Below are 55,028 nucleotides of genomic sequence, written 5' to 3' on the forward strand. Positions count from 1 at the left end.
TGAGAACGGCGGTGCAAAATTAGACCACGGTAGCGGCGGCGAAGTGCTGCTGCGGGCGGCGTAAAAGTCGTCCACTTTTTCCCTTTTCGCGATGCTGGCGAGGAGGGATGAGGGATTTACACCGTGGAACTTTACCTGAAGGTTCGTCTTGCCTGCGCGGGCGGCATGAGCGCCCGGGCGGCAGCGAAGCATTTCAACATATCGCGCGACACGGTCCGCAAGATGCTGTCGTATTCCGAGCCGCCCGGTTACCGTCGCAGCGCCCCGGTGCGGCGACCGAAGCTGGAAGCGTTCATACCGATCATCGACGGCTGGCTGGATGGGGACCGGTCGGTCCCGCGCAAGCAGCGCCATACGGCGAAGCGTGTGTTCGATCGCCTTCGCGAAGAGCATGGCTTCACCGGAGGCTACACGATCATCAAGGATTACATCCGGGATCGGGATCAGCGCAGCCGGGAGATGTTCGTGCCGCTGGCACACGCACCCGGCCATGGGCAGGCAGATTTTGGAGAAGCTCTGGTCGAGATCGGCGGGGTGGAGCAGAAGGCGCACTTCTTCGTGCTCGATCTGCCGCACAGCGACGCCTGCTACGTACGCGCCTATCCGGCTGCCGTTGCCGAGGCCTGGATGGACGGCCATGTCCACGCCTTTGCGTTCTTCGGCGCGGTGCCGCTGTCGATCGTCTACGACAACGACCGCTGCCTGGTCTCGAAGATCCTGCCTGACGGGACGCGGCTGCGCGCGAGGCTGTTCAGCGCCTTCCTGTCGCACTACCTGATCCGTGATCGTTACGGCCGCCCCGGCAAGGGTAACGATAAGGGCGGCGTTGAAGGCCTTGTCGGCTATTGCCGGCGCAACTTCATGGTGCCGATCCCCCGGTTCCCGACATGGGAGGCGTTCAACCTGTGGCTCGAGGAGCAATGCCGCAAACGGCAGAACGACCGGCTGCGGGGCGAGAGTGAGACGATTGGCGAGAGGCTGCGGCGCGATCTGGCGGCGATGCAGGAACTGCCGGCTTCCCCCTTCGAGGCCTGTGACCAGACCAGCGGCCAGGTCTCATCGCAGGCGCTGGTGCGTTACCGGACCAACGATTACTCGGTGCCGGTGCGCTTCGGCCACCAGGAGGTGTGGATCAGGGGCTATGTCGACGAGGTGGTGATCGGTTGCCGGGGCGAGATCATTGCCCGCCATGTGCGCAGCTACGAGCGCGAGGATGTGATCTTCGATCCGATCCATTACCTTCCCCTGATCGAACAGAAGATCAATGCCCTCGATCAGGCCGCACCATTGCAGGGCTGGGACCTGCCCGAGGTATTTACAACGCTGCGCCGGCTGATGGAGACGCGCATGGGCAAGCATGGCCGGCGCGAATATGTGCAGGTACTGCGCCTGCTGGAGAGCTTCGCTCTGGCCGATCTGCATGGCGCGGTGAAGCAGGCCCTTGATATGGGCGCGATCGGCTTCGATGCGGTGAAGCATCTCCTGTTATGCCGGGTGGAGCGCCGCCCGCCCCGACTGGACATGGCGATCTATCCCTACCTGCCCAGGGCCAGAGTGGAGACAACATCGGCGCGCTCGTACATGCGGCTGTTGACCGGCGGAGCAGCGGCATGAGCAGCCAAGCTCCCGAACTGCTGCTCGCCAGCCACCTCAAGACGCTCAAGCTGCCAACCTTCCTGCGCGAGCATGACAAGCTGGCCCGGCAATGCGCAGCAGAGGGCGTAGATCATGTCCGCTACCTTGCTCGGCTTGTCGAACTGGAACTGATCGACCGGGAACGCCGGATGGTCGAGCGCCGGATCAAGGCCGCGCGGTTCCCGGCCGCCAAGAGCCTCGACAGCTTCGACTTTGCCGCCATTCCGAAGCTCAACAAGATGCAGGTGCTCGAACTGGCGCGTTGTGACTGGATTACCCGTCGCGAGAACGTCATCGCCCTTGGCCCGTCGGGGACCGGCAAGACCCATGTCGCGATCGGTCTTGGCCTGGCGGCCTGCCAGAAGGGCCTGACGGTCGGGTTCATCACTGCTTCCGCGCTGGTCAGCGAGATGATGGAGGCACGCGACGAACGCCGCCTACTGCGCTTACACAAGCAGATGACCGGCTATAAGCTTCTCATCATCGATGAGCTGGGGTTCGTGCCCCTCTCCAAAACCGGCGCGGAACTGCTGTTCGAGCTGATCTCACAGCGCTACGAACGCGGCTCGACGCTGATCACCAGCAACCTGCCGTTCGACGAATGGACCGAGACGTTCGGTTCCGAGCGCCTGACAGGCGCGCTCCTCGACCGGCTCACCCACCACGTCAGCATCCTCGAGATGAACGGCGAGAGCTATCGCCTGGCCCAGAGCCAGGCACGCAAAGCACGTCCCAACCCCTGACAGAAACGGCAATCCGGGTGTTGGCGACCCCCGCTCGGGCTACGCCCTCCCGGCGCTCGCCAACACCCGGATCAAGTGGCCTGGTTTTGCTCCGCCCAATGGACGACTTTTACGCCGCCGTTGACAGTGATGTCGCTTCATCGGGATATCAATCGCTTGTTCGACGACATGTTTCGCGGGTTTTCCATGCCGTCGCTGCCGTCCATCGGACGCAGCCTTGGCTGGCCGCGGCTCGAATTGTCGGAAAACGACAAGGAAATCCGGGTCACGGCCGAGTTGCCGGGCATGGAAGAAAAGGACATCGAAATCAGCCTGGACGATCACCAACTGGTGATTTGGGGCGAAAAGAAGTCCGAAACCAGCGACGAGGAACGCGGCTATTCGGAACGCAGCTATGGCCGCTTCGAACGTCGCATCGGCCTGCCTTCGCAGATCGACGAGGACAAGGTCGAGGCGGCCTTCCGTAATGGTGTTCTGACCGTTACGGTTCCGCGTACCGCAGAAGCGGCAAAGGGACGCAAGACGATCCCGATCAACGCCGGTTAATGGCAGCCGTGAGGGCCGGTCCTACCAGTGGACCAGCCCTTCTTCTTGCATCAGCTTCCCGGTTCGAGTTCGAGCCTGGCTGTTCGCTCTTCGCCGCCGCGCATCAGCGTAAGTTCGACGCTTTGTCCGACCCGAAAATCGTCAAGCCGGGCGAGCAGATCGCCGACCCTGGAAACGGGTTTGCCGTTCAGAGCGGTAACGATGTCCCCTGGAGCGACCCCGCGCCTTGTGCGCTGGGCAGCAACCAGACCGGCGCGCTCCGCAGATGACCCGGGATCGACCCGCAGGACGAAAACGCCCTCGATCCCCGAGGCGCGCTTGAGCCGGTCGTTTATATCGTCATCGCTTTCAACGCCAAGGCTGGGCCGCGTATAGCGCCCCTCGGAAATGAGCTGCGGCACAACGCGCATGACCGTATCGACCGGTACGGCAAAGCCGATCCCGGCCGATGCCCCGGAAGGACTATAGATCGCTGTATTGATCCCGATCAGTCGGCCCGCGGAATCGAGCAGCGGACCACCCGAATTACCGGGATTTATGGCGGCATCGGTCTGGATGAGGTGCCGAATGTCGGGACCATTCTCATTCGGCAGCGAACGATCCAGCGCCGAAACGATGCCCTTGGTCAGGGTCCAGTCCAGTCCGAACGGGTTTCCGATTGCGAAAACATTCTGTCCGACCTGCAGGTCGCTGCTTGTCCCGATTGGCACCCGCGCGGGCGCAGTGAAGCCCGCACCGCCTATTTTCAGGACAGCAAGATCGTGCTGTGGGCTAACACCGACCAGCGTGGCGGAAAACTGGCGACCGTCGGCAAGCTGGATTTGCGCTTCGGAGGCGCCTTCGATGACATGGAAATTTGTGACAATATGGCCGGCCTCGTCCCATACGAGACCCGAGCCCGATCCGCGCGGCACGCTATAGACATTGCGTGTCCAGAAATCGGCGACCCGCTGCCGTGTGGAAATGAACACGACTGAATCGCGCGCATTGCGAAACAGGTCGATAGTGGCGCGTTCATCCGCGCCAAGATCGCCCCGCGCAGTGACGACGCGTGGTTCGGCAACCGGGGCGGATTGGTTGATCAAGAGGGCTGCGGAGGCGGCAAGAAGAAGGACGTTCATGATGATAAGGAGTTGGAAGTAGGTTCTTGACTTCGATACCTTGAGGTTAGGGGATCTATCCATGGAGGAAACTTACGTGTTCGGCAGCTCATATCAACTGTGGTGTGAGGCAAAGGGTCGCTCGTGATGATGGATTTTTTGCCAAACCCTTCTTATACAGCGCTCACGACAAGCGCGAGTTTATCCCGTCTTGGATCTCAGCGCCGGTCCACCATCCCCAACCGCGCGAGCGTTGCAAGGCTTGTGAGGAATTCGATGAAGCCATCCAGCTATTACGACTGGATCGTCGATCTTATGAAAGAACTGGTGCGTTGCTAGGTTCGCCTACGCCCAGATGCAAATCAGTTTATCGTCCGCTATTCTGAACACAATGAGAGCAATGAACCAGTCGTAACTCCCGTCGAAAAGTCGTGGATTGCATGTGCTGGGCGGCGATAGGGAATGTACCGGCAACCAAGGCACAACTCGTCCTGACTTGATGTTGCTGAATAAGGAATGGTCCGACCAGAGTCATAAGAGAGGGAAGGGGGCTTGCTTCTGATTGAGCCGAATGAGCGTCGAAAGTCGGTGCTTGGGCTCGCAATCAGGAGTATGTCCCATGATCAAGTCGATCCCGCTAACCAAGCTGATCCAGTCCCCTCGCAATGTGCGCCGTCACGGTGACCCAGCCGCGGATTCCGAACTGAAAGCGAGCATTGCAGCCCATGGGTTGTTGCAGAACCTCATCGTTCGGCCTGCGGCTCGTGGCAAATTCGAGGTCGAAGCCGGAGAGCGCCGTCGTTGCGCCTTGCTGGCGCTTGCCGAAGAGAAAGTCCTGCCAAAGGGCTACGAGGTTACCTGCCTTGTGCTTGAGGACGATGTGGAAATCGCAGTCGAAACAAGCCTGGCCGAAAACTTCCATCGCCTTGCGATGAACCCGGCCGACGAAGCGCAGGCGTTCGCTGCCCTCATTGATGCTGGTGCCTCGACGGAAGATGTCGCGCGCCGCTTCGGGCTGACGGTCCGCTTTGTCGAAGGCCGTCTGCGTCTCGCGACCCTCGCGCCTGTCGTCTTCGATGCTCTGGCATCCGGCGAAATCACTCTCGATCTCGCCAAAGCTTTCGGCGCGACCTCCGACCAGGAAATTCAGGCTCGCGTCTATGAACAGGCGTCTTCGGGCTATTATGCACCCAGCGCCGACAGTATCCGGCGCATGGTGCTCTCCGGCACGGTTCGCGGCAGCGATGCTCGGGCCCGTCTTGTCGGTCGCGAAGCCTATATCGCGGCAGGTGGCCGGATCGAACGCGAACTCTTCGACGACGATGACAGCGAGTCCTGGGTCGATGTCGCGCTTCTGGAAACCCTCGCCTCGGAGGAGATGGAAAGGCGTGCCAAGGCGCTCGCAGCAGAGCAGGGTCTTGCCTGGGTCAAGCCGACGCTTGACGCCTATGCCAGTCACGATCTCGTCGAAGGCCTCATACGCCTTCCGGCCGAGCCGGCTCCGTTGACTGACGCCGAACTGGCCCGCCTTGACGAACTCGATGCTTCCTACGACGAGCATGCGGCCATTCTCGAGGACGAAGACAGCGCCGAAGAAGCAATTGCTGCGGCTGAGGCGACGATCGAAGCGATCGAACGCGAATGCCAGGACATTCGGGCAAAGCCCCCGGAGCTGGCGCCCGAACTGAAGGCCGATGCCGGAATGATCCTCGTTCTCTCGCGCGACGGCACACCGGTCCTCCAGCCGGTTTTCTACGGCGAGCGCGATATCGAAGTCGTTGGTGACGACGATGTCGTCGAAGTCGTGGCGAGTGTCTTCAGTGATGGCAAACGCCGTGCAGCGCTTTCCAAGCGTCTGGTCGACGAACTTGCGATGCAACGTCGTGACGTGCTCGCGCTCCACGTGGCATCGGATCCCGGCCTTTCGCTCGACATCATGGTCTTCACCCTCGCGGATGCCGACACCCACGACTGGCGGTCACGCGCGGCCACGACCCTGCGTGGCGGCGTCCCTGCGGGTCCGATTGTCGGGTTCGAAGCGAAGGATGCGCCGGCAAGTGCATCCCTTGCTGACCTGCGCTCTTGTCTCGATGAGAGCTGGCGATCTGGCGAAGACGCTTCGTCGCGCTTCAAGATGTTTCGGACACTCTCTGATGAAAGTCGCGCAGCATGGCTCGGCTTTGTCGTCGCTCGCACACTCGAGGCGAGCCTCAACATGCCAGGCGAACGCCAAATCGCATTCCAGGATCATCTGGGCAGCGCGATCGGCATCGATATGGCGCAATGGTGGCGTCCGACCGCGGCAAACTACTTCGACCGAGTCTCGAAGCAGGTCATCCTCGATGCGCTCACCGATGTCGGCGGCCTGGAACTGTCCTCGCGCTTCGCATCGGTGAAAAAGGGCGATCTCGCGATGAGCGCCGAGCGCGTCTTCGCGGGGACCTACATCACCGAGGTCGAAGTTCGGGAAAGAGCCCTCGCCTGGGTACCCGAAGTCATGCGTTTTGCCGACCAGCCGGAAATTCCTGCCGATAACGAAGCGCAAAGTCCCGACGCGGATTTCGTCGCCAACGACGACAATCAGCCCCCGAGCGAGCTGGCCGCCTGACCTCCTCCTGACAGGAACGGCTGCTCGCCAACGTGAAGCGGTCCTCCGGCACATGCCGGGGGGCCGCTTCCTTCATGGAAAGAGAGCGGAGGGGGCTCCGGGATCTCCGGCACTGACCGACGGAACTGTCGTCAGGCCATTTCAGGAGATCCAACATGGCCTATCGCAAGGGACAAAGCGGCGGAGTGTCGCCTGCTACCCGTATCACCCAGGAAATCATCGCCCGCCTCGAGTCCGGCACGAAACCGTGGATCAAGCCATGGCGCGGTGTGCCAGTCTCGCGCCCATTGCGGGCGTGCGGCATCCCTTATCGCGGCATGAATGTATTCTGGCTCTGGATGGTTGCCGACATGTGCGGTTACGCCTCGCCGTTCTGGATGACCTACAATCAGGCCAAAGAACTGGGCGCACAGGTGCGCAAGGGTGAAAAATCCACCATCGCCATCTTCTACAAGAGCTACACCAAGGAAGTCGAAGCCCCCCACACCGGCGAAAAAACCGACGAAAGTCGTCGTGTGTTGAAGGCCTATCCGGTTTTCAATGCCGATCAGGTCGAAGGTCTTCCGGAACGTTTCCATCCCGCCGCGACGCTTGAGGTGGTGGAGCCCGAGGGCCGTCAGGCTGAACTCGACTCATTCTTTGCCAGTATTCCGGCCGTCCTGCGTCATCAGGGCGACGAAGCCTATTATGAACCAGTGGCTGACCGGGTGACAATGCCGCCCTTGCATCTCTTCTCAGGCTTCGACCACTATTACGCGACGCTCGCGCACGAGCTATCGCATTGGACCGGTCATGCCAGCCGCCTCGACCGTAATCTCAAGAATCGATTTGGTTCTGCAGCTTACGCTGCTGAGGAACTCATTGCCGAACTTTCGAGCGCCATGCTCGGCGCTGAACTCGGTCTGCCAGTCACACACTTGGATAGCCATGCGAGTTATATCGAGCATTGGCTCAAGCTCCTGAAGCAGGATGACCGTGCCATTCTCACCGCTGCCGCGAAGGCTGAGGAAGCATCAAGGCTTCTGCTCAAACTCGGGGGACGGACCTCTGCCGATGATATTGACGAAGCGTCTGCCGACGCTGCGCTGGCCGCTTGAAGGAGGGCATCATGGGCCGATCGGTCAGCTATCCCAGCGGGGCCATTGTCGCCTTCACCGTGCTCGAAGTCGAAAACGACGACGACTGGGACTTCGAATATGAATGGCTCCGCGAGGATCTGCGCGAGCGCGCAGGGCAGGCTTTCCCTTCCCTGATCGCGCACGACGGTTGGCGAGGCCGCGAAGACAGTATCCTCATGCGCAATGCCTATGCGGATTTCGGCGTGTCGGTTTACGCCGGCCTGGTTGCGGTGTGGATCGTCGAGCGTGACGATGGCGCCTATTGGGATGCCGATTGGCGCACGGCCAGATCGCCCAGAGCACAACGCTGGCTGTCCCAGATCGCCTCGCGCTTTGAAGCGTTGTTCGGCGACTACGTCTGCCTCGGTCACATGTCGAACGGTGAGGGCGTCTACGCAAAACGGGTGGCCTGAATGCGCCGCTCACTGGTGAGCGTACACATGCACCTGTCCTGACTGACGAAGCCCGCATGTGCACTCATGGTCTGAAGCCATGCGAGAGAGGCCCTGGGCCAGCCGCCAGTCTTCCGCAACCCGGCTTGCGCAGGCCCGTGTTGGCCCGGCCCTGTGGGCCGTTGGCCTGCCCGCGCCAGCCTTCCCAAGCGGGTTTCCCCTGTCGGGTGCGGAGACTGCCTCAAGCTGGCCCTGACGGACTCTCGCTGGCGCAGCCATGAGCGGGTGCGTCAGCCTCACACCAGTCAGGAGGACAATACCCATGCACTCATCATTTTCTGACCAACTTGCCGGCCTCGATCTTTCCGGTTTTTCGATTGGTCCTGCCCCGGTTTCCACCAATGATTTTCCGCTCCACGATGCGGTCGTCCAGACTCTCGAAGCGGTCTGGTCCGATCTATTTGCGATGGTCGCTGGGACTGCGCTGGAGGCTGATGCCGAGGACCTCGGCTGGGCGTTCGTCAACATCTTCCACCGTTCCGCGACGCGCAAATCGACCGCAGTCGACCGCGCAACCGACGAAGTCCGAGCGCTTGTCGCCACTGCCGATGGATCCGAAATTCACACCCATGAACTCGAGACCCAGGTTGAGCGTGCGCAGTGTGCCGAAGGGGCCATGATCGCTCTCGAAGAGATGCGCGAAGTGGCCGCTGCCCTCTATCTCAACGAATTCGGCTCCTCGTGGAAGCCCGTGTCGAGTTCGCGCTTCAATCACAGCGCCATGCTGACTTCCGCGCTTGTCGAGGGGCGCGAGTTCGTCCGAGCCCGGTCCGAAGCCAAGCGCCGCGCCGCCATGCCAGAAGGTACGCCGGTGATATTTGCCGGTGGCCGCACACGCCATCCAAACGAGCAGGACGCTCTCACTTTCGCCAACAACGTCTGGGCTACTCTGGACAAGGTTCACGACCGGGTTCCTGACATGGTTCTTGTCCACGGCGGTGATACCAAGGGCGTTGACCGTCTGGCATCTTCATGGGCGGAACGACGCAACATTCCGCAAATCAGCTTCTCCCTCGACATGCGCCTGGGGGCACGCGCAGGCTTCAAGCGCAACGAGCGTATGCTCTCGCTTGACCCCCGTTATGTCGTCGCCTTTCCCGGAAGCGGGGTCCTGGAGCGCCTCGTCATCGAAGCGAAATCCCGTCGGATTACCGTCGTCGATCGCCGCGGTCCGCTTGGAACTTCTCCCAAGCGCGCGGCTCGGGATACCGACTGATGCGTCCGGCATCGCGCCAGCGCCATCGGCGCTGGCGCAGCCCGTCAGAGGAAAGAGATCGCCTGATATCGTGGGCAAGACGATCGGTTCTTGCCCGCACATTGCAGGAGAAATCTCATGACTGATTTTCAGGCAATCATGGCGGACTTTATTGTCCGCCAAGCCGAACGCGCGGCGCAGGCACAAAGTGAAATCCAACGGCTCAAGGCAGCTATCATTGCCCCGCTGCGGAATGCCGAAATTGCCCGCGTAGAAATCCGTTTCGATGGGTGCGGCGACAGCGGTGCGGTCGAAGAATGCGTCTTCTCTAACGCCGGTGGGGCGAGTGTTCCGTGTCCCGAAGTGACGATCGACTGTGCTGGAGAAGGCGACGACCAAAGCCTCAATTCCGCCCTCGAGCAACTGACTTACCTTGCTCTCGAACGCCATCATCCCGGATGGGAAATCAATGATGGTGCTTGCGGCGAACTGGTCATCGAAGTGGCTACGCCGAGTTTCGTTCTGGACTGCCAGCTGCGTTACACGGCGACCGACGACCATTCGACTGATCTCTAGGAGAGGTGCGATGGCGCATTGCTATTATCACGCCCTATCGTCGGTCCGGAAATGGGGAGGGGTGGTGGAAGATTACCTGCCGCTCCACCAATGGTTAGACCAGTCGAAGGCGATCTTTGCTGATCCGCGGCACCGGGCCCTTCGGCACCATGCCGAAGGAATTTTCATGCTCGAAACGCTGTTCGGGCCTACCATCGTCAACGCCGACAGCCGTGTTGTGCCCGTTCGCCTTGTAGGCGAGCAGCACGTCCGCGAGGACTTGGGTACGATTCCTTCCTTTGCGGATTGGGAGCGCCTAATCACGCCCCAAGACTGGATGTTGCGGGGGCACCGTCTGGACGAGCCTATGCCGCTTGGCACTGTGGAGACTGCTGCTGGCGGTGCGTTTTCAGGGGGTCTTTCGTCCGCTTCGGGAGGAGCGTCCGTAGTCGAGATATGATGTCGCCTTTGAAGGCAGGCGAGGTCAGGGGGTGCGTCGCATCCCGATAGTACGAAAAGTCATGGCTTGGCCTGTGCAAGGCACTCGGGACCAACCCGGCCTGTAAGCAAACCTTTCCTGAAGCATCCCCGTCGAGACGCGCAACCCCGATCAGGTCCGGCCGAGTTGCCGGGCTGCGCCCGGCTGCCCGCACCACCCGAACCAGATCGAGGTTTCCCTTCGGTGCGCTTCGCCGTGGCCGCTTCCTAGTCGGGTTTGCAGCCGGGATGGACCCGGAATGCTCGATCAGGAGAAAGACCATGACCAATCTCGTTATCCTCGTTGGACGCATCGCCCGCGATCCCGAAACTCGCACCACGCAGGGCGGAACCAGCATTACCTCGATTTCGGTCGTCACCGACCGTCCCGCACGCAAGGACGGCAAGACCTACAAGGACGAAAACGGCTACACCGCCAAGGACAGCGAATTCCACCGCGTGACCTGCTTCAACGGTCTCGGCCAGAACGTCGCCAAGTACTGCACCAAGGGCCAGCTCGTGACGGTTGAAGGGCGCATCCACTATACGCAGTGGGAAGACCAGGACGGCACCAAGCGTTACGGCTGCGAGATCATCGCCGACAAGGTGGACTTCCTCACCAAGGGCCGGGCGTCGAACAACGAGGGTGCGCCCGACATCGATGAGGACTGAGTGCCTCCCGCAAACAACAAGGCTCCGATGGTTCGCGCCATCGGGGCCTTTTTTGTGCTCGCAGGCGTGAACGGCGGGGCGGGGCAACAAGCCCACACCCCGCCGCGGTTTAAGGGTCAGGCGGGGGAGAGCCTTTTGAGAGCATCGTCGATCCCGATGGTGAGCGATGCGCGGATGAGCAGCTTCAGTTGCGCAGGTTCGATAGTCTCGGCTCCGCATTCGAGAAGAACCTTGCCCAGTTCGCCTGCCGCTTCCTCGCGGAGCCTGGCCTCCTGTGCATCGAGTTCTTCGCGCTGCTCGCGCAGCTTCTTGAGCGCATTACGCGCGCTCGGTTTGGACCTGGCCATGAGATTGTCCTTTCGCTGGCCGTTGGTCCCCTCCACGCGCGACAGTGCCAGCATGGGGCCATGTAGGAAAACGGTTTTTGCCGCGATGTCAGTGCTTTTCACGCTGACGTTGGAGAGGTCTCTCTCGCAGAAAGACCAAGTGTGATGCGGGCTTTGGGGCCGCGTCAAGGACGACGGGGCCCCACCATTTTTACCGGGCAAGCCCGGCAAAAATCGTTTCCCCCATCGCCGCTTCGCGGCCGCGCTATGCGCGGTCCCTGACCCGGCCCGTCACCCACATCCTCGCAGCTCCTGATGCGACGCATCGAACATCAGGAGGAAAGATCATGTACGCTTCACTGAATATCGCGCAGGGTTCATTCCAGGCAGATCAGGCAGCTTTCGTTGCCGCACTCGACAAGGCTCATGCCCGGTCCCTTCACAGCTACTTCACCCAATATGTCCTGACCGATGGTGAGGCTGGTTACATCGCGGTCGATGAGGGCGATTACGGCGCACTGCCCAAGGCCATGCTGGACCGGGTCATCGACACTGTGCCCGGAAAGCTGAGCGATGAATTCTGATGCCACACATAAGGAGGAAGTCCGTCAGGGCTTCCTCCTTTCTTTTTGCTCGGGTCCCGTATTGTCGCTCCCGTAGGTATCGCGCGAGCATTCCCTGCAGCATCAGTCCTCGGCGTCCGACGCATCGAATATCTCGAGCCGATCGGGCATGTCGAGTACCTTCATTGCCGCTGCTGAAATGGCTTCTGCTTTCGTCGGAAAGGCTTCCGCCGAACTGATCGATACGCCGTCGGAATAGGTCACGGTTGCCTGGAAACCATTGCCTTTGGGTGTCGCGCTCAGTGTTACGTCCGCCATAGCCATGCTCCCGGTGGGATGCCCGCGACCCCATTCTTCCTGCCGGCGGACTCGATCGATCTTTAACACAATCGGCAATCGAACGGCATCGTCTTCATCCCTTGGTCTTGGGATTTCAAAACCGCCGATCCCGTGCAGGTCATGACACTGGGATCTACCCTCTAAGCTGGGGACGGAAGAGCACACCCTACGCGACAAATCGCAGGCGGTAGGCAGTAAAAAAGATAGTATAGACAGTGTGTTGAATGATTTTGGCAAAAATGGCTGCTTCTCAATCAGAAATGAATAGTCGCTAATTCGCCAATCGGATTCGATTGAATGCAGCCAGGAATGGCGCATTCCTGCGCATTACGAGTGTTCTTGACATGTTCTCGTTTCTGATTTAGACAGTACACGCCTTTCGCAGTGCGTTCCGGGCTCCTGACCACAAGGAGTCCGTGCATGACACGGCCAAAATCTCTCCAGGTACATGTCACCGTCGAGCTCGCTGAGCGGGTTCGTGCTGCAGCAAAGCGGCGCGATATCAGCGTCAGCGAATGGATCCGGTCGCTGCTTTCGCAGGCATGCGAAAATGACGATCTTGCATCGAAGCTCGAAACATCGGTCGACCGCATCAGCCGTCAATCAGTGTTCACGATGGTCGGCGTCGATGCCCTTCTCGCAGGGCATGCCGATCACAGTCTGCGTGAGCGAGCCCATCAGGCCTACGCGCGCAAATGCAAGGAACTGGGGCTCACCGCAAACGCCAGCGAGGGAGGTTCCGATGAAGCGTAACCTCGTCAACTTCACGCGCGGAAGTCAGCTGCTCGGACACTTCAGCTTCATGTTTGCAGCAGGTCTCAAGGGGCCGCTGATCATCGCCGCCATCGGCATTTCCTGGACTAGCTGGTGGACCATTTCGGCAGGGCTGAGCGATCACGAAGCCTACCTCGTCTGGATGCGAATTTATGCTGCCATCTACGGCTTCATGGAGTTCGATCCGGCGAAACAGGTCGCACTCGAAACGGGGTTTGGAGGAACCGTCCAGCTCCCCATCATCATGCTCGATGCCTATCCGCCGGTGATCAATGCCTGGGATCATTTGCTCGACTTGCTGGGCGATGCTTTGGTGCGTTCGGCCTTGCTTCTCGTGCCGGCCTTCGTGCTGTTCTACTGGTTCGCAGCGCGCTTCGGCAGCCGTTCGAAAGAGCGCAAACATGAGCGCGGGGCCATGCTCGTTACACTACCCGAACTGGTCGATGAACTGCGCGGGCACAACCAGCGCGAGCGCGCCCGTGAGCTCTCGAGCTCTATGGGTTGGAAATGGCATCTGTGTTCGCCCAGGGAACTGTCTGCGGCATTTCCATACCGGCCCTCGCATCTTGCGACGGTTGTCTATCCCTGGCGGCTTGAACAGAGTCACGCCATGCTCATCGGGACCACCGGCATGGGCAAGACAGTCGCCATGTCGGACATGATTGCCGAAGCCCGCGCCAAGGGACAGCGCTGCGTCGTGTTCGACCTCACCGGCGCTTTCATCGAACACTTCTACCAGGCCGACCGGGACATCATTCTGAACCCGCTAGACGCGCGCTGTCCGCAATGGAGCCTCTTCGACGAATGCCGAACCGAAGGTGAATTCTGGGCGGCAGCGGAAGCCCTCGTACCCCATGACGGGGGCGGGGAGGCGCAGTTCTGGGTTATCGCGGCGCGTGCCCTATTCGTCGAGTTCTGCCTCAAACTGGTGGCTGAAGGACGGGGCACCAATGCTGCGCTTGCCCGCGAACTGATGACCGCTGATCTCTCGCGGGTCCACGCAATGATGCGAGGCACGATCGCTGATCCCCTGACCGCTCCTGAAGCCGCGCGCATGGCGGAATCGATCCGGGCAGTGTTCAACGTGAACGCCAAGGCGCTGAAGCTCCTGCCCACTTCCGGGCGCCGCTTTTCGGTCCGCGACTGGATCGAGGAGGGCGCCCATGAAGACGAGGGCGCTAACGCCAAAAGAAGTGGCTCTATGGTCTTCATCTCGGCGCGCTACGTCGACATGAGCGTGTGCGCGCAGCTGCTCACGCTGTGGCTCGATACGGCGATGAATACGCTGATGACGATGCCGCGCACCAAGGACCTCAAATGCTGGTTCTTCATCGACGAGCTGGGCGCGCTTCACCGGCTCCCCGCTCTCGAGAAAGGCCTGCAGACAGCGCGCAATTTCGGCGGCGCAATCGTCACCGGCATCCATGCTTACGCCAAGCTCAAGGAGGTCTACGGTGAGAACATGGCGATGACGCTTGCATCGCTTGCCCGGACCAAATTGATCCTCGGTACGGCAGACCGCGAGACAGCTACCTGGTGTTCCGACTTCATCGGCCATCGCCAGGTTCGCGACATGGAAGAGGGCTACACCTATGGCTACAACAATGCTCGCGACGCCGTCAGCCTGACGCCGCGCAAGCATATCGAGCCTTTGCTGCTGCCCGACCAATTGATGAACCTGCCGCGCCTGTCAGGCTTCATCAAATTCCCGGATGGCTTTCCTGCAGCGCCGGTCCGTCTGAAGCCGATAGACCGGGAAAGAATCGCGCATGTTTTCGTCGGTCGGGCCAAGGATCGAGAGCCAATCCCGAAAGCCGAAGGCGAAACTGGGGGCGGCCAGACGTCTGCTTATCCGCCAACAAACCAGAGCGAACATCCTTCGTCGAACGATGACGGGGCAGGCAAGCCTGTCGTCCCAAAGCAAGGTACTCTTCCGCTTGAGCCGGTAGTTGAGGCGGATGCCAAGCGATCACGCCAGCAGGCGGCGACACGGGCAGAAAAGGACATTCCCGACGACCTCAGGAAGCCGTCAGGTAAGTCCGGTCATCCGCGAAAATCGTCGCCCGAAGAGCGCGCGGCAACGCCGCGCAATTCCCGTCCGCTGCTGCCGACGAATGCGGTGCTCCGCAAAGGCGATCATCCCGATGAGAAGGATCCATCGAATAGCAGGAAGGAGGGACGCCGAAGCGACTTGCCGCGTGCCAATCCGCCCTCGGATAAGCCGCAAGCCGTCGATCGGACAGCCCAGCGCCAGCGAGACGCAGAAGCCCGCAAGCTCATGCTCGAAGACGGCGTTCCCGAGCAGGATCAACCATCGCAGGAGGGGCCCGATCTCGGCGATTTTGAACTGTGACGCACGAGGCAGATGCCGCCTGGCGGAGTGAGACCTGATGCTCTCTGTAGCCAATGTCCGTACCGCCAGCGGCGCTGCCAACTACTTTGCCGCCGACAATTACTATACCCGCGCCGATGCCGAGAGATCTGGCCAGTGGCTTGGCAAAGGCGCGGAGACGCTGGGCCTGCGAGGCGTTATCGAAGCCTCGCAGTTCGAGGCCGTGCTCAAGGGCATGCTGCCCGACGGAAGCCGTGTCGGGAGCGATAACAGGGCGCATCGCGCCGGTACCGACCTCACATTTTCGATGCCCAAGAGTTGGTCCATCCTTGCCCTCGTCGGCGGCGACAGACGTATCCTCGATGCCTACGGCGCGGCCGTCCGCGAGACGCTGGCCTGGGCCGAGAAAAATCTCGCCGAAACCCGCATGGATGTCCGAGGCAAGGAACGGGTGGTCGCGACGCGCAATCTCGTGATCGGACTTTTCCAGCACGATACAAACCGTAATCAGGAGCCCAACGCGCACTTTCACGCCGTGGTTGCCAATGTCACCCGGGGACCCGATGGCAAGTGGCGAGCACTGAGGAATGACAAACTCTGGGAGCACAACACGCTGCTCAATTCCATGAACATGGCGCGTTTCCGCTTGGCCGTAGAAAAGCTCGGCTACCAGGTTGGCGAATTCGGCAAGCATGGCAATTTCGAAGCGGTGGGCGTCCCAAAACCCGTTCGTGACGCCTTCAGTTCGCGCCGCGCCGAGATTCTCGAGGCATACTCGACCATGGAGGCAAAAGGTCCGGCCGCATTGGATGCAGCCACATTGATGACCCGCGCGGATAAGGGACCAGTGGCGGACCGCCAGGCTCTCGTGAACCAATGGCGCGAGGCAGCGGCACAGTTGGGCTTTGATCCGAGGCTTGTCATTTCACAGGCCAATGCACGGGCCGCCACCGACATTGGCTCCGTCTCCGGAATTGGAAATTCAGTACGATCGATCGGCCAGCGCGCGCGCCTTTTGGCTGCGACCTTTGCGGAGCATCTGGGGCTACGTCAGGGCGACCCGCTTGTGCCTCGCGACATGGGGCGCCGGACGCCCGAGCAGATCGCGGCCGTTCATGCGGTCGCATCGGCGATCAGGCACTTGGGCGAGCGCGAGGCGGCCTTCTCGCGGACCGAGATATATCGCTCAGCGCTAGGCTTCGCCTTGCCCACAACTCTTGCCGATATCGAACACCGCGTCGACCAATTGCTGCACCAGGGCCACCTGCAGAAAGGCAAGGGTGCAGATCGCAATCTTGTCACAACCCGCGATGCGATCGGGCTCGAGCAGCGCATCATCGCCGCCGTCGAGCACGGACGCGGGCATGGAACTGCCGTGGTCGCAGCTGATGTGGCCGGAGGGCGGCTACAGGCGCTCTCTCAGCTCAAATATGGCCTGACCTTGAACCCTGGCCAGGAAGGGGCAGGGCGCCTGCTTCTCGCCTCGCACAACCGGATTGTCGCCATTCAGGGTGTGGCGGGTGCCGGCAAGAGTACCGTCCTCAAACCTGTGGCGGACATCTTGCGCGAGGAAGGCAGGTCCGTGCTCGGGCTCGCAGTCCAAAACACGCTCGTGCAGATGCTTGAACGTGACACCGGCATTCCCTCGATGACGGTCGCGCGCTTTCTACGCCAACATCAGGGCCTTCTGGAAGGAGCAGACCAGGCGAGGCTTGCCGAAGCTCGCGCGTCTCTCCGCGGTACCATGGTGCTACTCGACGAAGCCTCGATGGTCGGCAATGCCGACAAGGAAAAGCTGGTGCGCCTCGCCAATCTGCTTCAGCTCGACCGCTTCGCCAGCATAGGGGACAGGAAGCAATTGGGCGCTGTCGATGCGGGCAAACCCTTCGACGTCATGCAGAAGGCAGGCGTCGAAACCGCCACCATGAACACCAATCTCCGGGCCCGCGATAAGTCGTTGCGCGACGCTCAATATGCAGCGCAGGGCGGAAATATCGACGAGGCCTTGCGACATCTTGGCCCGCATGTTGTCGCGTCGGGCAATACAGCTGCCGTTGACGCCGCGGCGGCCTGGCTATCGCTTTCGCCTGCAGAGCGGGAGGTGACCGCCATATATGCGTCGGGTCGCAACTTGCGCGGACAGGTGAATGACGCCGTCCAGACTGGGCTCAAGGCCAATGGAGAATTGGGATCGGGTTCCTTGGGTCTCACTGTGCTGTCGCGCGTCAATCTGACGCGTGAGGAAATGCGCTATGCGCGCAGCTATGCGGCCGGCATGGTACTCGAAGTCGACCGCCGGCAAAGGGGGCAGGGGCTGCAGAAGGGCCGCTATGATGTGATCGAAACCGATCCGACCCGCGAACGCGTGATGCTGCAGAACGAGCGGGGCAAGCGCTTTGAATTCCGGCCGGGCCAGATGCGACCGCAGGGTGAGCAGGATCCCCTGCGCCTGTTTGAGGTTCGCCCACTCGAAATCCACGATGGTGATCGCATTCGCTGGACGGCGACCGATCACAAGCGCGGCCTGCTCAACGCCGATCAGGCGCGCATCGTGGCGGTTGATCCGAACGGTGTCACAGTGAAAACCTCGCTTGGCGCCGAACACCTGCTTGGTCTGGGCGACCCCATGCTCAAGCGTCTTGATCTCGCCTACGCGCTCAATGCGCACATGGCACAGGGTCTGACCTCCGACCGCGGGATCGCCGTCATGGATAGCCGCGAACGCAATCTTGCCAACCAGCAGACATTTCTCGTGACGATAACCCGCCTGCGCGATGGTCTGACCCTGTTTGTCGACAATGCGGGCAAGCTCGAAGCAGCTGTTGAGCGCAATCCAGGAATGAAGCGCTCGGCACTCGAAACGGTCAATCAGCTGCGGGATGCGGCAGCAATGGGCCAGGCGAAGGGCAAGGCGCCTGATCGTTCGCAAGAACCGGCCCGCGAGCCGCCCGAACTCGATCGCTCGCTCACCAAGCCCTTCGAAATCGGGATCTGACGTAGCTGCGATCCGAATGGGTCCATATGGCGCCGGTTGACTATGAGTTCTGTTTTTGTTCTCATTCCAAACATGTCCCGAATCGCCGATGAAATCCTGTTCACGCATATCGAAGTCGCGCTTGCAGTTGCGTCCGAAGCAACGCTTGTCGGGCTCGGCGCTGACGACCCGCGAACCCAGCGCAATGCTCGTCTCGATCTCGCGCGCCACCTGGTTGAACGCATGCAGGGTTTGGAGATCGAAGGCGAGGGGAATGCCAGCAGGAGCTCGCAGCCCACTCTCTTTCCAGGCGATCTCTCGCCGATGGGCTGACCAGCATTGAGATGTGGCTGAGGTAATATTGGCTTATTGCAGGCGCGTCGGGCGATCCTTCCCCATCAGCTCTGCAACGCGTTTGGCGATGGCTTTCCAAGTGGCGATGCCCGCCTCGTCCTCAATCAGTGCGAGCGCGCCGATCTGTTCGGCGACATGAAGCGGTGCATTCTCACCATGGGTTTTCAGGACCTGGTTGGCACAAGCCCAGAGTTCCCAATCGCTCAGCATCAGCCGAGACGTCCAACAAGGCCGAGGAAGAACGCGATCAAACCGTAGCCCACGACACCGCACGCCAAGAGAAGTTCGATATTGAATTTGGAGCGAGGAGGGCGGGGTTGCCCTGCTGGCCAGATATGATCGCAGATGAACTCGTTGAACCCGGCGCGGCGTCCGGAGACTTCCACTTCGCATCCGAGCAACCGGCGTGCTCCACGCCCGGTGTCGAGCTCCCACACCCCGCCGCCCGAATGGAGTTCAAGTCCGAAGGGGCCTTCGGCAAGACGGCCTGTCAGACAGAGTTCCGGGCCTAGCGGCATGCGGGCCCTTTCCAGTAGCGATCCCAACGCAGCACTGTGCGTGTCTGGATCATCGCGCAGGAGAGATCGGCTCCGTTCGGCAGTCGGCACCAGGCAGCCGTCCGGTTGCCGCCTGCCGAACCTTCCGACCGGCATGTCAATCTCGGTCCACGAACTACGACATGCCCTGTCGAGATGGTCCCGCGAGGGCCGCCAAGAAGATCGACAAGAGCGTTACGCGCTTCGATTGCCGACGCGTCGGGGCAGGGCTGGTTGGTTCGGCATGTTCCGTCCATTTCGCGTGCGGCGATCCCTGCAATGCGGACATGGGGGCCTTCGGCGCACCATATAGGCCCGTCGCCATCCCAGACATGCGTGGGTGTGCAGGTAAAGGTCTGGCCAGCAGCGACGATCGAGGCAGCGAGGAGGGCAAGCATTGGCGAGCTACCTAGCGAAGCGCGCGGCCGAACCAAAGCACGCGGCCGACAATATTGATCGTCCGCTTCTCCAGTCCGCGCCAACTGGGATAGGCCGGATTGTCGCTGAGCACCGAGACCCGCTTGCCTTGCGGCTCGATTGCGACCCGCTTGACGCTGAGCATGTCGTCCATGCGCAGCACATAGATCCCGTCGCGCAGCCGCGACTGCCCATCGTTGAGATCGACCATGACTTCATCGCCGTCATGCAGCGTTGGCTCCATCGAATCCCCGTGCACGGCGATGATCGAAAGGCTCGTCGCCTTGCTTGCGGTCAGACGGCGCAGCCACTTCTCGTCGAACCCGAACTGGGCGCATTTGGATTCCATTTCGGCCAAAGCGCCGTGCCCTGCCGAGGCCTCGACATCGAGAACCGGGACATGGACCAGTTCGACGACCGGGCCGGATCGCCGTTCGGGAGCGCCGAGGATCTTCTCGTCTACTCCGAAGAAGCGGGCGAGCACGGAGCGGTCCTGCTCGTCCAACTGCCGGGGACTGCCGCGGCGAATGTATTGCTGGATGTAGGCCGCGTTGCGTCCGAGAAGGCGGGAGATCGACGAGTAATTACATCCTCGTTGCTGGATCAGATCGTCCAGGGCTTTACGTGCATCTTCCATCGCTGCGGGTCCTATCGCATCCGTCTAGGAAATTCGATCCTAGACTCTAGGAAGCCTTCCTAATAAGAACATAACAAGAACACAAGCGGAAAGCGAGTCGAAGGCGATGGAGCTCCTGGACCAGATTGAGGGCTATTTGGCGCGAAGCGGTACGAAGGCCAGCATGTTTGGTAGGCTGGCCGTTGGGGACCCCCGGTTTGTTCAGGATCTTCGCGAAGGGCGCCGGCCGAGGCGCAAAACGCAGGAGCGGGTGAGGCAATTTCTGGCGGAAAGGGGCTGAGCTCCTACTGTCTGCTCTCGCCAACAAAACGGTCGTTGATCTGCCCAGATTGCACTGTTCGGAACCGTCAATCATTCAGGAGTTACGGACAATGGCAACGGAGCCGATTGCCATCCGGCTGACCTCGGGCGTCACGACAGCATCGTCAGACTGAGTAACGATTGAGGCGCACACGTACTTCGGCTGCCGGCAATCGGCAGCGCGGATGCGTCGAGATCGTCTTCAGCCCTGCATGCAACTGCGTATAGCCAAGCACTTCATGTTCCTCGAAGCGGTCGCATAGCCAGAGCAGGCCATGCGTTTCAACTCCGCTATCGGCCGCAAGGCGCCTCAGAGCACCATCGCCGGTCAGCAGTGCCCAACGCCGCTGCTCGGCAATCGCAAAGGCAAAGGTGTCGGGCGCGGATAGAACTGTGCGCTCCCGGCGTACGGCAATGGCACGCGTTAGTTCGGCAGGGTCAAGTTCTTGGATAATCAGACCGAGTGCAACCAATCGATCGCCTAGCTCCCCTCGCAGTTCGCGGTGAAACAGCAGATCGGGAACCGCGAATGCATAGGGCAGGCGAAAGAGGTCTTCGAGAAACCCGCCTCGTTCCAGATCGATAATCACAGAAGTATCCGAAACGAGGACGGGCAAAGGCTACACCATGTTCTGATCCAGTCGCGCATCGAGCTCGCGCACGGAAATGCCGAGCAGTTCCGCTGCCCGAGCCTCTCCAATTACTTGCTCTGCCAATGCTCTATAGCACAGCCGTTCGAACCGGCGAGGCTCCTCTTCTTCAGGTTCCATCCGCGCTGGCTCCTCATAAGGCGGCGAGCGCCAGCCCCGTTCGGCGAATATGCGGAACAGTTTTCCCAGCGACGCCTGGCTCAAGATGCCCACGTCCTTGCAGCGATAAGCCAGCGCCTGGATGCTCACGCCAAATCGTTCCTTGAGCGCAACCAGTTCGCCAATGCTGATTGACGATCGATGAGCGCCGACCTCTGAACGCAGCACATCGGCAGGCATCAGAAAGGCACCGGCAAAGCGATGCGCTGCCTTCTCTTCGTCGACACCGCCTTCGGGTGCCAGAACCATATGGCCAAGTTCATGTGCAAGATTGAATCTCTTGCGCTCGGACCACGAACTCTTTTTGATGACGATCACTCGTGAGGCAGCCCGGTCTTTGCGTCTAACCTTGGCGGCCAGCCCGTCGATCTCGTCGAGATCGAGCGACATCACCTTTATCCCGCGCTCTTCCAGCAGTTCCGACAGTTTGGGAATGGGATCATTGCCCAGCCCCCAGTCCTCGCGCACCGAGCGCGCCGCGTCTTCCGCATCCCGCAAATCTGCAACCGGATGCGGCGCGCTGCGCGGCTGCTCCCAATCGACGCTGCGCAGGTTGAGCATGTCCTCAACTGCCAGATAGCGTTCGAGCATATGGATCGTGCGCGCTTCGAGCTGGGCTTCCTCGCGCGCCGAAGCGATCGCCTTCTTGCGAAAGTCGACCCCTTCGAGCTCGAGTTCCTCTGCGCTCAGCAGATAATCGACCGACACGCCCAATGCATCGGCAAGCGCAATCAGCACACCCGAACCCGGCATGGCCTCGTCGCGCTCATATTTGCCGATGGCCTGGGCGGACACGCGGTTGTCGATCGCCTCAGCGAGCCCGCGCAGCGACAGGCCGGCGGCCGAGCGCGCCACCTTGAGCTTGCGTCCTATCATATCGACCTCCTGCGATGCAGTTTACAAACTGCCATATAGAAATATTTTTGTAAACCGAAACCCCTTGAAATGGTTTAATGCCATCCTAAATGTGCGATTATGAGGCCCAAGATATCGGGTTTGTAAACCGAAGCGCGATGAAACGCCCCGCAGCCGGGACCCGATACCGGCGCAACCGGCGAGCCAGCGCGCGAATGTTCAGGGAGTGCCCAAGATGGCATTGAGCAATACCGCGCTGCGCTATTACGACTGCAATGTGCTTCGCCTGCCGGCGGACAAGCGCAAGGAATATCACGAGCAGGTCGACCGTCTGGTCACGGAATTGTGCAAGTCGTTGCGCAACCGGACCGAGGTCAAGATCACCAAGGTCGTCAAGGCCGGTTCCTTCGCCAAATACACCATCCTGCGCAAGACTTCGGTCGACCCGGTTGATGTCGATGTCGTGGTCTATATCGCCGACATGGATGCGGACCAGGAAACTCTGCAAAGCCTCAACGACACGATCTACGAACTGCTGATCAAGCAATATCCGACCAAGTCGGTTGAAGACTTCGAAATCCAGCGCAAGGCCGCAACCGTCACCTTCGCTGGCACCGGCCTCAGCGTCGACATCGTGCCGGTGATCGAAGATCCCGACCGGCCCGGCTATGGCTGGCAGTTCGACCTTCAAACCGGCGATCCGGTCGAGACCTGCGCACCTGGCCAGATCAAGTTCGTGCGCGACCGCAAGGATGTGGACGGCGACTTTCGCACGCTCGTGCGCATGGCCAAGAAATGGCGCAACCACCATGGCATCACAAAGCTCAAATCCTTCACCATCGAACTGATCATGGCCCATGTGCTCGATACGCAGGGCACTGGCGGCAGCATCGACCAGCGCTTCCGCAATTTCCTGCTCTATATCGCCCAGTCGGGTCTCCTGGACGAGATCAGCTTTCCTGAAAACACCCTCCCGCTCGGCGAGTTCAACGACCCGGTGGTGATCCTCGATCCGGTGTCCAGCCAGAATAATGTGGCCAGCCGCCTGTCCGAGCAGGAACGGCGCGACATCGTCGCGGCCGCGAACGAGGCTTGGGAAACTGCCAGCTTCGCCTCTGCGGAAAACGACAATGAGGTCTGGAAAGAGATTTTCGGCCCGCGCTTCAAGACGGAGGACTGAGCCATGAGCCAGACCGCAACCAGAACCAGCACTTACACCACGGCCGATATCGAGAAGGTCGTCACCCGTGTGCGCTCCGACCTGATGATGATCGGTGACAGTACGGGCGCATGGCCCCCCGAAAAGGCGCGCCAATATGCGCACGACATCGAACTGCTCGCCAAGGAAGGCTATCTCAAATCCGTCGATGTTACCCTCTTCAGCGGCGACGCCGAAATCTGCGCCACGCGCTTCGAGGTCAATACCGACGCATCAAGCTGGACGTCGAGCCGCCCCGGCGGGGTTTTGTGGCCCCGTATCGCCAATTCCTACCTTCGCATCATCCTCTCCTATACGAGTGACTACGACGACGAAGCGCGGGCCAGAATGAAATCCAAGCTCGACATCAACTGGGTTAAGTCGACAGACGATACCAGCCACTGGATGCTGACCAACAAGGGTGGGCGAGACTATGCCAGCAACAGCTATGGCGTGCAGCGCAAGGACTGGGCCGCATGAGCGAACCAAGTCCCTTCGAGAACGAGACGGCGCTCCCCGACGAACTGCTGTTCGCGCGGGAGAAGACCCTGTTGGGCTTCAAGCCCCGCTTCGATAAAATTCATGACCAGCTGCGCCTGTTGCTCAACAGCGGCGAACTGCAGGCGTGGAACAAGAAGCATCACAAGGGCAAGCTTGCGGTGGCCGAGCTTGTCGCCGAACAATATCCGCTGGTGATATTTCATGGCGATATCGGCACCGGCAAGACCGCTATGGCTGAATGTATCGCCAATCGCCTTGTTGCCGAATCCCGCAGCGAGGATTCGATCCTTTTCAAGCTCAGCAACCGCGTTCGTGGCGGCGGCCTCGTCGGTGAAATGGGCACGCTCTTGGCCGATGCCTTCCACAAGGTCGCGCAATCGGCTGGCAAACATCGCCGCGCCATTCTGATCATCGACGAGGGCGACAGTCTTGGTGCCTCCCGCGCGCAGGATCACAGCCACCATGAAGACAAGGTGGCGGTCAACACGCTCATCCAAGGCGTTGATCGTCTGCGCGACTATGGCGGCCGCGTCGTTGTCTTCCTCTGCACCAACCGCCTCTCGGTCCTCGACCCGGCCCTGCACCGCCGCGCGGCGATCATCGAGGAATTCCGTCGACCGGACGCAGAGCAGCGCAAGGCGCTGTTCGAAATGGACCTCGGCGCACTTGAACTTGACGCGATACAACTTGAGGCACTTGTCAAGGCGACGGGCGAGCAGAACGATAACCCCGCCTGGACCTATTCGGACATTCGCACCCGTCTCTATCCCCGCGCCTTGTCCATGGCCTTTCCGGCGCAGGCGTTGAACTACGATCACCTGATCGAGGCAGCGCAGACCCTCAAGGCCTCGCCGGTTATGGAGGATCGGTGATGGCTCGCTTGCCGCTCGCCGGACGTCGCATCCACATTGCAGGCAGCATCAGCCCCGATCCGAAGATCGCAACCAAGGTCGATGTCGAAGCCGCGCGGCAGCTGGTCGAAGGCCTTGTCAGGACGCTGATCAAGCGCGGTGCCAACTTTCTCATTCCGATAGACGTCGACAAGCGCCGCGATGCCGACGCCATGCCCATCTGTTTCGACTGGCTAGTCTGGCAGACGCTACATGCCAATCTCGTTCGGCGCCCCGGCGACATTGCCGGCCCGCTCGCCATCGCTGTCCAGCACTACAAGACCGAAGACCAGATCCCCGAGGATCAGGCGGAGCTATGGGATCGGTTGCGCGATAGCCCGCTGGTCGAGATCGAAAACGCCGCGCAATGGAACATGAACAGCAAGCGGATGGAAATCCAGGCGCGATCAGGCGATATCTTGATTACGCTCGGTGGCGGTGAAGGAGTGCTCTATCTCGCCAATCTCTATCATGCCGCGGGCAAGCCAGTGATACCGCTCGATCTGCCTCTCACCACAGACCATGAAGGGGCACGCCAGCTCTATCGGTTCGGGCTGCAGCCCGCTCAAGCCGAACGTCTGTTCCGCACAAATGACGACCAAAATTCGCATGCCTGGCTCAATCGCATCCGCTTCCCGGCACGGCAGAAAGTCGACGAGCGAGTTAATCAGCTCATCGAACTGCTCGAAGCATTGGAGCCACCGCGGGCCTTCGCTGTCCGGCTGCTCAATGACAAGCACCCGGACTATCGCCCGGTCGAAGACCATTTTGAGACCGTCGTTCGCCCGATCATCGAGGGCGAATTGGGCTATCGTCTTGTCGTGATCGATGGCGAACAGGCCTTCGACTATCCTCGCGTCGACCAGGAGATTTTCGAAAAGCTTCATCGTAGCAGAGTGGTACTGGCCGACATCACCGGCGGGCGCCCCAATTGCTTTCTTGAACTCGGCTATGCTTTCGGGCGCGCGCTACCGACGATGGTGATGGGACGTGCTGGCACGGACTTGCCTTTCGACATTACGACCTTTTCTGGCCTCCTTTGGGATGACAGTTTATCGCTGAAGGAGCGTCGGGATGCGTTTCGAACTCACTGGCAGGCGATCCGCAATCGTCCGCCCCTGGTCTCCCCGGAGCCTTTGATCTGATGACTGTGTTCGAGGAGATATTCATCTCGGTCGATGTTGAGACATCGGGGCCGATCCCCGGTGAATTCAGTCTACTGTCGATTGGTGCATGCGCCGTCGATAGACCCGATCAGCGTTTCGAATGCCTACTGAAGCCGATCACAGACCGGGCCGATCCCAAGGCGCTTGAGGTCAGTGGCTTGTCGCTGGAGATCCTGCAACACACCGGGCTCGAACCCGTCCAAGCTATGGAGCGCTTCGAGATCTGGGTTGGCCAGATGGTCGGAGAGACTGGCACCCCCGTATTTGTCGGCTTCAACGCGCCCTTCGACTGGTCCTTCGTGAACTACTATTTTCACCGTTTTCTTCGCCGAAATCCGTTCGGCTTCACCGCTCTCGACATCAAGGCCTACTACATGGGATCTGCCGGAACGAGCTGGGAGGCGACGCGCTCAAGCAAGATGCGCAAGCAGTTGGGTGCAGCCCTGGAAGGCGATCACGATCCGCTCAACGATGCACTCGCACAGGCGGAACTCTTCCGTTTGGCGCGCACGAAGAGGTGACACAACCAGATGTCATTGCGGGTGATACGAACGTGCGTGGTCAGGAGTAACTCTGCGAACAGAAAATCAGCGTGACCTCTCATCCGCAAAATGGCAGGCAGTAAGGATGTCGATTGTCTGGAAAATCATCCGCATTATCGCGCTTTACGTCGTCTCTTTCTTTGTTTGCGTAATAATCGCGGCAATTGCATTGGACAGTCTACCCGATGCGCTTGAAGCATTGTTTGCACTCCTCGCGCCGATTGCTTTCATCTGGTGGTACGAAAAGCGTCGCGCAACCAAAATCTCAGAGCGGGAGGTACTCGCAAATAGCCCTGTCCCGCTGGGGAGAGAAGACGAACAACTGAGCCAACCCGGAGCATACCAGCCGCGACAGAATAATGCCGAGCTTATCCGGGCCGGGCAGCAAGCGAGAGCCGAACTTGAAGCGGCGGCGGAGCGAAGGACCGCTGAAAAGCAGACCCGGCAAAGCCAAGCGAACCAATTTCTAAATCAGCATTCGAAGCCCAAAAAGCCGAAGGAAAAGCCACTGGCAAGGTCGCAAGGTTGGGTGCGCAAAGGGCAAGCCGTCACCATTGCAGATCGCACCATCGATGGGATGGTTTACGTCGGCACCCCTCCACGGATTGGCTCCTCATACTATGGTGAGAGTTGTCGAGCGTATATCGATCCATCGTTATCCGTCGCGCGGTCCGGGTCGGACAAGAATGGCGATAACATGTCATATTGGCCGGGGTACTCGAGCATTCCTGCCGTGTGCAGGGCCACCTATCTCGACTGGCTGGCTGGTGGTCGCCAAGATGGGACGATCAATCCCGGCTACATGTTTCTGTTCTTCTATGGTCTGGAGCGCAGATTTCTGGTCGATCAACCACCCGACGACGAGAAGCAGGAAATAGTTGCAGAGGTTGAACGGCTGAAAGTTCTTTTCGCCGATAACTACTCCGCCCAAAGGTATCTCGGTGAGTTCCTCGACATCGCGCGTATCATGGCGATGGGCGGCATCTCCTTAGACGATGCGACACTCAAGCAGGCGATCCTTGAGAACCGTAGCTGGGACTTGCCATTTTCGCTGAAGTTCGCGCTCGGCGGCATGATCGCCGAAGGCAAAGCCTTCGATGCCGAATGGCTGCATCTCTGGCTGCATTGCCACCCAGAGCGACGCCTTCGCACTCCAGCCGAGCGTTGCGGTGACGAATTCAAGGCACTTTTCAAATTGAAGTTCGACGCGCTTTATCCTGATGGCTTGAAAGTTCGAACGCCTCGCAAGCTTCTGAAAATGGACTATCGTGCTGCATCCAGCGAGTTCAATTGCTCGGTCAATCTCACGGCGGGAGATGGCGGAGATGTGGCGATCCCCGACGTTACTGATTTGCGGTCGCCAGTGCAGAAGGCGCAGAAAATCGCAGATGAGGCTATGGATGAACTCGACAAGTTCAGCCGGTATCTTGGACGAAATCCAGATGGCCGTGGGAGCATTGAAGCACAGGCGCTGCTACCTGCTGAGCTTTGGGGTCTGTTCCCGTCAGAAGAGTTGGAAGAACTCAAGGACTGGGCGCGCGAACAAGTAGCCGCAGGCGGGTTGGTCCCAGCACTTGATGTGATCTCGCGCCTGGAAGGAGAAACGCGGGAGAAGCTCGGCAAGCGGAACTTGACTGGCGCAGCAGATGCACTCGCCCGGATCGGCTTCGGCATGGCTCCCGACCCAAGATTTTCACTGCGTGGACCGAAGATCGACGAACCCGTTGTGATCTTCGAACTCGGCGAGCCGGTCGAACAGCTTGAAGACGTCTCCCCGGCCTATCGAACCGAATTGTTCGAACTAGCGCTGGCGACCTTCGTGGCACATGCCGATAGTAAGATCGTGGAAGCAGAGCGCCGAGCCCTCCGCAACAAGGTCGAGGCAACTAAAGGGCTGACAGAGCTAGAACGAAAGCGACTTCACGCCAACCTCGAATGGTATCTCGATGTTCCGCCGGACATGTCATGGCTGCGCAGTAAGCTGAAAGATGCAGATGCAGAGCATCATCTCGCTTTGCGCGCGGCAGTTGTCGCGATTGCCCATGCTGATGGCGTTATTCAGTCCGATGAAGTCGCCAGTATTGAGAAAATTTACAAGGCATTAGGAATCGATGCTGGCCTCGTCTACGCTGACCTTCATGCCGGAGACGTTGCCGATGGCCCTGTCCGGGTCAAGGCCGCCGAAGCGGAGGTCCCCGGCGAACAAATCCCCGATGAACCAAAGGCAAAGGCGGCCTCCCTCGATGCGGCGCGTATTGCCGCTATTCGAAATGACACCGAGCGCGTTTCAAGCGTACTGGGCGAGATTTTTTCGACCGACGAAGACGTGAGCGACGAGGCCACCGCAGCACATGCTTTTCCATCATCAATGGCTGGCCTCGATCCCAAGCACGCGATGCTTGTGGAGCAGATAATCCAGCGCGAACACTGGACTGACGAAGAGTTTGACGAGATCGCCGGTAAGCAAGGGCTCATGCCCTCTGGCGCGCTTGAGGTAGTCAATGAGTGGGCTTTCGATAAGTTCGATGAAGCATTGCTCGATGAATATGACGGATATGACGTATCGCCGGACATAGCTGATACGTTGAGAGCCGAGATGGCGAAGGGGGATTAATTCATGTCGAGACTGAAGCCGCGCGAACGCGACGCTATTGTTCAGGCGCTACGCGCGGGTGTTGTTCCCAAATTGGGGCTTCGGCACATCCAAGTCGGACGAGCGCGTGAGATCGAAGAACTCGTCAAGGACATGGACCGGATCGCCGATGGCGGTTCAGCCATTCGTTTCATCATCGGCGAGTATGGCTCCGGCAAGACCTTCTTCATGAACCTGATCCGGCTTGTGGCGCTCGAAAAGGGATTGGTCGTCATGTTTGCCGACCTTGCTCCGGATCGACGCATCCATGCGACTGGCGGGCAAGCACGGGGCCTCTACGCGGAGATGGCGCGAAATCTTGCCACCCGGACCAAGCCAGATGGTGGTGCATTGTCGAATGTTGTCGAACGCTTTGTCAGCCAGGCCCAGCACGATGCCGAGGCGCAAGAACAATCGACAGATGACATCATTCGCCAGCGCCTTGCCCATTTCGAGGAGCTGACAGGAGGCTTCGACTTCGCGCAGGTGATCCGCCGGTATTGGGAGGGACATGAAACCGGCGATGAAGAACTGAAATCGGCAGCAATTCGATGGCTGCGCGGCGAATTTGCGACCAAGACCGATGCTCGCAAGGCTCTCGGTGTTCGCACCATCGTCAATGACGCCAGCGTCTACGACCACCTCAAACTGATGTCGGCATTTGTCTGTGAAGCGGGCTACAAGGGCCTGCTCGTTGGCCTGGACGAGATGGTCAACCTTTACAAGCTGACTTCATCGCAAGCCCGCAATGCCAACTATGAGCAAATCCTGCGCATCCTGAACGACGTTCTGCAAGGGAGCGCGGAGAACCTTGGGTTCCTCATGGGAGGAACGCCGGAATTCCTCATGAACACGCGGCGCGGCCTCTACAGCTATGAGGCCCTCCAATCTCGCCTCGCAGAGAACACCTTTGCGCGTGACGGACTGGTCGATCTCTCCGGACCGGTCATTCGACTGGCCAGCCTTACGCCCGAGGACCTTTTCGTGCTTTTGGCCAACATTCGCGCCGTCATGCAGGGCGATGAAGCAATCCTGCCAGACCACGCCTTGGAAGCGTTCATGGCACACTGCTCGGACAGGATCGGGGAAGCCTATTTCAGAACCCCCCGGAACACGGTCACGGCTTTCGTGAATCTTTTGGCGGTGCTCGAACAAAACCCCGGCGTCGAATGGTCGGACCTCATCGAAGAACTCGACGTGGCGGAGGATTCTGGTGACGACATGAGCGACGTGGATGAGAGCGTTGGCGCTGTTCCCGAGAGTGACGAGCTAGCCAGCTTCCGACTGTGAGCACGGCGTTCGACAAGCTAGCTCGACCGATCCAGAAATGGATTCGTCAGCAAGGCTGGAAGGAACTGCGCGATATTCAGGCGCGCGCAACGCACGTGCTTATGGACGGCAATCGCGACCTGATTGTCGCTGCCAGCACCGCCGGAGGCAAGACTGAAGCCGCATTTCTCCCGCTACTGTCCCAGGTGCTCGATGAACCCAGTGAGAACTCCGGATTTGATGTTCTGTATGTCGCACCGCTGAAGGCGCTCATCACCGACCAAGCGCGGCGACTTGAAGACATCTGTCGCGATACAGACTTGCCTATTACACCGTGGCATGGCGACGTTTCGTCATCGGTGAAGGCTAAGGCAACCAAACGACCGAAGGGCGTGCTGCTAATCACCCCGGAGTCACTTGAAGCGCTATTCATTCGACGCGGATTGGAGATTCCGAGGCTATTTGGCGCGACGCGCGCAGTCATTCTCGATGAATTGCATTCGGTCCTCGACAGTGAGCGCGGTATCCAGATGCGTTCGCTTCTCACGCGTCTCGAAATTGCTCTCAAGAGACCTATTCGCCGGGTCGGTTTGTCGGCCACACTCGGAGATATGGAGCTGGCAAAGGCCTATCTTCGTCCTGACAGCCCTGGCGAAGTCGAGCAGGTCATTGCCGAGGGCGGATCAGCCGAATTGCAGCTCCAGCTGCGCGGCTACGTTGCTGGCGACAAGGACGACGATGGCCCTTCCGCGACGGATGCCATTGCTCAGCATCTATTCGAACACCTGAGAGGCAGCGACAATCTTGTTTTCGGCGGAGCGCGTCAGGCAGTTGAAATCTACTCAGATCGATTGCGCGCACTTTGCGAAAAGGAACACCTGCCGCAGGAGTTTTACCCTCACCACGCCAGCCTATCGCGCGAGCATCGAGACTTCGTCGAACGCCGTCTGAAAGATGGTACTGCGCCAACGACCGCTGTCTGTACGTCCACGTTGGAATTGGGAATCGACATTGGCGATGTGACCTCTGTCGGCCAGATCGGCGCACCGTTCAGCGTAGCTTCGCTCAGGCAAAGGCTTGGCCGATCAGGACGGCGACCGGGAAAGCCAGCCATTCTTCGGCAATACGCCGTTGAGGCGAAGCTCACGTCTACTAGTAATTTTTCGGACCGTCTTCGCCTTGGCATGGTGCGCGCCATTGCGATGATCGAATTGCTACTGGAAGGCTGGTGCGAACCGCCGCAACGCGAGGCACTACACCTCTCGACCCTTGTCCACCAAATTCTGTCAGTGATTGCCGAGCGTGGGGGAATTCGAGCGCAACATCTATACGGAATACTCTGCCAGAACGGACCGTTTCGTCAGGTCGATATTCAACTCTTTCTGGAGGTGTTGCGGGCGCTCGGGCATCCAGAGACGGCGCTCATCGAGCAAGCTAGTGATGGACTACTGCTGCTCGGCGCAATGGGCGAAAAATTGGTCGGGCATTACAGCTTCTATGCCGTATTCCAGACGCCGGAGGAATACCGGCTGATTACGAGCAGCAAGGAGCTCGGAACACTTCCCATCGACAACATGATCGCGCCCGGGATGCTTCTCATTTTTTCGGGCAGGCGCTGGCTGGTGCAGGAAGTTCTCGACCGGGATCGTGTCATCATGGTTGTACCGGCGAAAGCCGGAGTGCCGCCCATCTTTGGGGGTGATCCTGGCAACATCCACGACCGGGTGATCGAGCGAATGTTCAATGTTCTGGAGGGAAAAAAGCGCCCGATCTATCTTGATGCGACTGCGCTGGAGCTACTAGACGAGGCACGCAGCAGCTACAGCCAGATGCAATTTGACCCCGGAAGGATTGCGCAGCTCAGCGACAACGCTGCTGTCATAGCGACGAAAACGGGTTCCGTTCGGACAACAACCTTGGCACTCGCCCTTCGCGCGAACGGCTTCACCGTGCAGACACACGACGGGTTTCTCGAAGTGTTCGGGAAGGATGAAAGCCCGCAGTTGATCGACGCACTTTCGACCCTGGCAGATGGCAAAGAGGTGGACCTATTTGCGCATTCGCCGAACCTGTTGTTTGAGAAATTCCATCCTTACTTGACCGAGGATTTGCTGCAAAAAGATGCGCTGTCAGCACGCTTGGACGCGAATAGCTTAACCGACCTTTGTCGTTCGATCAAAGGGAACGGATAGCTACAGCATTGCCTTATACCTTTTCCCTTTTGTCTAAGCGGGATCCCGGACATCGTAGCCAATGACGTTGAAGGGAGTGGAGGCTGCGAAAATGGTCATCGCAAGACGGTGCGACGATTTTTTCTGTCATTGATCGCTTGTTTCCGATATGTTCTGAGGAGAAGTGAGATGAATGCGATCATGGCCAAATTCGATATCGACGCAACCGAGCAACAGCGCTCCCAAAGTTGGGAGGGCTTCTCGGAACTCGATCAGGCGATCCGCGATAATCGGCTGATGGAGTATCGGATCAAGAAGTCCTGGGCCGATCCTTGGGGCCGGAAGCTCACTATCACGGTCCTGCTTGTGATTGCCGCAGGTTTTGCGTACTTGGCTGGAGCATCAGCCGGGCTCTGGTGAGCCCATCTGTCACCATTCCTTCACCTCATCGGCCGACTCCGCGCTCGCACCCTGTGCGCCCTTGGTAATCGCATCGAGGCGCCCTCTGGATCCGCGGATCCGTTGGCGACCGGCATCCTGCGCGCGCAACACTTCGTCGTGAACAGTGCCTGGGTCCACCTGCGGCACGTTTCCTGCGCGCCCTCCGCCGATTTGGGCACGACCGCGGACAGATCCCGGTCCTGAGACTGCCGGGGGAGAGATTGGTTGCCCTGGCGTCAGTAAGAGCCTGTCCTTGATCCCGTCGCGCAGTTGTTCCGCGTAGCTTTCGATGAATTTGCCCTGCAGCGCCTGACCTTCCGGGCTGAGCTGGAAGGTCAGGTCATCAAACCGGACATTGCCGTAGAAGTCGCGATTGCGCTCGATCTCGACCAATCCCCACTCGCGGTAGGCCTGAGACACGTTTAGGCTGCCTGCGGCACTGTTGCCTTGGAAGAACGATGCCTGGCTTTCAAGGCGATTTGCCAGTTCCTCAGCCCGCCGCGCTTCGCGGCTGAAACTCTGTGCCTCGGTTAGCGAAGTATTCATGCCGCTCGCGGTCGACGAAATCGAGGAACTCGACGACGTGCTGACGCTACGAACAAATCCATCGCGTGTGGTCGACCAGTTCCGACTGTCCGACATTTGCGCGAGGCTGCCGAAGATTCGAGAGCGATCCTCAGATGCGATGCCGATGTCGCTATCGGTCCAAGTGCGGGTACCGCCTCCTTTCAATCCGACATTGGCAGACGCCACGCCGTTCGTGACACCAGCGCTGGCGCCGGCTTCGCCCCCAAGGAACCAAGCGGTCGAAATGTCGTCAGCAGCCCTTCGTGAGAGGCCGAACTGGCGCTGTAGGTTGGTGGATGCCTGGTCGACCTCGTTGAAGGCGGTCTGGATGCTATCGGAGTTGGATGTGCCGGTCGCGCTCTCGAAAGCCGATCCGCGGCTGAATTGGCTTCGCAGCTCGCGGAACCTCGTGACGGCGCTGGTGGTCGATTCCGTCGCAATGTTCGCATAGCTCTCGCTGTTCGAGCGGGCTTGCGATGCCATCGTCGACAGGCGCGAGGTGAACTCCTGTCCGAGGCTGGGCGTGAAGGGATAGCTTGAGTTCGGAAGCTGGTCATAGCTGGCTTCGGGGAAACTCGTCGTCATCGAGCCCGTATCGCTGAATGTCCGGGTCTGCGCCGCGCCATAGGTAAAGCTTGGCGCGATCGTCCCTTGTGCGAACTGGCGCGTCAGAACGCTCGAATTCTCGAAGCTCGTATTGCCCAGCGAGACGTTGCCCGTGCTTGCCTCGCGCGCCGCTTCCTCGGCCGCATTCTGGCTTGGATTGAGGTAGCTGGTCGCATGATGTGAAATTGCCATGGCGCCCTTGGCAACGCCGCCGGCCAGAAACGGCACCGAGGCGATGAGATAGCCTGCGAGCAGCCCGATATCGCCGTTCACATCGGCCATGCCGGTGAAGCTCGCGAGGCTCAGGCCATTGCTTCCAGCAACCGCGCTCATGTCCGTGGCCCCCTTGTACATCAGCATCATGTGCAGGATTACGAACAGCGGTCCCCATGCCGCCAGGTAGAAGAAGCCCGTCACATAGCCTTTGAGTGCCAGCGGCCCGGTCTTGGGCAGCAGGAACAAGGGGAAGAGGACAGGAAACAGGGCGTAGAAAAGCACGGTCAGCACGACATTGAGGAGCGGCACCCACTTCATCGCGTTGCTGGCAATCGAGCCATAGGTCCGCTCGGTCTGAATATCCGCACGCGTCTGGGCGTAGACGTCGACGTTGCCTGCGCCGCTCGTTGCCGCCATTGAATGCATGGCTTGGCTCATCGCGTTGATCGTCAGCGTCTGCTTGAAGATCTCGGTCGCATTGGCCGAGACCCCGGTGAGGTACTGGTAAGCCACCGGCAGGTCAGCAAAAAGCTTGGCCTTGGCGAGGGCGGCGGTCTGGTTGGGATAGAGCTGGCGTCCGAAGACCGTCCCCATGCCGTCGATCAGTCCGGCCCACTGCGCGTTCAGCGCATCATAGGCTTCGCGGCAGGTGATGATATTCGAAGTCACCTGACCGGTCCCAGTGTCGCGGGTCAGGAAGCGCTGGGCCCGCGCCTGACTGCCGGGCGCAATGGTCGTCCAGATGTCGCTGGTCTCGGCGAGCTCCTTCATCGAATAGCGGCCAAGCAGCACGTCGTAGAAGACGCATTGCCGGAAGTGCTCGTCGAGATTGGCCGCAAATTCCGGGTCGGAAATGCGCAAGGACCGCGTAGCATCGTAGAGCCGCGCGCCGTAGATCATGCCGTTCTTCGAGTAGTTGAGATCGCCCGGCAGCCCGAACACCACCTCGGCCGAGCCGGTCAGGTAGTCGCCTACCTGGCTCGTGAAGCTCGCCATCAGCGCAAGCCCCAGCGGCACATTGCTGACATTGGCGGGAGCGAGACTGGGGTTAAGCCGGTCGGTCACATGGACGTCGAGCCGCGGCACCATCAGGCACGAATAGATCAGCGTCGCGCCAAGGAACCAGTTGATCCAGGCCCGCCAGTCCTGATTGAACGCCAGCGTGATGGCGGACAGGCCAAGCCCCATGACCATGACGACCTGAAGGAGGCTCTTGTAGCCCCCATTTCCCGTCCAGGCGGCGACCGCCTGGAAAACATTGACCAGGTAGTCGCCGCCGCCAACTGTGAAAATCTCGACCATGATGCTGGGCTCCCGCCGCTTTCGGCGCGCTGAAAGGGATCAGTGGGTAAGGGCGCGCGACTGCACACCGCGCGACCAGTCGAGCGAGGCGGCCATGCCCGGCGACATCGATGCGGCGAGCACGTTCTCGATGAACGCGGTTTTCTCGATGATCTGCATGATGGCATTGACCTTCAGATGCGTGTTCGCCTGCCTGTCGGCGAGTGCCTGCCGGACGACATTTACCTGGCCCTGCCACATCGCGATCTTGGCCTCGTCCGCGCCGATGAAGCTCGACATTGAGCGGCCCGCTTCGCTGACGATCCGGTCGAGGACGGCGAAGAGAAGATCGACGCTCGCGATCTCCGCCAGTGTCTCGCGATCGTCGGTTGGCATGCCGCGGCCATAGGCCGCCTGGACCGTGAGGATCTTGTAGAGCGGGATCGAAGCGACCTGGAGCAGCTCTTTCTGTGCATCGGTGATCGCGGTATCCTCATGGATCGCCTGGACCATACCGGCAATCAGGGCTGCAACCCGCGGCCGCAGCGCCTTGGACGCGGGAAGGCTGAGCGACTTGAAGCCTGGATCGAGGCACTTGTCCGGCTCGTCGCAATCGAAGATCAGGACGTTCCCGTTGCTCGTCCCATCGAGTAGTGAGGTGACCAGCGTCGAGGACGCTTCCCCGACGATCGGCACGAACTTGCCAGGCTCGTCGTCCTTGGGCGGGACGTAGATGATCGTCCCCAGCAGTGTCATTGCATATTCGGCGAGTTCCTCGTCGAAGGTGCCATTCGGTGAAAAGAACGCGGACTTCTTGAGGATCGTCCAGGTGTAGTTTCTCGCCACGGCGGGATTGACGTCGTCATATTTGCCCGAGCCCTGCGCCGTCGTGCTCGACCGCTGGCCCTTGGTGCCGCACCCGTGCTTGGCGGCTGCATAGTCGGTGAAGATGCCTTCCGAATTGCCGATCGCCTCGCAGATCGCCTTGTCGGCCAGATCGCCCTTGGGCCAGATGCCGCCCACCAGCCCCTGCGCCATTTCGCAGGAGTTGATGTTGAGGTTGTTCATGAGCTGAGCCTTCTGACTGAACTCCTGCATGATCTTCGAACATTCCGGGCAGACCGTGTCGATCGCCAGGCTGAAAGCGAAGCCAACTGCATTGTTGGCGACAGCCTTCAGCATTGCGACGATCTCGCTCGCGTTGATGAAGCTGAAGGATCCGGCAAAGATGTCGATACCGCCGCAGCCCGCACGGGCGCGCGGCAGCTGCAGATTGGCGATGTTGGTCGTCTTCTGCGGGAAGCGCGTCCAGACATTGCCGAGGCTGTAATAGCCTGCCGACTGTCCCTGAAACGCGGTCGGCCCATTGACGTTGGCGGCGCCGCCAACATCATTGAGGAACGAGTCCATCGAACTGCCGACATCGGCCGATGCGCTGGTCAGGGGCAGGGTGGCCGCGAGGATCGCGGCGACGGCACGTTTCATCCTAGTAGTCACGTCCGGCTTCCTTCGATGTGAGGAGGTAAATGCGGTCCTGAAGCTCGTCGGCGCTCATCACGCCGTAGCCGATCGGGATGGGTTGGCCCTTGGCGGCATCCCACAGCACGACCGCCGGCGTGACCTTAGGCTCAAGCCCCATGCGGCTGCGCTGGTTGGTCTCGACCGTGTAGTTCGGGAAATGGCGCGAGGGGCCGCCGTCGGTCGAAATCGCGCGCACCGTGATGTGCCAGGTCGACGCAACGCTCTGGACGATCGGCGACATGACTTCGCAGGCGCCGCAGCTCTGGGCGAAGAAGTAGAACAGCCCGTAGCGTTCGGACAGCTGCGCCATCACCGCATTGCGCTCGGCATTGCGCGAGTCTTGCCACTGGCGCTTGCCGAGCGTCGAGACTGGACGCTGGAGCGTATAGTCGAGGTCAGGATCCTGCCAGATTGCCCGCTGCCATACATCGCTGAACAGCGATGCCCGGTCGAGCTGGGCGCGCTGAAAGCGGATATAGGCCGTCACATTGGCCGGCGTCGGTTCAAGGATCGCCTTGGCTTTCAGTTCGCGCAGGTTTGCGGTGATGGCATCGAGCTGGCTCGTCGCACTCGGAGCGGGCTCGGAGGCATCCTCCTGCACTTCGGGCGGCCTGGGCCTGGCGCAATAGAACCAGTACCCAAGGCGCCGCTCCTCGCAGTAGAAGCTGTCCTGGCTGTCGCTGGTCGTGACCAGCGGCGGTTCCTGCCCGCGGGCCGGAGCACTGAGCGCGGGCGCAACGGCGGTGAGCGAGAGGCAGGCGGCAAGCAGCCGCCGGGCGGCCTTATTGGCTGGCGCGGGCATAATAGTCCTCGATTTTCTGCTGGATTTCGGTGGCGGCCTGGAGCTCGTCGGGCAGGCGCGCGGCGTCGGTGAATTCGGCGTAGACCTCGCTGAAATCCATCTTCGAAAGATCGAGCCGCGAGAACTCGTCGATGGTGAAGCCAAGGCACTGCTCGGTCTTGGGCTTGCCCCAGGGCTTGTTCAGTTGCTGGCGGCCCTGTTCCTGCAGGATCCGCGAAAGCTTGGATTCAAAGCAGCAATAGACCTTCTTCTTGGTGAGGCAGACGCCCAGGAAGCTGTCCGAGCAATAGGTCCCGACATAGGCGCACAGACCTTGCGCATCGCGCTGGTGAAGCAGCATTTCCTCGCGGCTGCAGCCGAGCGCGACAAGCAGCTGGATACCCGGAATGAGCGGGAAACCCTTGCCCTTGCAGCAATTGAGCACGCCGAAGACCTTGGACGAGCAGGTGTTGCGCGTACCCTTGAACAGGGTGAGCGTGTCGGGATCGAACTCGCGCCGTGCCTGGTCCATCGCGTTGAGCGCGACAACCGCGTCCTTGAACTCGTCATTGGCCTCGCGCTCGATCGTCTCGCACGAGCCATCGATGCAATAGACGTCGCCGTCGCAGATGAACTGGCTGGTATCGGCAGGCTGGTCCGGGACAGGGCAGTCGTAGACCCGCTCCCAGGTTCGACAGGGCTCACCCGAAAGGCAGTCTTCGCGCACCAGCGAGCAGCCGGGCGTGCTTTCCAGCGTCTGGCAGTCCTGAGCTTGCGTAAATTGGGCGCAGGTATAGCTGCGCGACCACGCCCAGCAGGGCTGGGTGACCGCGATGCCGTCGACGATCCGGGTGACGGGATCGCTGTCGGTGCAGGTCTCGGTGTCCTGCTGGCATGAATTGTCCGCGTCAAGGCCCGCGCACTGGCTTTCATCGCGGCTCGTCGTGACGACGTTCTCGCCGGTCACGGTGTAGGGCGTCGCGCCATCGACAGGTGCAGTGCAGCTCAAGAGATCGACGCGCAGGTCGCCCGAGTTGCAGCCCCAGTAGATGCCGAGATAGGGATCGCACAGATTGATCGGATAGGACTGCGTGACCGTGCACTGCGGCGCCGGGTAGCGATTGCAATTGTAGATCGACGCCGGATCGACGCCGCTCCCGCCGACGCAGTAGTAGCCATAGACCTGCCGCTGCTCGATCGTGGCATTCAGCGTCACCGGGCAGCTTCTGGTCTCCTGGGTCGCGGTATAGCCGACGTTGCAGGTCGCCATGTAGCGCGCTGCAGTGCCGGTTCCCGGAGGCAGGGGGACGCAGCGGCCCTGGCTCCCGCTGATGCTCATGCCGCTCGTGTAGGAGAGCGGATCGTCGTTGATGACATTGCTGCGCGCGACAACCGCGTCGAGGTCCTGGGGCGGGAACTGCGCACGGCGATCCATGGAATCGCGCATGGTCCGGTAGCCAGTGTTCGCCGTTGCCTGGCTCGCGGCTTCACGCGCCATCCGGTCGGGATCATCGAAATAGCCCGACTGGTTCGGCACTCCCCCGAAATTGGGAATGCGGTTTGCATCCGGGTCGGTTGTCGCCGCGCTCTGCGCTGCGGCCGCCTGGTCGCGCCCGAACGCCTTGCCGTCAGCCTTGGCGGCATCGGTTGTGGTCTGGGCCGAGACGCTTGCCGGCAGACAGGCGCAGGCGAGGCAGAAAAGGGGGAGGAGAAGCCGCTTCATGGGTCACTCCGTTGCAGGCGGGCAAGATGCTGGGATGCGAGAAGGGCGCCGGGGCCACCGCCTTGGGCGAAGGTTTCGAGCGCATAGGACACGCTGACATTACCGCTCATCCGGTCGTGGGGCGGAACCTGGGTCCGGCAATCGAAGCCATCGCAGAGATCGAAATCGCTGCTGGTCACCACATAGGTCGGGACCGCCTCGATCCCGAAGGCGCGAAACAGGCGCGGATCGATGCCGACCGCGTCGAGCTTGCCGCCGTCCCCTGCGACTTTCGCGAGCGCCGCAGTCAGGGTCTTGGCGCTGCCTCCTGGCAGCCCGCGAAGCACGACCACACCGCCTGCGCGGGCGACGTCGTCCGCCATGGCGCGCAAGGCTGCCGGCGGCATCGAGAGCGAAGCGAAGGCGATGAAGCGGGGTGCTTCACCCAAGCCCTCGCTGGCCATGGTGCCCGCGTCGGCCACCATCTTGTCGAAGTCGAAGACGTCCTCACTTTCTGGCCGCGCGGTTCTTGCCGCCTGCTCGGTGTAGCGCTTGCCGTGCGCCTGGGCTTCGGCGGCGCTGGCATTGGCGTGGCCAAGGACCGCTTCGGCGCGCGCGCGGGCACTGGCGGCAAGCGCATCGGCTTCGCTCGCCTCGACCTTGGCGCGGGCGCGTATCGCTTCGAGATCGAGCTCCGGCTCGCTCGTCTGCGCTGCGGCTCCCGCCATGGCGGTGGCGCCAGTGATCGACGCAATTACAAGGAGATGAGGGAGTATTTTCATAACGCGCAGCAGTTCCGTTTGCGCCAGACCAGATAGCCCATGTCCTCGCCGATGGCGGGATAGACCTGGCCTGCCGACATGAAGGTGGTGGATGCGCCAATGGGCGCGCAGGCGTAGCGGCCCTTGGTCTGCGGATTGGGATTGGTGGCCTGGAAGCGGTATTGCTGCTTCCTCATCACCGGCATCAGATACTTGCCGCAAAGCCCCTTGCTGCCCATCGTGCCCCAGGCGACGAGTTCGCGGTGCAGCTTGTAGGAGAAGCGGGCGAGGGCGAGCCGCGATGCCTGGACGTGCCCAATCGTCGCCGAGACATTGCCATTCAAGGGATACATGCTGCCCTGGCATCCCGCACACCAGAAGAGTTCGTCGGTCGGGAGCTTGGCCGTCGCAGCAACGCAGTCAGCCGCACAGGCCGCAAGCGCGAGCGGATTGGCGAAGAGAACCGCTTCGGGATTGATGATCGCGGTGAGCTCGCTGTCCTGCCAGAGCGGATCGATCTCGGTGATGTAGAGAATGTCGACCGAGCCCTGCTCCAGGCACAGGAAATCGGCAACGATCTCCATCCAGTAGATCAGCGGATAGGCATACCAGTGGACATGCCACTGCGAATTGTACTGCGTCGCGCCGCCCACCGCCGAAGGACCCGCCATCGACTTGAACCCGATGTCGAAACCGGGATCGAGTTTCATCCCGCCGAGATTGACGAAGCACCAGGGCTTCATGCTGACGTCGGCAAGCCGCACCGGCTCCCAGAAGCCCATGGCGATGCCCGGCCGCAGACCGCAGAGGCAAACGGGGAGCGCCGGGTTGCTCGTATCGGGACGGCTCGACGGCCAGATCTTCAGGCCGCCAACCGAGATAGGAAACAGGCACGACCAGCAGATGTCGGTGATCGGATTGACGAACTTGCCCGTGCAGCGGCCCGGACCGGCAGATGCCTGCGCTGGCGAAGCCGCCGCAAGGCTGAGACTGCAGAAGAGGAGCGTGCAGCATATCCATGTGAGAAGACGATTTTTTCTGCTCATGACGATGCGCGCTCCTTGGATCGAACCGGCTGCTCGGTGATGATGAGGACGCTGCCCTGCTGCTCGACGGTTGCGGGCACGGCGCGGATGCCGAAATGCTTCACGAGGCTGCCGCCCTGGTCGAAATAGAAACGGCGCTGGCGGGCCTTCATCAGTTCAAGCGGCGCGCCGCGCACGAGGATGAGTTTGGCCTTGGTGCTGGCATAGCGCCGGGTTGCCCAGGCAAGCTGCTCGGGGTCGTCCCCGTCGAGGAACACCAGCGGCACACGCAGCGGTACGGTGTCGAGCGGATTAACCCGAGTTCCGGCGGCGACGATCACCCGGCCCTTGTCGTCGGCAATGTCGCGCTCGACGCTGATCGTCGGATCGAAGCGCCAACTGCGCGCTGCCGCCGCAGCATTGATGCCTGCGACTGGATCTGGGCGGTTAACCCGCGCTATCGTGCGCCGCTTCAGCTCCTCGTTGAGCTTGGCCGTCTCGCCGGTCTTCTCGAGATGGGTGAGACGCGCATGGATTTGCTCGAGCAGGTCAGGCTCGATCACGGACCAGACCGTGCCTTGCTGGCCGTAGTCGCGGGCGCTTGCCGGCGCGGTCATCAGAAGAGCAGCTGCGAGGAACGGGGCGGCGCGAAGCGGTGTCACAGGATTGGCCTCCCGACCCCGAGAATGCGCCTGGCGCAGATCCACCCGATCGCCGCATAGCGGCTGTCGAAACCGTCCTTGTGCGCGGTGGTGACGAAATAGCAGCCTTGAGGGACCACGCCTGTCGGACCGAGCGCCAGCGGCTCGCCAAAACGGCTTGCGCGCTTGGCTACCGCAACCTTGCGGCCATTGACGAAGAAGCTGCGCTTCTTCTCGGTCACGATATCGCCGGGCATGCCGCTCACCTTCTTGCCGAACGGCTTGGGCTTCTTGCCGAAGTGCCGTTCGAGCAGTGGTGAAGCGGGCGGATCGAACAGGATGATCTCGCCGCGCTGTGGTAGCGCGCCTCGATCGAGCCAGATCGCCCAGTAGGGCAGGCTCGGACTGGCGTTGATCATCAGCGCGTGGTCCTTCGAGAAGGCGGCGAGGGAGGTGAGCGCGAGCGCTGCCGCGCCGAGCCCTGCCCACAGCGCGAGGCGCCGCCCGGTTGGCGAGTGGGGGACAAGATCAGCGGCGTGCATCGGGAATAGCTCCCACGCGGCGCGCGACATCGGCGCGCACGGCTTCGGTGAGATCAGGCGTGCTGCCGGCAACCACCGCTTCGGCGACAAGGACCGTGCGGCCCTCGCGGCCCAGATGTTCGACCGAGGCTTCGACCGCCTGGAGATAGGCCTGGACGCGCATCTTGGTTTCTTCTGGCGGTCGGCCTGCGCGAGCCTCGGCTTCGATGAAGTCGCCCATGATGCGGCTCAGCTGCACGGTCACCACTTCGCGCTTGTCGAGCGCGAGCAGCTTGTCGGTCGCCCAGACGCCCCAGAGCGCCGAGCCGACCAAGCTCAAACCGAGCGCGACGGCGGTCCAGTTCACCGCACCCATGCGGCCGCGCAGGGACGGTGTTGCCAATATGTTCTTCACAGCTTTTCTCCCGAAAGCTCACGCTCGAGATCGTTGACGAAGCGCGGCAGGCGCCAGACCACGACGAGCGTTGCGACACCGATGAGGACGAACTTGAACTCGTCGAGGAAGCCGATCTGGCGGCCTTGCTCGGCGCCCAGGAAGCGGTCCGAAATATTGGCGAGATGGGCGAAGAAGACCCCGGCATCTCCGCCGGAAATCAGAAGGAAGAAGAGCAGCGGCAGCCCGAGCGCCATGAGGTAACTCGAGGCGAGGAAGGTGCTGCCGCGAAGCACGATGTAGCAAAGGTCGGCGGCATGAGACCGCCAGCCCTTGGCCGGCAATTCGAGGCTGTCGCTGTCGCCACGGGCGTCCTGGGCCCGGTCGATCGGCGTGACGAGATGGAGTGGCATCGGTTTTGCGTGTCCTTGGATGGATGGAGGGAGAAGTCAGGTTCGATTGGCAAAGGCGATCCGTTCGATCGCGTCGGCAAGCTGGTGGCCGCGCGCGATTTCGGCATCGATCGCGGCAAAGGTCTGCGGCGAGCTTGAGAACAGCGTCGCCGAATAGTCGTCGAGGACGAGCCGGCCGATGGCTTCGGTCTCCGGGCCCTTGATGAAGACTTCCGAATAGTCGCTGCCCGAACGCTTCAGGCTGCGGATCAGGGTCTCGGTGCGGTCGTCCATGTCGAGGCGCTTCGACGCCTTGAAATCGGCGATCGTCTCGGGCTTCTGCTGGAGGATCAGCATCCAGTCGCTGTTTTCGAGCGCAGCGGTCGCGCCGTCGGACTTGTAATAGTCGTTGAGTGACTGCGTCGCGGTTGCCAGCGCCCCGCCATATTTGCGGCAGGTGCGGGCATAGGTTTCGACGAACTCGCCCATCGAGCCGCCCTTGAGCATCGACCACGCCTCATCAATCAGCAGCAGCTTCCTCACCGAGCGCGGGCTGCGGGTCATGGCCTGGCTGGTCATGAACATGATCGCCGAGAGAACGACGCTGCGCAGTTCCTCGCGGGTGGCAAGGTCCGACATCTCGAAGACGGTGAAATCGGTGTCGAGATCGAGGCTCGCCTGGCCTTCAAAGAAGGCCCCATAGGTGCCGCCGGCCATGTATGGCGCAAGCGCGGTGGCGAGATCGCTCGCGGCTTCATTGCCGAGACCGGCCAGCGCTTCGCCGACGCCGGTGATCGAGGCATCGACGCCCCGTTCGCTCCAGACCATGTTGACCGCCCGGTCGATCAGGCCGCGCTCGGTGTCGTTAAGCTTTGCGCTGTGCCGCGCCATTTGGCCGACGATCGCCTTGACCATGCCGAAGCAGTCGAGCCGGTAATCCTCGTCTTCGGCGGCGCGCTCGCCATCGATCATCGAGAACGGATTGAGGCAGAAGCCCGCCTTCATCGTGAACTCGACGAACCGGCCGCCTTGCAGCTTCACCGAATGCTCGAAGCTGCGCCCGTCGTCGATGACCACGACCTGCGCGCCAGCGCCGCGCAGCGCCGCGCACATTTCCTGCAGCAGCACAGACTTCCCCGATCCCGACTTGCCGCAGATCGCGACATTGTGGTTGCCAGCATCGTTCTCGAACGGCGACCAGAAGAAGGGCTGGCCGCGCCGGCCCACGAACAGCAGGTGCGGATGGACGCTGCCGAGATACTCGCCCTGCATGGGAGCGATATTGGCCGCTGTCGTCGAGAGCACGGTCTTGAAGCGCTTGAGGCGCTCCATGTCCGCACCGAGCCCATCGGCCAGCGTCATCGGCATGGCCGCGAGCAGCCCCTGGATCTGCAGGTATCGCTCATCGGCAAGATCCCAGCCCGCCGCCTTGTAGATCGACTTGATCGCGCGTTCGTCGCGGTCCCCGCGGCCGAGCGGGGAGTAGGTCGTCAGGCCATAGAAGACCCGCACCAAACGTCGGCCTTCCTGCAGCTCGGATTGCACATGCTGCCACTCGGCTGCCTGCTCGCCGATGCGGGGCAGAAAACGCGCGCTGCGCGTTCCAGCAAGGCTCGTCGTACGCATGAACTTGAAGCCGGCCTTGGCCGAAGCGGCTTCCTGGTCGGGATAGACGAGGCACAGCATCGTCGCCGCCGGGCAGGGGAAGCGCAGCTTGTCGGTAAACATGTCGCCGATGAGCCGCGCGCATTCCCACGGCGCCCAGCGCTGGGGCATGTTGCGCGAGGAAAAATGCCGCACGTCGAACGCATCGGGGTAGACCGTGCCGATCTCGGGAACGCCGTCCTCGATCTTGCCCGTCGCACGAAATCGCTCGGTGACGAGCCGCATCCGGTCTTCGTGGATGACGAGCTCGATATCGTGCCGGATCGCCTGGGCCGCGATCGCGTCGTTCGGATTATAGGGCACGGCATCGTCTTGCGGCGCGGTGGTCGGCGAAGTCAGGTCGTCGATGATGGCGATCAGTCGCTGTGGCTCGACTTCGGCGACGCCCAGGTTGAGCGACTTCAACATCGCAATAAGGCCGTCGCGGGTCTGCTTGAGATCCTCATTGCTGACCGCCTTGGCCGCAGGCACACCGACCGAAACGATGACCTGATGGTGCCGGGCGTGGAAAGGCGCATCCTGCGAACCCGATTCCCAGACAAGGCCGTAGAGCCGCCGTGCGCGGTGACGGGCAATCGCCTCGTAAACTCCGCCCTGGACATAGCGCGGCGCAAACCAGGGTGCGACGATCCGGCTGATGCGCGGGGATGCGAGATGCAGGACCTGGAGACAGGCGCCTGCCGGAAGCCCTTCGGAGAAGAATGACCCGAGGATCTCGCCAGTGCGTTCGTCCGCCCCGATCAGAGGAGTGACCGAGAGCACGAAGCCTTTGGAGCGCGCGTTGAAATAGAGCCGGTTCGTCGGATCATAGACCCGGTAGGGGAGCCAGTCCGACAGCAGATCGAGCATCAGAGCTGGCCGGTCATGTTCAGCGTGCTCGGCATCGCCCAGAAGACCGGTGAGGAGCCTGTCAACGATCGTCTTGAGTTTCTCGGCCATCACTTGGGCTCCTTTTGTGCCTTGGCGGCGTTCTTGGCGGCCTCGATTGCCTCGATGGTCGGGAAGATCAGCGGGGCCTTGTCGGCAGATGGCCGAGGGGTTCGATCATGCGGGGGCTGCGCCATGTCGAACCCCTCGACCGCCGGTGCGCCCGCACCGGCAACCGCCTCGCGCGCCGTGGAGGGGAGGACCAGCGGCGAGGCAGAGGGGATGTCCTCGAGCGAGGACGAAGGCTGAAAGGGCTGTCCGAGATCGAACGTCTCGGCTTCGGGCCGTTCGGCCTCGGGAAGGGTGACGGTTTCGTTCAGGAGATCGCTCTTGGCCTGTGCGGCCTTCAGCTGGCGCCTGAGCTGCCGCATCAGCGGCGGGGCGGTATCCTCGCCTGCCTTGCGGCGCAGTTCTGCGGCCCAGCGCGGATTTTCGACCACCGCCCAGGCGACCGCATCGTCGTGTAGCGTTCCGGTCTCATCGATATGGGCCGGAAAGACGATCCTGAGCGTACGCTCGGAGGTGCGGGCCTTATCGCCGGATGCGACGGAAACAGGGGGACGCAGACCGTCATGGACCGGTCCGCTCGTGGACAAATCCCTGGTCGCGCGCGCATCGATCACCTGGCTGGGTGCGCAGTCGCCCTTCGGGGCACGGCAGGTGAAATCGCCTTCGATATTGGTTCCGAAAGTGGCGCAGCCGCTTGTCAGTACGGCAAGGCAGGCAGAGGCGAGAATACGGCGGGAAAATCCCATGACGATTATCCTTTCTTGGCCGGAGCGGGGGCGGCCGCTTTTGCGGGATTGAGGAATTCACGGAGCACGGAAGCCGGGCGATACCCTTCAAGGATCGCGCCGTCGGACGGGCGTACGATCACCGGCGTTCCGTTGAAGTCATGGGCCTTGGCAAAGGCCTCGTTGGCATCGAGCCCGCTCGTGTCACACGGTTTGGGATTGGCGAGGGCGAGACCCGAATAGGCCATGTGCAGGGACACCTCGGGGCGCGGCGAGCACAGCACCCGTTCGGCATCGCGGCGGCTGTCGGCCCCGAAGATCGAAATGGGCCGCTCCTCGACGCGCGCGCCGATCGCCTTCAGCTCGCCTTCGAGCTTCTTGCAGTAGCCGCAGTGGAAATCGGAGAAGACGACGACCTTGGGGCCGTTGGCTGGTCCCCAGGTGATCGCGCCGTTGGCGGGCAGGCCGGCGAGCGATACCTTCTGCGGGGTGGCGCGCGGGGCGGGCTGGCTTTCTTCGTTGGTATTGCTCCGCCGTGCAGCACCAGCAGCCAGCAAGTCTGGGTTGAGTGCGAGGAGACGGGCTGCCGTCAGGTCTTGCCGCGCCTCCATGTCGTAGATGCGCCCGATCACCAGATATTTGGCCGCGCGATCGACGTAGAACAGCGTCGATTTCGAGGCGACTTCGCACAGGCCGCCAAGGCCATCGCAGGTGATGGCGTCGATCGGCGTCTTCGGGAGGCGCAGCTTGAGCGCGGCGCGCACCTTTGCCGTGTCGGGAGCCTGGGTCGGGGAAGCGAGGCTTGCCACGCCCCAACCCGTTGCGGCTGACAGGGCGGCGATGGCAGCAGCGGTCGCCACCGGTCGCAGCCAGCGCCGCGGCTTGGTGGGGGTTGGATCGTTTGCGGCAGGGGTCATTGGGAGTTCCTCACGTAGACGCCGTCGAGAAAGACGATCTCGACATCGATGCCGGTCGGCATCTCGACGACGGGTTGGTATTGTTCGGCGCGCTCGATCAGATATTTGCTGACCGTATCGGCGGCATCCGCAGCGCCCTGGCCGAGCCCACCGCCGAGGATGTCGCCGGCAGAGAGCTTCGAGCGGGTGCCATCGGCATTGGTCGTGACGCCCGAGAAGACGCTGTTGGCGTTCGCCGAAAAGCCGCGCCCGAACCCGCCGACAATCCCGGCAAGCAGAGCCTGGCTGACAAGGCTGCCCTCGCGGCTGACGACACGGCCACGCACGCCCGATTTTCCGGCAAAGCTGATGAAGCCCTTGACCTCGCTTACAGCGACGCGCCCGCCGGGCTGGTCGCAGGTCATCCGCGCCAGCTTCACATAGACCTTCTCGGACGAGAGATCGCCGCGCGCTGCGCCGTTGACGATGCAGCCCTGAAGGCGGGTGGTCAGAACCTTGCCGTTCTGCATGACCGATCGCGCCGGACCGGTAATGCGCAGCACCACGGGAAGTGGATCGGTCTGGCTCGCGACGCCCGCCGAGGCATCGACGCCGACTATGACCTTGGCCGGAGCATAGGAATTGGGCGGCAGATAGTCCGGCGAGTCCTCGACCACGACCGGCGGCGCTTCCGGGCGAGCCGCCCGCAGTCCACTGGCTCCTGCCTTGTCGGAGGTGAAGCTCATGAGTTTGACTTCACCAGGCCCAGGCAGGCCCGCTTCGCTCGCGCCAAGCACAGCACCCGCAGGGGCTGGCTGAACCGGCCGACCACGCGCATCGTAGCCACCCGCCTGCGGGCCATAGGCCGGTGGCGGCAGGCTTGCGGCTGCCGGGGCGGCCTGGCTGGCAAGGCGGGACTTGAGATCCGCGTTCTCAGCCGAGATCGCATCGATCGCGGCCTGTCCGTCGACCCGCATGGCCTGGTTTTCTGACCTAAGCGCGGCAAGCTGGGATTCGATTTCCTCGCGCGGGAGGCTCGCGTCCTTCATCGCCTTCTGCTCGCGGGTCACGGCATCGAGACGATTGCCGTAGGTCGCGACGAACTCGCGCTGCGAAAGGTCGCGATTGATGAGCCCTGCCGTGTCGATGGTCTGGGCGGCGGTGGGATCATCGCTCTTCGCGCTGTCGTCGCCGCCCAGGATGAACCAGCTGCCTCCGACAAGCGCGAGTGCGCCCAGGGAGCCAAGTAGAAGCTTCTGCCGCCGTGCGGTCTTCGCGTTGAGGCTGGTCACTGGCGACGGTGATGCCGGATCGGCCTGTACCGGGGTTGAGATCGAGGGAGCATCAGTCATGGCCCAACCCTCCGTTCGAACCGACGATGAAGGCGACCGTGCTTTCTCCCGATTTGAGAGTGGGCTGGGCGATCGAGATTGCGAGTGTCTGGGAGGAAGCGAGATCCGCTTCGGCAAGCGTCAGCGGCTTGCGGCCACGGTTCGCCAGGCGGATGACCTTTCCGGCAAGCGCGCTGCCGCGGTAATCGGCGATGAGCTGGATTTCGAGATCGCCGACCCGTGCCGGAAGGGCGGAGGATTGCCTGACTTCAAAGCCATCGACCGTCCGGTCATTGGCCATGGCCTGGATGAGCCGCACTGCGCTCGTCTCCAGCGGCGTTTCGCTCTCCCAGCCAGATGCCTTGTTTGTCGCGATCGCCGGGTTGGTGATGAAGACTTGCACTGCCGGGACAGGCTCGACCTGGCAGGAAACCTTGTAGACGAAGCCCTTCTTGGTCGTGGCGAAGAAGCTGATCGACCGCGCCGCATAGGTCTCGGGCACCGACACGTATATGTCGCCGCGCAGCGGTTCGTTGGTGACCGCAAAGTCGTTGTAGGGCGTGCCGGTCGAGATCTTCGAGACGCTGGCAAACTGGTCATCGACCAGCGCGAAGCGCGTCAGCTCGCGGGCCGACACGGCGCATTCGATGCTCGCTCCGTCTGCAGCCTGTTTGAACTGGTCGGCGGCCTCGGCGCCGCTCCCTGAGAATGCGAGCATGGTACTGGCGCAAAGAGCCAGACTCCACGCGCGCGTCTTGCGTCGGTAAGCCATCACTGGGCCTCCTTCGTTGGGTCTTTGGTGGGCAACTGGCTGAAGCCTGACAGCGCGAGACGCAGGCCCCGGTAGGTCCAGTTGAAGCGGAAACGGCGCTCGTCGCTCGCGATGACCTGGGCACCGACAAACGTCTTGAGCGTCCCCGTCACGTCGGACGTCAGCCCCTTGGGGTCGACGGTCATCGAGCGGATGACGAAGGCCTGGGTGACGTCCGAACCCCGCTGCTCTTCGACAATCCGCACGAGATCGGCCTTTAGCCGTCCGTAGCTTGCCGGATCGGCGAGCTTCAGGATCTCGTCCATCCAGTAGTCGAGACCCTCGGGGCTGCGATTGAGGAGAACGAGCGCGGCATCGCGGGTCACGAGTTCGAGATAGTCGGCCTCGACCCCCGCGCTGCTGACAGTGAGCTGCTTGGGGAGCGTTGGCAGGAGCACGACTTCGCGGTCGCGGGTGGTAGCAAGGCTGACCGCTACGACGAGCGCAATGCCAAGTCCGGCGCTGGTGAGCGCAAAGAGGTTGCGCTGGCGCAGCAGCGACTGCTGACGCTCGTGTGAAATGTCGGCAAACATGGATATCTCCCCTCAACCGGCAAGCAGGCGGCAGTGGGAAGGCGGCGTCGATTTCAGGCCCAGTAATCCGGCCGGCAGATACCAATAGGCGGCATGGGCTACCCAGGAGCTGGCGCGTCCTGCTTTTGCCTTTCGCAGCGCGAACCAGGCGCCGAAGGCAACGATGATGCCGATAAAGATATGCTGGCTGAGGATTCCCCAGGTGAAGGGGATGAGCATCCCGGCGAACTCGTCGATGGTCCAGAAGCCGATGAGCTCCGGATCGTCGAGCCGACGCGGGATGATATATGGGTCTGCCATGGCGACGCGCCTTCCCGTCCGATGCGTCAGATGACCGCGGTGACGACCGAGGTGACGATCGGAACACCCGTGCCGACGCCGATGCCGACACCGACCGGAACAGCGACCTGTCCGAGCGAGAACCGGCCGGAGGCGAGACCGATGAGACCGCCCGCAAGGCTGAGGACGGTGATGATCTTGCCGCCCGAGCCTTCGAGGAAATCAGTGAATTTCGTGAGGGCAGGGGTGAAGGTCGTGTCGGCGCCGGCGTAAGCGGCGCTGGCGGCCAATGCTGCGACAGCAAGCGCTACCGCAAAGGTCATGGCCCGCCCGAGCTTCGAGGGGTTCTGATCAATGGCGCTGGAACGCCGGGAAAGGGTAAGAGACTGCATATGGAGCTCCATCTGGAGGGGTGAACCCAGCGTTCTTTCGTTCGCTGTGTGTTCCACATGGATCTAGGAAATCGATGTAGGAAAGTCGGATTGCCGCTGGAGCTGAAGTGGCGGACGGATATGGACGCATCAATTGCTCGGCGTCGGCGATAATGCGCAGAAACAGCGGCTTATTTCGCAATTAGCGTCGACGAATCCCGACAAGCGTGGCGGTGATGGTCGGCGACTCGGGCCTAGGGGATGATTCGCCTAGAAACGATATGTTCCGTAAATGTTCTTTTCATTTTCCTACATGGATCACGCGCGATATGGCTACGACTCAGTTCCTCATCGTTGGAGTTTTTGTCGATGCACCAGCCCGCGCCATTCCGATGCGAAGCCAACACCAGCCTCGCGCACATTCTTGCCCATGCAATCGAGTCGTCTGACAAGCCCAAGCACCAGATCGCTCGGGAAGTCGGGATCCACCGCGAGACCCTGCTTCGTGTCATGCGCGGCGATCGGCCGATCGGCCTTGATGAAGCCGCGCGCGTTCTCGATGTCTGCGGCGCCTTTCCCCGCGCCAGCATGATCCTCGCGTTGGCTGGTCAGGAGGATCTCGCCTGCGAATGGATGCGCAGCGAGATGGGGGAGTTCCTTGAGGACTTCTTTACGGCCTTGCCAGGCCAGCTCGAACGCACGCTTGGGCGACGCGTGGAAGATTTGCGACCCCGGTGGGCGAACGGCACTTCGCAGCTCGTCGCGCGCATGCTTGCCAAGCATATCGATGATTTTGCCAACCGCGACATTTCGATGTCGCTTCCGCGCTGATCCAATTCACCTCGGAGGGGACCGAGAAATTGAACCGACAGGATCGATCATGAATGCCCATCTCCAGCCTAGTGAAGACGTCTCGATCGAAGGCGATAAGCAGTCCCATACCACTCCACCGGCACGTTTGCTGCGCTTGCCAGAAGTCATGGACCGGGTGGGCTTGAAGCGTTCGGCGATTTATCAGCGGATGAGCGAAGGCAGGTTCCCGAAATCCCGCTCGATTGGGCCCAAGTGTGCTGTCTGGGTCGAAGCGGAGATTAACGAATGGATTCAGGCGGTCGCTCGGAATCCCTCCTGCGCTGATCCTTGATCTCTGCCGTTGGAAATCCGGTTCCACATGCAGTTCATGACGTTTGCTCTGATCCCACGATTTCAAGTCTGTCGGCCTCATCCACCCCTGGTTGAGACAATTGCCCTCCCATTTTGAGGGGACAGGCGATTTTGTTCGTATGAACAATGTGGGCAACCTGTTTGGTGGCGCGCGGTGACACCAGAGTTTTGGTGTTGCCGAACAAACAATACATGGATGGGGAGACGCAGATGAGTTCGAAACCGCACGCTCAACGGCAAAGCCGGAAAGGCGCCTGGATCGCTATTGGCATTCTCGTCCTGGCCTTGGTAGCAGGAGTGACCTTCATATTTTCAGGGATTTATAATGTGGCGGCTGATGATCCCCACACCAGGCCAGTCTATTGGTTGCTTGAAACGGCACGAGACCGGTCTGTCGCCGCCCATGCGAGGAATGTTCCACCACCACCCGATCTTGCGGATCCAGCCCGGATTGCTGCAGGCGCCGGGCTCTACGCCGAGATGTGTGCCGCCTGTCATCTGGCTCCGGGTATGGAGAGGACCGAAATAGCGCAAGGCCTCTATCCGGCCGCGCCCGAGCTTGCTCGCGGCAACGACCTGACACCGGCCGAGAAGTTCTGGGTCATAAAGCACGGCATCAAGTCCACTGGCATGGCTGCCTGGGGTAAGACGCACAATGACACGCTCATTTGGAACATGGTCGCGTTCCTTCAGAAGCTGCCTGGCCTCTCGGCCGATCAGTATCAGACCTTGGTGAAGGCGGCACCGGAGGGCCATGATGAGATGATGAAAGAGCAGGATGGTGGTCAGGATCCCGCCGCGTCCGATCATCACGATGACGACATGGGACACCCTCACTGAACCGATCATCGGGAGCCAGGCGCTCCTGAATGGGCGTGGCCTTATCAGCCTGATGGGTCCGTCGAGTCTTTCTTGAATCCCTCAACCGGCCCTTTTGCGCGACTTCTTCGAAGCCTGCGCAGCTTTTGGCTGAACGGACTGTTCGGCCTCGGCCGCGAACCAATGATCGAGGTCACGGCCATGGGGGCAGCCTTCCTGCTCCCACAGCTGATAGGCGCGCGCCGCGGTCTTCGCGTTGCGGGTGTCTACTTCAACATTGTTGCCTTGCATCGCCATGTTCAATTCCTTTCCATTACTCTCGTTCGAAGATCGTAGGAGACGCCGGGGTATTCGGGATTCGCCATGATCGGCCCTTGTTCCAGATGACGTAGTCGCGCCTCTTCGCGCGCGATATAGCTTCTCGTGCGCGGCACGATGTCCTGGCGCTTGGCCAATTGTAGTTGAAACACCATCATGCTTTGTTTGCGGAACGCCATTTCGGATGCGGCTAGATAATATTCCCACAAGCGCACAAAGCGCTCGTCGTAGAGCCTCGCCGCCGCTTCGCGGCGCTCGAGAAAGCGCGTTCGCCAATGACGCAAAGTGTCGGCGTAATGCAGGCGCAGGATTTCAACGTCGGTGACCAGAAGCCCGGCACGTTCGATCGCAGGGAAGACCTCGGAGAGCGCGGGAATGTAGCCGCCGGGGAAGATATGCTTTGCGATCCAGGGATTGGTGATGCCTGGAGGATCCGAGCGGCCAATCGCGTGCAGTACCATCACGCCCTTTTCGCGGAGCAGATTGGCGCACTTGCGGAAGAATGTGTCGTAGTGATCGACGCCGACATGTTCGAACATACCCACCGACACGATTCGGTCGAATGTCCCGACGAGATTGCGATAGTCGGAAAGAGCGAAGTTGACCTGGTCATCCAGCGCGTCGGCTCTCACCCTTTGGCTGGCAATTTTTAACTGCTCTTCCGAAAGCGTGATCCCGGTGACGTGCCGAGCGTCGCAAGTCTTCGCGAGATAGAGCGCCAAGCCGCCCCAGCCACAGCCGATATCGAGTACCCGGTCATTCGGCCCGATCAATAGCTTGGCGGCGATGTGGCGCTTCTTGGCAAGCTGCGCCTCCTCCAGGTCTTCGTCGCCATTTTCGAAATGACCGCAGCTATATTGCCGGTCCGTGTCCAGAAAGAGATCGTAAAGGCTGGCATCAAGATCGTAGTGACGAGACACGTTCTCCTTCGATCGTTTTTGCCCGTTCGCTTGCTGTCGACGTCGCAAGAGGTGGCGCGGTGCGAACGGCAACGCCATCCACCAGAGTCGGCGCAGCCCAAGATCTTGTGACAAGGCGAGCGAGAGGAGATCGGCGATCGTTCCTTGTTCTACGACCAGGGATCCCTCGGTGTAGGCTTCCCCCAATTTCAGATCGGGATCGAACAAGACGCCCGCTTGCGCCTTCCAGTTCGTGAAGCGCACCGCGACCGCCTCTCCGCTTTGGTCGCCAACCGTGAATCGATGACCCGAGGCAGTGGTCACTGCAAGCGTACCTCGTGTGAAGATTCTGCTCAGCAGTCTCTCAAGCAACTTCTCCATCGCCTTGTCCCCTGAAATGCGCCGTTTGCCTCTCGATGCCGCCATCCCTGGTGATCGGAGCGGCCAGTCCCGCGACACTCGGCGGCTGCGGCTGGACAAGCTCCTGGGTCAATTCCTCTAATTCGCCCGCGTCGAGCGTCTCACGGGCCAGCAATTCTTTGGCTGTCGATTCCAGAATTGGCCGGTTGGCCTCCAGAATGCTTCTCGCTGTCCGGAATGCCTGCTCGACCAGTTTCTGTATGGCATGGTCGATGGCTTCGGCTGTGCCGTCCGCATAAGTACGCGGCTGCCAGGCCTGGACCTGACCCGAGAGGAAGGCGCTGCGTTCCGCTTCGTAAGCGACTTGCCCCAGTTCCTTGGTCATT

The 55,028-nt window shown here is 61.1% G+C and carries 57 protein-coding genes (1 of these 57 running past the window's edge); 27 read left to right on the forward strand and 30 right to left on the reverse strand.

The annotated features are described in order from the left end of the window. Nucleotides 1-123: 123 nt before the first annotated feature. From istA to D6858_RS02240, 3 genes are all read left to right on the forward strand, one after another. Nucleotides 124-1,614: an IS21 family transposase gene (istA, locus tag D6858_RS02230; RefSeq protein WP_081261070.1), complete on the forward strand. Its 1,491-nt coding sequence runs from the start codon at nt 124-126 to the stop codon at nt 1,612-1,614. Next, nucleotides 1,611-2,378: an IS21-like element helper ATPase IstB gene (gene istB, locus D6858_RS02235; RefSeq protein ID WP_048578302.1), complete on the forward strand. Its 768-nt coding sequence runs from the start codon at nt 1,611-1,613 to the stop codon at nt 2,376-2,378. The genes istA and istB overlap by 4 nt, the downstream gene beginning before the upstream one ends. Before the next feature lie 129 nt (nt 2,379-2,507). Next, nucleotides 2,508-2,924: an Hsp20/alpha crystallin family protein gene (locus tag D6858_RS02240; RefSeq protein WP_120106813.1), complete on the forward strand. Its 417-nt coding sequence runs from the start codon at nt 2,508-2,510 to the stop codon at nt 2,922-2,924. A 50-nt stretch (nt 2,925-2,974) separates the two neighbouring features. Here the strand turns inward: D6858_RS02240 and D6858_RS02245 are convergent, their stop codons facing one another. Continuing rightward, on the reverse strand, nt 2,975-4,045 hold the full coding sequence (locus tag D6858_RS02245; RefSeq protein WP_240623652.1) for a S1C family serine protease: 1,071 nt from the start codon (nt 4,043-4,045) through the stop codon (nt 2,975-2,977). A gap of 598 nt (nt 4,046-4,643) precedes the next feature. On the opposite strand from D6858_RS02245, the gene D6858_RS02250 reads away from it, so the two are divergent. From D6858_RS02250 to D6858_RS02280, 7 genes are all read left to right on the forward strand, one after another. After that, complete coding sequence (locus tag D6858_RS02250; protein ID WP_120106817.1) at nt 4,644-6,632, forward strand: ParB/RepB/Spo0J family partition protein; 1,989 nt, start codon at nt 4,644-4,646, stop codon at nt 6,630-6,632. 155 nt (nt 6,633-6,787) lie between these two features. Continuing rightward, on the forward strand, nt 6,788-7,729 hold the full coding sequence (locus tag D6858_RS02255) for an ArdC family protein (RefSeq protein WP_120106819.1): 942 nt from the start codon (nt 6,788-6,790) through the stop codon (nt 7,727-7,729). A gap of 11 nt (nt 7,730-7,740) precedes the next feature. Beyond that, on the forward strand, nt 7,741-8,163 hold the full coding sequence (locus D6858_RS02260; RefSeq protein WP_067738065.1) for a hypothetical protein: 423 nt from the start codon (nt 7,741-7,743) through the stop codon (nt 8,161-8,163). 301 nt (nt 8,164-8,464) lie between these two features. Continuing rightward, nucleotides 8,465-9,418, forward strand: coding sequence for a DUF2493 domain-containing protein (locus D6858_RS02265; protein ID WP_120106821.1), 954 nt, complete (start codon nt 8,465-8,467; stop codon nt 9,416-9,418). A gap of 117 nt (nt 9,419-9,535) precedes the next feature. Then, a complete protein-coding gene (locus D6858_RS02270) occupies nt 9,536-9,973 on the forward strand; it encodes a DUF6878 family protein (RefSeq protein WP_120106823.1) in 438 nt (145 codons plus the stop codon). Nucleotides 9,974-9,983: 10 nt separating this feature from the next. Beyond that, a complete protein-coding gene (locus D6858_RS02275) occupies nt 9,984-10,412 on the forward strand; it encodes a DUF6915 family protein (protein ID WP_120106825.1) in 429 nt (142 codons plus the stop codon). A 299-nt stretch (nt 10,413-10,711) separates the two neighbouring features. Next, nucleotides 10,712-11,101: a single-stranded DNA-binding protein gene (locus tag D6858_RS02280; RefSeq protein WP_054529553.1), complete on the forward strand. Its 390-nt coding sequence runs from the start codon at nt 10,712-10,714 to the stop codon at nt 11,099-11,101. Nucleotides 11,102-11,217: 116 nt separating this feature from the next. Here D6858_RS02280 and D6858_RS02285 read toward each other — a convergent pair whose 3' ends face one another. Next, nucleotides 11,218-11,448: a DUF6437 family protein gene (locus tag D6858_RS02285; protein ID WP_067738072.1), complete on the reverse strand. Its 231-nt coding sequence runs from the start codon at nt 11,446-11,448 to the stop codon at nt 11,218-11,220. 326 nt (nt 11,449-11,774) lie between these two features. Between D6858_RS02285 and D6858_RS02290 the strand changes: the two genes are divergently transcribed. Then, a complete protein-coding gene (locus D6858_RS02290; protein WP_013832744.1) occupies nt 11,775-12,011 on the forward strand; it encodes a hypothetical protein in 237 nt (78 codons plus the stop codon). A gap of 102 nt (nt 12,012-12,113) precedes the next feature. Here D6858_RS02290 and D6858_RS02295 read toward each other — a convergent pair whose 3' ends face one another. Continuing rightward, nucleotides 12,114-12,308 carry a dsRNA-binding motif domain-containing protein gene (locus D6858_RS02295; protein ID WP_120106920.1) on the reverse strand — a complete coding sequence of 65 codons (195 nt, stop codon included), beginning with the start codon at nt 12,306-12,308 and terminating at the stop codon, nt 12,114-12,116. A gap of 441 nt (nt 12,309-12,749) precedes the next feature. Here D6858_RS02295 and D6858_RS02300 point away from each other — a divergent pair, with 441 nt between their 5' ends. The 4 genes from D6858_RS02300 (at nt 12,750) to D6858_RS02315 (ending at nt 18,742) form a co-directional block, all read left to right on the forward strand. Beyond that, nucleotides 12,750-13,082, forward strand: coding sequence for a ribbon-helix-helix protein, CopG family (locus D6858_RS02300; RefSeq protein WP_062912945.1), 333 nt, complete (start codon nt 12,750-12,752; stop codon nt 13,080-13,082). Continuing rightward, nucleotides 13,072-15,456 (forward strand): type IV secretion system DNA-binding domain-containing protein, encoded by a 2,385-nt coding sequence (locus D6858_RS02305; protein ID WP_120106827.1) that lies wholly within the window; start codon nt 13,072-13,074, stop codon nt 15,454-15,456. The genes D6858_RS02300 and D6858_RS02305 overlap by 11 nt, the downstream gene beginning before the upstream one ends. 37 nt (nt 15,457-15,493) lie before the next feature. Next, nucleotides 15,494-18,430 carry a MobF family relaxase gene (mobF, locus tag D6858_RS02310; RefSeq protein WP_120106829.1) on the forward strand — a complete coding sequence of 979 codons (2,937 nt, stop codon included), beginning with the start codon at nt 15,494-15,496 and terminating at the stop codon, nt 18,428-18,430. Between the two features lie 72 nt (nt 18,431-18,502). Next, a complete protein-coding gene (locus D6858_RS02315; RefSeq protein WP_120106832.1) occupies nt 18,503-18,742 on the forward strand; it encodes a hypothetical protein in 240 nt (79 codons plus the stop codon). Nucleotides 18,743-18,775: 33 nt separating this feature from the next. Here D6858_RS02315 and D6858_RS02320 read toward each other — a convergent pair whose 3' ends face one another. The 6 genes from D6858_RS02320 to D6858_RS02345 all read right to left on the reverse strand — a co-directional run bounded on the left by D6858_RS02320 (nt 18,776) and on the right by D6858_RS02345 (nt 22,338). Further along, the gene (locus D6858_RS02320; protein WP_120106834.1) at nt 18,776-18,973 is read right to left on the reverse strand and encodes a DUF6961 family protein; all 198 of its coding nucleotides are present in this window, start codon (nt 18,971-18,973) and stop codon (nt 18,776-18,778) included. Continuing rightward, entirely contained in the window at nt 18,973-19,281 is a 309-nt protein-coding gene (locus tag D6858_RS02325) for a DUF5818 domain-containing protein (protein WP_120106836.1), read from the reverse strand. Before D6858_RS02325 ends, D6858_RS02320 begins: the two co-directional genes overlap by 1 nt. Beyond that, nucleotides 19,272-19,697 carry a thermonuclease family protein gene (locus tag D6858_RS16030; RefSeq protein ID WP_120106838.1) on the reverse strand — a complete coding sequence of 142 codons (426 nt, stop codon included), beginning with the start codon at nt 19,695-19,697 and terminating at the stop codon, nt 19,272-19,274. The genes D6858_RS02325 and D6858_RS16030 overlap by 10 nt, the downstream gene beginning before the upstream one ends. Before the next feature lie 11 nt (nt 19,698-19,708). Next, the gene (locus D6858_RS02335) at nt 19,709-20,353 is read right to left on the reverse strand and encodes a S24 family peptidase (protein WP_007011047.1); all 645 of its coding nucleotides are present in this window, start codon (nt 20,351-20,353) and stop codon (nt 19,709-19,711) included. Nucleotides 20,354-20,778: 425 nt separating this feature from the next. After that, the gene (locus D6858_RS02340; protein ID WP_120106840.1) at nt 20,779-21,270 is read right to left on the reverse strand and encodes a PIN domain-containing protein; all 492 of its coding nucleotides are present in this window, start codon (nt 21,268-21,270) and stop codon (nt 20,779-20,781) included. Nucleotides 21,271-21,273: 3 nt separating this feature from the next. After that, on the reverse strand, nt 21,274-22,338 hold the full coding sequence (locus tag D6858_RS02345) for a helix-turn-helix domain-containing protein (protein ID WP_120106842.1): 1,065 nt from the start codon (nt 22,336-22,338) through the stop codon (nt 21,274-21,276). Nucleotides 22,339-22,552: 214 nt separating this feature from the next. Between D6858_RS02345 and D6858_RS02350 the strand changes: the two genes are divergently transcribed. The 9 genes from D6858_RS02350 (at nt 22,553) to D6858_RS02390 (ending at nt 33,106) form a co-directional block, all read left to right on the forward strand. Continuing rightward, nucleotides 22,553-23,497, forward strand: a complete 945-nt coding sequence (locus D6858_RS02350) for a CBASS oligonucleotide cyclase (protein WP_120106844.1) — start codon at nt 22,553-22,555, stop codon at nt 23,495-23,497. Nucleotides 23,498-23,500: 3 nt separating this feature from the next. After that, on the forward strand, nt 23,501-23,995 hold the full coding sequence (locus D6858_RS02355; RefSeq protein ID WP_120106846.1) for an HORMA-1 domain-containing protein: 495 nt from the start codon (nt 23,501-23,503) through the stop codon (nt 23,993-23,995). Beyond that, nucleotides 23,992-24,888, forward strand: a complete 897-nt coding sequence (locus D6858_RS02360; RefSeq protein ID WP_120106848.1) for an AAA family ATPase — start codon at nt 23,992-23,994, stop codon at nt 24,886-24,888. The genes D6858_RS02355 and D6858_RS02360 overlap by 4 nt, the downstream gene beginning before the upstream one ends. Further along, entirely contained in the window at nt 24,888-26,051 is a 1,164-nt protein-coding gene (locus D6858_RS02365) for a hypothetical protein (RefSeq protein WP_120106850.1), read from the forward strand. The genes D6858_RS02360 and D6858_RS02365 overlap by 1 nt, the downstream gene beginning before the upstream one ends. Further along, complete coding sequence (locus tag D6858_RS02370; RefSeq protein WP_120106852.1) at nt 26,051-26,593, forward strand: 3'-5' exonuclease; 543 nt, start codon at nt 26,051-26,053, stop codon at nt 26,591-26,593. The genes D6858_RS02365 and D6858_RS02370 overlap by 1 nt, the downstream gene beginning before the upstream one ends. 106 nt (nt 26,594-26,699) lie before the next feature. Beyond that, a complete protein-coding gene (locus tag D6858_RS02375) occupies nt 26,700-29,228 on the forward strand; it encodes a tellurite resistance TerB family protein (RefSeq protein WP_120106854.1) in 2,529 nt (842 codons plus the stop codon). Between the two features lie 3 nt (nt 29,229-29,231). Continuing rightward, a complete protein-coding gene (locus tag D6858_RS02380) occupies nt 29,232-30,536 on the forward strand; it encodes an ATP-binding protein (protein ID WP_120106856.1) in 1,305 nt (434 codons plus the stop codon). Next, the gene (locus D6858_RS02385) at nt 30,533-32,707 is read left to right on the forward strand and encodes a DEAD/DEAH box helicase (protein ID WP_120106858.1); all 2,175 of its coding nucleotides are present in this window, start codon (nt 30,533-30,535) and stop codon (nt 32,705-32,707) included. The genes D6858_RS02380 and D6858_RS02385 overlap by 4 nt, the downstream gene beginning before the upstream one ends. A 168-nt stretch (nt 32,708-32,875) precedes the next feature. Then, on the forward strand, nt 32,876-33,106 hold the full coding sequence (locus D6858_RS02390) for a hypothetical protein (protein WP_120106861.1): 231 nt from the start codon (nt 32,876-32,878) through the stop codon (nt 33,104-33,106). 9 nt (nt 33,107-33,115) lie between these two features. Here the strand turns inward: D6858_RS02390 and D6858_RS02395 are convergent, their stop codons facing one another. Genes D6858_RS02395 through D6858_RS02480 form a run of 18 tightly spaced genes read right to left on the reverse strand, consistent with a single transcriptional unit; the run spans nt 33,116 to nt 51,103 of the window. Further along, complete coding sequence (locus tag D6858_RS02395; RefSeq protein ID WP_120106863.1) at nt 33,116-35,818, reverse strand: conjugal transfer protein TraG N-terminal domain-containing protein; 2,703 nt, start codon at nt 35,816-35,818, stop codon at nt 33,116-33,118. Between the two features lie 39 nt (nt 35,819-35,857). Next, the gene (locus D6858_RS02400) at nt 35,858-37,282 is read right to left on the reverse strand and encodes a conjugal transfer protein TraH (protein ID WP_120106865.1); all 1,425 of its coding nucleotides are present in this window, start codon (nt 37,280-37,282) and stop codon (nt 35,858-35,860) included. A 1-nt stretch (nt 37,283) separates the two neighbouring features. Then, a complete protein-coding gene (locus D6858_RS02405) occupies nt 37,284-38,120 on the reverse strand; it encodes a conjugal transfer protein TraF (RefSeq protein WP_120106867.1) in 837 nt (278 codons plus the stop codon). Further along, a complete protein-coding gene (locus tag D6858_RS02410; RefSeq protein WP_120106869.1) occupies nt 38,101-39,822 on the reverse strand; it encodes a conjugal transfer protein TraN in 1,722 nt (573 codons plus the stop codon). The genes D6858_RS02405 and D6858_RS02410 overlap by 20 nt, the downstream gene beginning before the upstream one ends. Further along, nucleotides 39,819-40,529, reverse strand: coding sequence for a type-F conjugative transfer system pilin assembly protein TrbC (trbC, locus tag D6858_RS02415; RefSeq protein ID WP_240623653.1), 711 nt, complete (start codon nt 40,527-40,529; stop codon nt 39,819-39,821). Before trbC ends, D6858_RS02410 begins: the two co-directional genes overlap by 4 nt. Nucleotides 40,530-40,579: 50 nt before the next feature. Beyond that, nucleotides 40,580-41,608, reverse strand: a complete 1,029-nt coding sequence (gene traU, locus D6858_RS02420; protein WP_120106873.1) for a conjugal transfer pilus assembly protein TraU — start codon at nt 41,606-41,608, stop codon at nt 40,580-40,582. Further along, nucleotides 41,605-42,249, reverse strand: a complete 645-nt coding sequence (traW, locus tag D6858_RS02425; RefSeq protein ID WP_120106875.1) for a type-F conjugative transfer system protein TraW — start codon at nt 42,247-42,249, stop codon at nt 41,605-41,607. The genes traU and traW overlap by 4 nt, the downstream gene beginning before the upstream one ends. Next, on the reverse strand, nt 42,246-42,770 hold the full coding sequence (locus D6858_RS02430) for a S26 family signal peptidase (RefSeq protein ID WP_120106877.1): 525 nt from the start codon (nt 42,768-42,770) through the stop codon (nt 42,246-42,248). The genes traW and D6858_RS02430 overlap by 4 nt, the downstream gene beginning before the upstream one ends. Beyond that, on the reverse strand, nt 42,757-43,164 hold the full coding sequence (locus D6858_RS02435; RefSeq protein WP_120106879.1) for a type-F conjugative transfer system protein TrbI: 408 nt from the start codon (nt 43,162-43,164) through the stop codon (nt 42,757-42,759). Before D6858_RS02435 ends, D6858_RS02430 begins: the two co-directional genes overlap by 14 nt. Continuing rightward, nucleotides 43,161-43,556, reverse strand: coding sequence for a hypothetical protein (locus D6858_RS02440; protein ID WP_120106881.1), 396 nt, complete (start codon nt 43,554-43,556; stop codon nt 43,161-43,163). Before D6858_RS02440 ends, D6858_RS02435 begins: the two co-directional genes overlap by 4 nt. A 36-nt stretch (nt 43,557-43,592) precedes the next feature. Continuing rightward, complete coding sequence (gene traC / locus D6858_RS02445; RefSeq protein ID WP_120106884.1) at nt 43,593-46,139, reverse strand: type IV secretion system protein TraC; 2,547 nt, start codon at nt 46,137-46,139, stop codon at nt 43,593-43,595. Further along, entirely contained in the window at nt 46,139-46,882 is a 744-nt protein-coding gene (locus tag D6858_RS02450) for a conjugal transfer protein TraV (RefSeq protein WP_120106886.1), read from the reverse strand. Before D6858_RS02450 ends, traC begins: the two co-directional genes overlap by 1 nt. 5 nt (nt 46,883-46,887) lie before the next feature. Further along, nucleotides 46,888-47,778 carry a DsbC family protein gene (locus D6858_RS02455; RefSeq protein ID WP_120106888.1) on the reverse strand — a complete coding sequence of 297 codons (891 nt, stop codon included), beginning with the start codon at nt 47,776-47,778 and terminating at the stop codon, nt 46,888-46,890. Further along, nucleotides 47,775-49,109 (reverse strand): TraB/TrbI/VirB10 family type IV secretion system protein, encoded by a 1,335-nt coding sequence (locus tag D6858_RS02460; protein ID WP_067737159.1) that lies wholly within the window; start codon nt 49,107-49,109, stop codon nt 47,775-47,777. Before D6858_RS02460 ends, D6858_RS02455 begins: the two co-directional genes overlap by 4 nt. Next, a complete protein-coding gene (locus tag D6858_RS02465; protein ID WP_067737163.1) occupies nt 49,102-49,860 on the reverse strand; it encodes a type-F conjugative transfer system secretin TraK in 759 nt (252 codons plus the stop codon). The genes D6858_RS02460 and D6858_RS02465 overlap by 8 nt, the downstream gene beginning before the upstream one ends. Continuing rightward, nucleotides 49,860-50,432 carry a type IV conjugative transfer system protein TraE gene (locus D6858_RS02470; RefSeq protein WP_067737165.1) on the reverse strand — a complete coding sequence of 191 codons (573 nt, stop codon included), beginning with the start codon at nt 50,430-50,432 and terminating at the stop codon, nt 49,860-49,862. Before D6858_RS02470 ends, D6858_RS02465 begins: the two co-directional genes overlap by 1 nt. Nucleotides 50,433-50,444: 12 nt before the next feature. Then, nucleotides 50,445-50,732 (reverse strand): type IV conjugative transfer system protein TraL, encoded by a 288-nt coding sequence (traL, locus tag D6858_RS02475; RefSeq protein WP_007013892.1) that lies wholly within the window; start codon nt 50,730-50,732, stop codon nt 50,445-50,447. A gap of 26 nt (nt 50,733-50,758) precedes the next feature. Continuing rightward, nucleotides 50,759-51,103, reverse strand: coding sequence for a TrbC/VirB2 family protein (locus D6858_RS02480; RefSeq protein WP_067105315.1), 345 nt, complete (start codon nt 51,101-51,103; stop codon nt 50,759-50,761). A 348-nt stretch (nt 51,104-51,451) separates the two neighbouring features. Here D6858_RS02480 and D6858_RS02485 point away from each other — a divergent pair, with 348 nt between their 5' ends. The 3 genes from D6858_RS02485 (at nt 51,452) to D6858_RS02495 (ending at nt 53,086) form a co-directional block, all read left to right on the forward strand. Continuing rightward, complete coding sequence (locus D6858_RS02485) at nt 51,452-51,913, forward strand: transcriptional regulator (RefSeq protein WP_067737170.1); 462 nt, start codon at nt 51,452-51,454, stop codon at nt 51,911-51,913. Nucleotides 51,914-51,962: 49 nt separating this feature from the next. After that, the gene (locus tag D6858_RS02490; RefSeq protein ID WP_084385051.1) at nt 51,963-52,226 is read left to right on the forward strand and encodes a helix-turn-helix transcriptional regulator; all 264 of its coding nucleotides are present in this window, start codon (nt 51,963-51,965) and stop codon (nt 52,224-52,226) included. 230 nt (nt 52,227-52,456) lie between these two features. Continuing rightward, on the forward strand, nt 52,457-53,086 hold the full coding sequence (locus tag D6858_RS02495; RefSeq protein ID WP_067737198.1) for a c-type cytochrome: 630 nt from the start codon (nt 52,457-52,459) through the stop codon (nt 53,084-53,086). A gap of 81 nt (nt 53,087-53,167) precedes the next feature. Here the strand turns inward: D6858_RS02495 and D6858_RS02500 are convergent, their stop codons facing one another. The 3 genes in view from D6858_RS02500 to ftsH are tightly spaced (at most 2 nt apart) and all read right to left on the reverse strand, a layout consistent with a single transcriptional unit that may run on beyond the window. After that, nucleotides 53,168-53,362 carry a DUF2934 domain-containing protein gene (locus tag D6858_RS02500; RefSeq protein WP_067737173.1) on the reverse strand — a complete coding sequence of 65 codons (195 nt, stop codon included), beginning with the start codon at nt 53,360-53,362 and terminating at the stop codon, nt 53,168-53,170. 2 nt (nt 53,363-53,364) lie between these two features. After that, entirely contained in the window at nt 53,365-54,663 is a 1,299-nt protein-coding gene (locus D6858_RS02505) for an SAM-dependent methyltransferase (protein WP_084385052.1), read from the reverse strand. Next, on the reverse strand, nt 54,647-55,028 hold the final stretch of the coding sequence (gene ftsH, locus D6858_RS02510; protein ID WP_120106891.1) for an ATP-dependent zinc metalloprotease FtsH. The gene runs 1,562 nt beyond the window's last position; 382 of the gene's 1,944 nt are visible here — the last part of the coding sequence; its start codon lies off the right edge, out of view; its stop codon occupies nt 54,647-54,649. Before ftsH ends, D6858_RS02505 begins: the two co-directional genes overlap by 17 nt.

Source organism: Tsuneonella suprasediminis (assembly GCF_003605755.1).
Classification (GTDB): domain Bacteria; phylum Pseudomonadota; class Alphaproteobacteria; order Sphingomonadales; family Sphingomonadaceae; genus Tsuneonella; species Tsuneonella suprasediminis.

What these genes read in the sequence shown, in the direction of transcription:
- istB (WP_048578302.1), top strand. Translation starts at nt 1,611, where the DNA reads ATGAGCAGCCAAGCTCCCGAACTGCTGCTCGCCAGCCACCTCAAGACG.
- D6858_RS02240 (WP_120106813.1), top strand. Translation starts at nt 2,508, where the DNA reads ATGTCGCTTCATCGGGATATCAATCGCTTGTTCGACGACATGTTTCGC.
- D6858_RS02245 (WP_240623652.1), bottom strand. Translation starts at nt 4,045, where the DNA reads ATGAACGTCCTTCTTCTTGCCGCCTCCGCAGCCCTCTTGATCAACCAA.
- D6858_RS02250 (WP_120106817.1), top strand. Translation starts at nt 4,644, where the DNA reads ATGATCAAGTCGATCCCGCTAACCAAGCTGATCCAGTCCCCTCGCAAT.
- D6858_RS02255 (WP_120106819.1), top strand. Translation starts at nt 6,788, where the DNA reads ATGGCCTATCGCAAGGGACAAAGCGGCGGAGTGTCGCCTGCTACCCGT.
- D6858_RS02260 (WP_067738065.1), top strand. Translation starts at nt 7,741, where the DNA reads ATGGGCCGATCGGTCAGCTATCCCAGCGGGGCCATTGTCGCCTTCACC.
- D6858_RS02265 (WP_120106821.1), top strand. Translation starts at nt 8,465, where the DNA reads ATGCACTCATCATTTTCTGACCAACTTGCCGGCCTCGATCTTTCCGGT.
- D6858_RS02270 (WP_120106823.1), top strand. Translation starts at nt 9,536, where the DNA reads ATGACTGATTTTCAGGCAATCATGGCGGACTTTATTGTCCGCCAAGCC.
- D6858_RS02275 (WP_120106825.1), top strand. Translation starts at nt 9,984, where the DNA reads ATGGCGCATTGCTATTATCACGCCCTATCGTCGGTCCGGAAATGGGGA.
- D6858_RS02280 (WP_054529553.1), top strand. Translation starts at nt 10,712, where the DNA reads ATGACCAATCTCGTTATCCTCGTTGGACGCATCGCCCGCGATCCCGAA.
- D6858_RS02285 (WP_067738072.1), bottom strand. Translation starts at nt 11,448, where the DNA reads ATGGCCAGGTCCAAACCGAGCGCGCGTAATGCGCTCAAGAAGCTGCGC.
- D6858_RS02290 (WP_013832744.1), top strand. Translation starts at nt 11,775, where the DNA reads ATGTACGCTTCACTGAATATCGCGCAGGGTTCATTCCAGGCAGATCAG.
- D6858_RS02295 (WP_120106920.1), bottom strand. Translation starts at nt 12,308, where the DNA reads ATGGCGGACGTAACACTGAGCGCGACACCCAAAGGCAATGGTTTCCAG.
- D6858_RS02300 (WP_062912945.1), top strand. Translation starts at nt 12,750, where the DNA reads ATGACACGGCCAAAATCTCTCCAGGTACATGTCACCGTCGAGCTCGCT.
- D6858_RS02305 (WP_120106827.1), top strand. Translation starts at nt 13,072, where the DNA reads ATGAAGCGTAACCTCGTCAACTTCACGCGCGGAAGTCAGCTGCTCGGA.
- mobF (WP_120106829.1), top strand. Translation starts at nt 15,494, where the DNA reads ATGCTCTCTGTAGCCAATGTCCGTACCGCCAGCGGCGCTGCCAACTAC.
- D6858_RS02315 (WP_120106832.1), top strand. Translation starts at nt 18,503, where the DNA reads ATGTCCCGAATCGCCGATGAAATCCTGTTCACGCATATCGAAGTCGCG.
- D6858_RS02320 (WP_120106834.1), bottom strand. Translation starts at nt 18,973, where the DNA reads ATGCTGAGCGATTGGGAACTCTGGGCTTGTGCCAACCAGGTCCTGAAA.
- D6858_RS02325 (WP_120106836.1), bottom strand. Translation starts at nt 19,281, where the DNA reads ATGCCGCTAGGCCCGGAACTCTGTCTGACAGGCCGTCTTGCCGAAGGC.
- D6858_RS16030 (WP_120106838.1), bottom strand. Translation starts at nt 19,697, where the DNA reads ATGCTTGCCCTCCTCGCTGCCTCGATCGTCGCTGCTGGCCAGACCTTT.
- D6858_RS02335 (WP_007011047.1), bottom strand. Translation starts at nt 20,353, where the DNA reads ATGGAAGATGCACGTAAAGCCCTGGACGATCTGATCCAGCAACGAGGA.
- D6858_RS02345 (WP_120106842.1), bottom strand. Translation starts at nt 22,338, where the DNA reads ATGATAGGACGCAAGCTCAAGGTGGCGCGCTCGGCCGCCGGCCTGTCG.
- D6858_RS02350 (WP_120106844.1), top strand. Translation starts at nt 22,553, where the DNA reads ATGGCATTGAGCAATACCGCGCTGCGCTATTACGACTGCAATGTGCTT.
- D6858_RS02355 (WP_120106846.1), top strand. Translation starts at nt 23,501, where the DNA reads ATGAGCCAGACCGCAACCAGAACCAGCACTTACACCACGGCCGATATC.
- D6858_RS02360 (WP_120106848.1), top strand. Translation starts at nt 23,992, where the DNA reads ATGAGCGAACCAAGTCCCTTCGAGAACGAGACGGCGCTCCCCGACGAA.
- D6858_RS02365 (WP_120106850.1), top strand. Translation starts at nt 24,888, where the DNA reads ATGGCTCGCTTGCCGCTCGCCGGACGTCGCATCCACATTGCAGGCAGC.
- D6858_RS02370 (WP_120106852.1), top strand. Translation starts at nt 26,051, where the DNA reads ATGACTGTGTTCGAGGAGATATTCATCTCGGTCGATGTTGAGACATCG.
- D6858_RS02375 (WP_120106854.1), top strand. Translation starts at nt 26,700, where the DNA reads ATGTCGATTGTCTGGAAAATCATCCGCATTATCGCGCTTTACGTCGTC.
- D6858_RS02380 (WP_120106856.1), top strand. Translation starts at nt 29,232, where the DNA reads ATGTCGAGACTGAAGCCGCGCGAACGCGACGCTATTGTTCAGGCGCTA.
- D6858_RS02390 (WP_120106861.1), top strand. Translation starts at nt 32,876, where the DNA reads ATGAATGCGATCATGGCCAAATTCGATATCGACGCAACCGAGCAACAG.
- D6858_RS02395 (WP_120106863.1), bottom strand. Translation starts at nt 35,818, where the DNA reads ATGGTCGAGATTTTCACAGTTGGCGGCGGCGACTACCTGGTCAATGTT.
- D6858_RS02400 (WP_120106865.1), bottom strand. Translation starts at nt 37,282, where the DNA reads ATGAAACGTGCCGTCGCCGCGATCCTCGCGGCCACCCTGCCCCTGACC.
- D6858_RS02405 (WP_120106867.1), bottom strand. Translation starts at nt 38,120, where the DNA reads ATGCCCGCGCCAGCCAATAAGGCCGCCCGGCGGCTGCTTGCCGCCTGC.
- D6858_RS02410 (WP_120106869.1), bottom strand. Translation starts at nt 39,822, where the DNA reads ATGAAGCGGCTTCTCCTCCCCCTTTTCTGCCTCGCCTGCGCCTGTCTG.
- trbC (WP_240623653.1), bottom strand. Translation starts at nt 40,529, where the DNA reads ATGGCGGGAGCCGCAGCGCAGACGAGCGAGCCGGAGCTCGATCTCGAA.
- traU (WP_120106873.1), bottom strand. Translation starts at nt 41,608, where the DNA reads ATGAGCAGAAAAAATCGTCTTCTCACATGGATATGCTGCACGCTCCTC.
- D6858_RS02430 (WP_120106877.1), bottom strand. Translation starts at nt 42,770, where the DNA reads ATGCACGCCGCTGATCTTGTCCCCCACTCGCCAACCGGGCGGCGCCTC.
- D6858_RS02440 (WP_120106881.1), bottom strand. Translation starts at nt 43,556, where the DNA reads ATGCCACTCCATCTCGTCACGCCGATCGACCGGGCCCAGGACGCCCGT.
- traC (WP_120106884.1), bottom strand. Translation starts at nt 46,139, where the DNA reads ATGGCCGAGAAACTCAAGACGATCGTTGACAGGCTCCTCACCGGTCTT.
- D6858_RS02450 (WP_120106886.1), bottom strand. Translation starts at nt 46,882, where the DNA reads ATGGGATTTTCCCGCCGTATTCTCGCCTCTGCCTGCCTTGCCGTACTG.
- D6858_RS02455 (WP_120106888.1), bottom strand. Translation starts at nt 47,778, where the DNA reads ATGACCCCTGCCGCAAACGATCCAACCCCCACCAAGCCGCGGCGCTGG.
- D6858_RS02460 (WP_067737159.1), bottom strand. Translation starts at nt 49,109, where the DNA reads ATGACTGATGCTCCCTCGATCTCAACCCCGGTACAGGCCGATCCGGCA.
- D6858_RS02465 (WP_067737163.1), bottom strand. Translation starts at nt 49,860, where the DNA reads ATGGCTTACCGACGCAAGACGCGCGCGTGGAGTCTGGCTCTTTGCGCC.
- D6858_RS02470 (WP_067737165.1), bottom strand. Translation starts at nt 50,432, where the DNA reads ATGTTTGCCGACATTTCACACGAGCGTCAGCAGTCGCTGCTGCGCCAG.
- traL (WP_007013892.1), bottom strand. Translation starts at nt 50,732, where the DNA reads ATGGCAGACCCATATATCATCCCGCGTCGGCTCGACGATCCGGAGCTC.
- D6858_RS02480 (WP_067105315.1), bottom strand. Translation starts at nt 51,103, where the DNA reads ATGCAGTCTCTTACCCTTTCCCGGCGTTCCAGCGCCATTGATCAGAAC.
- D6858_RS02485 (WP_067737170.1), top strand. Translation starts at nt 51,452, where the DNA reads ATGCACCAGCCCGCGCCATTCCGATGCGAAGCCAACACCAGCCTCGCG.
- D6858_RS02490 (WP_084385051.1), top strand. Translation starts at nt 51,963, where the DNA reads ATGAATGCCCATCTCCAGCCTAGTGAAGACGTCTCGATCGAAGGCGAT.
- D6858_RS02495 (WP_067737198.1), top strand. Translation starts at nt 52,457, where the DNA reads ATGAGTTCGAAACCGCACGCTCAACGGCAAAGCCGGAAAGGCGCCTGG.
- D6858_RS02500 (WP_067737173.1), bottom strand. Translation starts at nt 53,362, where the DNA reads ATGGCGATGCAAGGCAACAATGTTGAAGTAGACACCCGCAACGCGAAG.
- D6858_RS02505 (WP_084385052.1), bottom strand. Translation starts at nt 54,663, where the DNA reads ATGGAGAAGTTGCTTGAGAGACTGCTGAGCAGAATCTTCACACGAGGT.